This is a genomic window from Streptomyces sp. NPDC058371 (genome assembly GCF_042723265.1).
GTDB lineage: Bacteria > Actinomycetota > Actinomycetes > Streptomycetales > Streptomycetaceae > Streptomyces.
On sequence record NZ_JBHXJC010000001.1, the window covers coordinates 1,626,679 to 1,683,822 of the forward strand.

Annotated in this window: 48 protein-coding genes and 6 pseudogenes (2 of these 54 cut by a window edge); 31 read left to right on the forward strand and 23 right to left on the reverse strand. The window is 68.0% G+C overall.

From position 1 onward, the window contains the following. Window positions 1-864 carry the 3' portion of a hypothetical protein gene (locus tag ACFWM2_RS07165; RefSeq protein ID WP_383273851.1) on the forward strand. 354 nt of this gene lie to the left of the window's left edge, so only the last 864 of its 1,218 coding nucleotides appear in the window; the start codon falls outside the window, past its left edge; the stop codon is at window positions 862-864. Between the two features lie 211 nt (window positions 865-1,075). Beyond that, window positions 1,076-1,870: a hypothetical protein gene (locus ACFWM2_RS07170; protein WP_383273853.1), complete on the forward strand. Its 795-nt coding sequence runs from the start codon at window positions 1,076-1,078 to the stop codon at window positions 1,868-1,870. Window positions 1,871-2,170: 300 nt separating this feature from the next. Here the strand turns inward: ACFWM2_RS07170 and ACFWM2_RS07175 are convergent, their stop codons facing one another. Together ACFWM2_RS07175 and ACFWM2_RS07180 are read right to left on the reverse strand one after the other, a co-directional pair. Then, entirely contained in the window at window positions 2,171-4,393 is a 2,223-nt protein-coding gene (locus ACFWM2_RS07175) for an MMPL family transporter (protein ID WP_383273855.1), read from the reverse strand. Between the two features lie 304 nt (window positions 4,394-4,697). Beyond that, window positions 4,698-5,297, reverse strand: a complete 600-nt coding sequence (locus tag ACFWM2_RS07180; protein ID WP_383273857.1) for a TetR-like C-terminal domain-containing protein — start codon at window positions 5,295-5,297, stop codon at window positions 4,698-4,700. Window positions 5,298-6,059: 762 nt separating this feature from the next. On the opposite strand from ACFWM2_RS07180, the gene ACFWM2_RS07185 reads away from it, so the two are divergent. From ACFWM2_RS07185 to ACFWM2_RS07205, 5 genes and pseudogenes are all read left to right on the forward strand, one after another. After that, entirely contained in the window at window positions 6,060-7,004 is a 945-nt protein-coding gene (locus ACFWM2_RS07185; RefSeq protein WP_383273859.1) for an alpha/beta hydrolase, read from the forward strand. Between the two features lie 417 nt (window positions 7,005-7,421). Beyond that, window positions 7,422-7,616 carry a hypothetical protein gene (locus tag ACFWM2_RS07190; RefSeq protein ID WP_383273861.1) on the forward strand — a complete coding sequence of 65 codons (195 nt, stop codon included), beginning with the start codon at window positions 7,422-7,424 and terminating at the stop codon, window positions 7,614-7,616. A gap of 26 nt (window positions 7,617-7,642) precedes the next feature. Beyond that, entirely contained in the window at window positions 7,643-8,731 is a 1,089-nt protein-coding gene (locus tag ACFWM2_RS07195) for a lipocalin-like domain-containing protein (protein ID WP_383273863.1), read from the forward strand. 122 nt (window positions 8,732-8,853) lie between these two features. Beyond that, window positions 8,854-9,307: pseudogene (locus ACFWM2_RS07200) on the forward strand (hypothetical protein); the annotation flags it as partial. Window positions 9,308-9,363: 56 nt separating this feature from the next. Continuing rightward, the gene (locus ACFWM2_RS07205; protein WP_383273865.1) at window positions 9,364-9,855 is read left to right on the forward strand and encodes a hypothetical protein; all 492 of its coding nucleotides are present in this window, start codon (window positions 9,364-9,366) and stop codon (window positions 9,853-9,855) included. A 196-nt stretch (window positions 9,856-10,051) separates the two neighbouring features. On the opposite strand, the gene ACFWM2_RS07210 is transcribed toward ACFWM2_RS07205, so the two are convergent. The 14 genes and pseudogenes from ACFWM2_RS07210 to ACFWM2_RS07275 all read right to left on the reverse strand — a co-directional run bounded on the left by ACFWM2_RS07210 (window position 10,052) and on the right by ACFWM2_RS07275 (window position 22,035). Next, window positions 10,052-10,228: a hypothetical protein gene (locus ACFWM2_RS07210; protein WP_383273867.1), complete on the reverse strand. Its 177-nt coding sequence runs from the start codon at window positions 10,226-10,228 to the stop codon at window positions 10,052-10,054. Window positions 10,229-10,392: 164 nt separating this feature from the next. Beyond that, window positions 10,393-10,742, reverse strand: a pseudogene (locus tag ACFWM2_RS07215) (transposase); the annotation flags it as partial. Between the two features lie 310 nt (window positions 10,743-11,052). Beyond that, complete coding sequence (locus tag ACFWM2_RS07220; RefSeq protein ID WP_383274244.1) at window positions 11,053-12,126, reverse strand: MSMEG_0565 family glycosyltransferase; 1,074 nt, start codon at window positions 12,124-12,126, stop codon at window positions 11,053-11,055. A gap of 2 nt (window positions 12,127-12,128) precedes the next feature. Next, a complete protein-coding gene (locus tag ACFWM2_RS07225) occupies window positions 12,129-12,965 on the reverse strand; it encodes a carbon-nitrogen hydrolase family protein (protein WP_383273869.1) in 837 nt (278 codons plus the stop codon). Further along, window positions 12,962-13,810, reverse strand: a complete 849-nt coding sequence (locus tag ACFWM2_RS07230) for a carbon-nitrogen hydrolase family protein (RefSeq protein WP_383273871.1) — start codon at window positions 13,808-13,810, stop codon at window positions 12,962-12,964. The genes ACFWM2_RS07225 and ACFWM2_RS07230 overlap by 4 nt, the downstream gene beginning before the upstream one ends. After that, on the reverse strand, window positions 13,807-15,363 hold the full coding sequence (locus ACFWM2_RS07235) for an MSMEG_0567/sll0787 family protein (protein WP_383273873.1): 1,557 nt from the start codon (window positions 15,361-15,363) through the stop codon (window positions 13,807-13,809). Before ACFWM2_RS07235 ends, ACFWM2_RS07230 begins: the two co-directional genes overlap by 4 nt. Window positions 15,364-15,368: 5 nt before the next feature. Continuing rightward, window positions 15,369-16,451, reverse strand: coding sequence for an MSMEG_0568 family radical SAM protein (locus tag ACFWM2_RS07240; protein ID WP_383273875.1), 1,083 nt, complete (start codon window positions 16,449-16,451; stop codon window positions 15,369-15,371). Window positions 16,452-16,461: 10 nt separating this feature from the next. Beyond that, window positions 16,462-16,983: an MSMEG_0572/Sll0783 family nitrogen starvation response protein gene (locus tag ACFWM2_RS07245; protein WP_383273877.1), complete on the reverse strand. Its 522-nt coding sequence runs from the start codon at window positions 16,981-16,983 to the stop codon at window positions 16,462-16,464. 45 nt (window positions 16,984-17,028) lie between these two features. Beyond that, window positions 17,029-17,844 carry an amidohydrolase family protein gene (locus ACFWM2_RS07250; protein ID WP_383273879.1) on the reverse strand — a complete coding sequence of 272 codons (816 nt, stop codon included), beginning with the start codon at window positions 17,842-17,844 and terminating at the stop codon, window positions 17,029-17,031. A 12-nt stretch (window positions 17,845-17,856) separates the two neighbouring features. Then, entirely contained in the window at window positions 17,857-19,170 is a 1,314-nt protein-coding gene (locus ACFWM2_RS07255) for an MSMEG_0569 family flavin-dependent oxidoreductase (protein WP_383273881.1), read from the reverse strand. Then, the gene (locus ACFWM2_RS07260; RefSeq protein WP_383273883.1) at window positions 19,167-19,472 is read right to left on the reverse strand and encodes an MSMEG_0570 family nitrogen starvation response protein; all 306 of its coding nucleotides are present in this window, start codon (window positions 19,470-19,472) and stop codon (window positions 19,167-19,169) included. The genes ACFWM2_RS07255 and ACFWM2_RS07260 overlap by 4 nt, the downstream gene beginning before the upstream one ends. A gap of 348 nt (window positions 19,473-19,820) precedes the next feature. Continuing rightward, window positions 19,821-20,045, reverse strand: a complete 225-nt coding sequence (locus ACFWM2_RS07265) for a hypothetical protein (protein ID WP_383273885.1) — start codon at window positions 20,043-20,045, stop codon at window positions 19,821-19,823. A gap of 553 nt (window positions 20,046-20,598) precedes the next feature. Further along, window positions 20,599-21,696, reverse strand: coding sequence for a barstar family protein (locus ACFWM2_RS07270; RefSeq protein WP_383273887.1), 1,098 nt, complete (start codon window positions 21,694-21,696; stop codon window positions 20,599-20,601). Window positions 21,697-21,762: 66 nt separating this feature from the next. Then, entirely contained in the window at window positions 21,763-22,035 is a 273-nt protein-coding gene (locus tag ACFWM2_RS07275; RefSeq protein WP_383273889.1) for a YrhB domain-containing protein, read from the reverse strand. 58 nt (window positions 22,036-22,093) lie between these two features. Between ACFWM2_RS07275 and ACFWM2_RS07280 the strand changes: the two genes are divergently transcribed. Next, a complete protein-coding gene (locus tag ACFWM2_RS07280; RefSeq protein WP_383273891.1) occupies window positions 22,094-22,861 on the forward strand; it encodes a transposase in 768 nt (255 codons plus the stop codon). A gap of 610 nt (window positions 22,862-23,471) precedes the next feature. On the opposite strand, the gene ACFWM2_RS07285 is transcribed toward ACFWM2_RS07280, so the two are convergent. After that, entirely contained in the window at window positions 23,472-24,113 is a 642-nt protein-coding gene (locus ACFWM2_RS07285) for a maleylpyruvate isomerase family mycothiol-dependent enzyme (RefSeq protein ID WP_383273893.1), read from the reverse strand. A gap of 70 nt (window positions 24,114-24,183) precedes the next feature. On the opposite strand from ACFWM2_RS07285, the gene ACFWM2_RS07290 reads away from it, so the two are divergent. From ACFWM2_RS07290 to ACFWM2_RS07310, 5 genes and pseudogenes are all read left to right on the forward strand, one after another. Then, window positions 24,184-24,627 carry a MarR family winged helix-turn-helix transcriptional regulator gene (locus tag ACFWM2_RS07290; protein WP_383273895.1) on the forward strand — a complete coding sequence of 148 codons (444 nt, stop codon included), beginning with the start codon at window positions 24,184-24,186 and terminating at the stop codon, window positions 24,625-24,627. Window positions 24,628-25,186: 559 nt separating this feature from the next. After that, window positions 25,187-25,691: pseudogene (locus ACFWM2_RS07295) on the forward strand (helix-turn-helix domain-containing protein); the annotation flags it as partial. Further along, entirely contained in the window at window positions 25,688-26,485 is a 798-nt protein-coding gene (locus ACFWM2_RS07300) for a DUF6461 domain-containing protein (protein WP_383273897.1), read from the forward strand. The pseudogene ACFWM2_RS07295 and the gene ACFWM2_RS07300, both read left to right, overlap by 4 nt. 597 nt (window positions 26,486-27,082) lie before the next feature. After that, complete coding sequence (locus ACFWM2_RS07305; protein WP_383273899.1) at window positions 27,083-28,210, forward strand: hypothetical protein; 1,128 nt, start codon at window positions 27,083-27,085, stop codon at window positions 28,208-28,210. A 279-nt stretch (window positions 28,211-28,489) separates the two neighbouring features. Beyond that, the gene (locus tag ACFWM2_RS07310) at window positions 28,490-28,993 is read left to right on the forward strand and encodes a hypothetical protein (RefSeq protein ID WP_383273901.1); all 504 of its coding nucleotides are present in this window, start codon (window positions 28,490-28,492) and stop codon (window positions 28,991-28,993) included. A gap of 181 nt (window positions 28,994-29,174) precedes the next feature. On the opposite strand, the gene ACFWM2_RS07315 is transcribed toward ACFWM2_RS07310, so the two are convergent. Beyond that, window positions 29,175-29,819, reverse strand: a complete 645-nt coding sequence (locus tag ACFWM2_RS07315) for a dihydrofolate reductase family protein (protein ID WP_383273903.1) — start codon at window positions 29,817-29,819, stop codon at window positions 29,175-29,177. Window positions 29,820-30,560: 741 nt separating this feature from the next. On the opposite strand from ACFWM2_RS07315, the gene ACFWM2_RS07320 reads away from it, so the two are divergent. From ACFWM2_RS07320 to ACFWM2_RS07330, 3 genes are all read left to right on the forward strand, one after another. Continuing rightward, window positions 30,561-30,827, forward strand: coding sequence for a hypothetical protein (locus tag ACFWM2_RS07320; RefSeq protein WP_383273905.1), 267 nt, complete (start codon window positions 30,561-30,563; stop codon window positions 30,825-30,827). Between the two features lie 713 nt (window positions 30,828-31,540). Next, the gene (locus ACFWM2_RS07325; protein WP_383273907.1) at window positions 31,541-31,780 is read left to right on the forward strand and encodes a hypothetical protein; all 240 of its coding nucleotides are present in this window, start codon (window positions 31,541-31,543) and stop codon (window positions 31,778-31,780) included. Beyond that, window positions 31,780-32,157, forward strand: a complete 378-nt coding sequence (locus tag ACFWM2_RS07330) for a fic family toxin-antitoxin system, toxin component (RefSeq protein ID WP_383273909.1) — start codon at window positions 31,780-31,782, stop codon at window positions 32,155-32,157. The genes ACFWM2_RS07325 and ACFWM2_RS07330 overlap by 1 nt, the downstream gene beginning before the upstream one ends. A gap of 193 nt (window positions 32,158-32,350) precedes the next feature. Here the strand turns inward: ACFWM2_RS07330 and ACFWM2_RS07335 are convergent, their stop codons facing one another. Next, window positions 32,351-34,096, reverse strand: coding sequence for a glycoside hydrolase family 6 protein (locus ACFWM2_RS07335; RefSeq protein ID WP_383273911.1), 1,746 nt, complete (start codon window positions 34,094-34,096; stop codon window positions 32,351-32,353). A gap of 821 nt (window positions 34,097-34,917) precedes the next feature. On the opposite strand from ACFWM2_RS07335, the gene ACFWM2_RS07340 reads away from it, so the two are divergent. From ACFWM2_RS07340 to ACFWM2_RS07350, 3 genes are all read left to right on the forward strand, one after another. After that, window positions 34,918-37,836, forward strand: coding sequence for a glycoside hydrolase family 48 protein (locus ACFWM2_RS07340; protein ID WP_383273913.1), 2,919 nt, complete (start codon window positions 34,918-34,920; stop codon window positions 37,834-37,836). Window positions 37,837-38,074: 238 nt separating this feature from the next. After that, window positions 38,075-39,208: a cellulose binding domain-containing protein gene (locus ACFWM2_RS07345; protein WP_383273915.1), complete on the forward strand. Its 1,134-nt coding sequence runs from the start codon at window positions 38,075-38,077 to the stop codon at window positions 39,206-39,208. Between the two features lie 344 nt (window positions 39,209-39,552). Then, complete coding sequence (locus ACFWM2_RS07350; RefSeq protein ID WP_383273917.1) at window positions 39,553-40,575, forward strand: LacI family DNA-binding transcriptional regulator; 1,023 nt, start codon at window positions 39,553-39,555, stop codon at window positions 40,573-40,575. Window positions 40,576-40,739: 164 nt separating this feature from the next. Here the strand turns inward: ACFWM2_RS07350 and ACFWM2_RS07355 are convergent, their stop codons facing one another. Together ACFWM2_RS07355 and ACFWM2_RS07360 are read right to left on the reverse strand one after the other, a co-directional pair. Next, complete coding sequence (locus ACFWM2_RS07355; protein ID WP_383273919.1) at window positions 40,740-41,303, reverse strand: YcxB family protein; 564 nt, start codon at window positions 41,301-41,303, stop codon at window positions 40,740-40,742. A gap of 276 nt (window positions 41,304-41,579) precedes the next feature. Further along, on the reverse strand, window positions 41,580-42,053 hold the full coding sequence (locus tag ACFWM2_RS07360) for a hypothetical protein (protein ID WP_383273921.1): 474 nt from the start codon (window positions 42,051-42,053) through the stop codon (window positions 41,580-41,582). A 270-nt stretch (window positions 42,054-42,323) separates the two neighbouring features. On the opposite strand from ACFWM2_RS07360, the pseudogene ACFWM2_RS07365 reads away from it, so the two are divergent. Next, window positions 42,324-42,538, forward strand: a pseudogene (locus tag ACFWM2_RS07365) (anthrone oxygenase family protein); the annotation flags it as partial. 319 nt (window positions 42,539-42,857) lie between these two features. Then, window positions 42,858-43,283 carry a hypothetical protein gene (locus tag ACFWM2_RS07370; RefSeq protein WP_383273923.1) on the forward strand — a complete coding sequence of 142 codons (426 nt, stop codon included), beginning with the start codon at window positions 42,858-42,860 and terminating at the stop codon, window positions 43,281-43,283. 123 nt (window positions 43,284-43,406) lie between these two features. Here the strand turns inward: ACFWM2_RS07370 and ACFWM2_RS07375 are convergent, their stop codons facing one another. Then, on the reverse strand, window positions 43,407-43,592 hold the full coding sequence (locus ACFWM2_RS07375; RefSeq protein ID WP_383273925.1) for a DUF6233 domain-containing protein: 186 nt from the start codon (window positions 43,590-43,592) through the stop codon (window positions 43,407-43,409). A gap of 109 nt (window positions 43,593-43,701) precedes the next feature. On the opposite strand from ACFWM2_RS07375, the gene ACFWM2_RS07380 reads away from it, so the two are divergent. Next, a complete protein-coding gene (locus tag ACFWM2_RS07380; RefSeq protein WP_383273927.1) occupies window positions 43,702-43,842 on the forward strand; it encodes a hypothetical protein in 141 nt (46 codons plus the stop codon). A gap of 590 nt (window positions 43,843-44,432) precedes the next feature. Here the strand turns inward: ACFWM2_RS07380 and ACFWM2_RS07385 are convergent. Then, complete coding sequence (locus ACFWM2_RS07385; protein WP_383273929.1) at window positions 44,433-45,491, reverse strand: LacI family DNA-binding transcriptional regulator; 1,059 nt, start codon at window positions 45,489-45,491, stop codon at window positions 44,433-44,435. A 225-nt stretch (window positions 45,492-45,716) separates the two neighbouring features. On the opposite strand from ACFWM2_RS07385, the gene ACFWM2_RS07390 reads away from it, so the two are divergent. From ACFWM2_RS07390 to ACFWM2_RS07430, 9 genes and pseudogenes are all read left to right on the forward strand, one after another. Continuing rightward, window positions 45,717-46,649, forward strand: coding sequence for a carbohydrate ABC transporter permease (locus tag ACFWM2_RS07390; protein ID WP_383273931.1), 933 nt, complete (start codon window positions 45,717-45,719; stop codon window positions 46,647-46,649). A 4-nt stretch (window positions 46,650-46,653) separates the two neighbouring features. Next, window positions 46,654-47,610, forward strand: coding sequence for a carbohydrate ABC transporter permease (locus tag ACFWM2_RS07395; RefSeq protein WP_383273933.1), 957 nt, complete (start codon window positions 46,654-46,656; stop codon window positions 47,608-47,610). Window positions 47,611-47,689: 79 nt separating this feature from the next. Beyond that, a complete protein-coding gene (locus tag ACFWM2_RS07400) occupies window positions 47,690-49,027 on the forward strand; it encodes an ABC transporter substrate-binding protein (RefSeq protein WP_383273935.1) in 1,338 nt (445 codons plus the stop codon). Window positions 49,028-49,074: 47 nt separating this feature from the next. Further along, a complete protein-coding gene (locus tag ACFWM2_RS07405; protein WP_383273937.1) occupies window positions 49,075-51,117 on the forward strand; it encodes a beta-galactosidase in 2,043 nt (680 codons plus the stop codon). 97 nt (window positions 51,118-51,214) lie between these two features. Then, on the forward strand, window positions 51,215-53,281 hold the full coding sequence (locus tag ACFWM2_RS07410; RefSeq protein ID WP_383273939.1) for an RICIN domain-containing protein: 2,067 nt from the start codon (window positions 51,215-51,217) through the stop codon (window positions 53,279-53,281). A 312-nt stretch (window positions 53,282-53,593) separates the two neighbouring features. Then, window positions 53,594-54,844 (forward strand): annotated as a pseudogene (locus ACFWM2_RS07415) (immunoglobulin-like domain-containing protein); the annotation flags it as partial. A 358-nt stretch (window positions 54,845-55,202) separates the two neighbouring features. Beyond that, a pseudogene (locus ACFWM2_RS07420) lies at window positions 55,203-55,451 on the forward strand (cellulose 1,4-beta-cellobiosidase); the annotation flags it as partial. Window positions 55,452-55,617: 166 nt separating this feature from the next. Further along, window positions 55,618-56,625, forward strand: coding sequence for a LacI family DNA-binding transcriptional regulator (locus tag ACFWM2_RS07425; protein ID WP_383273941.1), 1,008 nt, complete (start codon window positions 55,618-55,620; stop codon window positions 56,623-56,625). A gap of 324 nt (window positions 56,626-56,949) precedes the next feature. After that, window positions 56,950-57,144, forward strand: partial view of a glycoside hydrolase family 3 C-terminal domain-containing protein gene (locus ACFWM2_RS07430; RefSeq protein WP_383273943.1) — the beginning only. Its footprint extends 2,706 nt past the window's final position; the window shows 195 of its 2,901 coding nt (coding positions 1-195); the start codon lies at window positions 56,950-56,952; its stop codon lies off the right edge, out of view.

Genomic DNA, 57,144 nt, shown 5'->3' on the forward strand with positions numbered 1-57,144 from the left:
ATCGAAGACGAACTCGACGCCGGCTTCTTGGCGGGCATCCGACGCGGCGTGGTGGCGGGCGATCAGTTCACGCAGATCGCCAACGGTCTGTTCCGCGATGCTCGGCTGTCGTTCAAGGCGAAGGGGATCTTCGGGTACGTCTCCACGCACCGCGACGGCTGGCAGGTCACTGTCGCCGAACTGGTGCGCCGCGGCCGCGAAGGCGTCGACGCCATCACCACGGGGCTCCACCAGCTGGAGCGGCACGGATTCCTCTACCGCACCCGCGAGCGGAACCCCGACGGGACGCTCCGCCAGTCGCTGTACTTCATCACCGACCTGCCTGCCCTGCAAAACCCCAGCTCACAACCAGAGTCGGGTTTTCCAGGATTGGCTGAGCCAACGTTGGCTGATCCCGGCACTAAGAACACCATCAGTAAGAAGACCAACAAGCAGAACACCAGACCCCTCCGTCCGTGCGGCGAAGGGCCGCCGGCACGTGGACGGACGGACCAGGCGCGCAAGCCGACATCCCTGCCGGCCGTGTCCGCGGCGGATCAGATGCACCCGGGGATCCAGCTGCTGCTCGAACTCGCGGCGGCTCGGCCCGAGCTGCTGCTGACCGGGCAGGCGCTGACCGATCAAGGCCGCGTCGTGACGGTGATGCTGGAGTCCGGCTGGAGCCGCGAGCAGCTGCTGCACGTCATCGCCGCCCGGCCCCCCTGCCCCACCCGGTGCGGACCACGGTCGGCGCGATCATCGCCGCCCGCCTTCGAGCCGCCCAGGCCTACCCTCCGCCCGCCATCGCGGCCGACCACCACGACGAGCCCGCGTGGGACGACCCGGGGCTGCGGCCGACCAGTTCCGCGGCCGCGCGCACGGTGAGCGAGGCCCTGACCTACCGGGCCCTCGTCGAATGCGCCGGCTGCGGCGTGCCCGGCACTGCCCCCGGCGAGGACCTCTGCCCGGCCTGCCTCGGCTGGCCGCCGGGCCGCACTTGTCCCGGCCCAACGCCCCGCCGCGCCCACCCCGCAAGCGATGGCCGCTGCACCACGTGCGCCTCCGTCTTTGCCGACCAAGTGGAAGGAAGCAGCCCGTGACAGACAACCTCCGCACCCCGCCGACCGGACCCGCGCACCACCAACGCCCCTTCAGCCGCGACCCCGGCCGGTGGGAGAAGGAACGCTCACGCGCCCTGCGCACCGGCCATATCCGCGACCACACCTGCACGGCCCGCTGCGAACTGGAGCTCGTGCATGAACACACCGCATGGGGCTGGCTCGCCTGGATCGTCCCCGGCGACGGCAGCATGCCAGAGATCCCCCAACAGATCGGGGTACTCACTCCGGCCGCGACCCGCATCCAGCGCCTGGCCGTGCGCTGGTTGACACGGCGCCCCGCCCAGCGCATCACCTCCAGATCCCCGCGGATCTCCGCCGTTGCTGTTGGCCTCATCGGCCTGGTCGCCGGACTGTTCGCCATGGCCCACCGAGTCCCCGCCGACGTCGCGCTGCCAGCGATGCTGCTTGCCCCACTGCTCGCCGAGTACCTGCCCGGTTGCCTCGACGCCCGGGCTCGCGAACACGTCCGCAGTGTTGAAGGCGACGGGGCTTGCCGCTACCTCCAGCGCCTCGCCGCTCTGCACACGTCCCTCGTCCAGGCCGCCGCCGGCAGCGACCGCCACGAACTGCGCCGCTCGGCCGAGATCGGCCAGCACCTGCTGTGGGACGCCGCCGGCCTGCTCCAGACCCAGAACACCCGCTCGGCCTCGCCCGACCTCATCGCCCGTGAACGGCTGATGCTCCAACTCGCCGACCAGGTCGCCGAGATCCTCCAGCGTTCCGCCGACGGTGACCTCACCCGCAAGCCCGGGCGGCTGCTGGGCCCGTAGCCGCCCGGCGTCCGGCCGACGACACCGCCGGCACCGCGCCCCACGCGCGGCACGCTCCCGAAGGGAACTCTCACCATGCCCCAGCCCGAACCTGACCCGGCTGTCCGCACGCCGGACGTCTACCTGCTCTTCGCACACGAGGCCTACTACCCCGGCCCCGGAACTCAGGAGATCAACAGGGGGAACCGACGGAATGCGCTGGTCAGGCTTTACTCACAGGCCTGGGGAGATCATTTCCCGTGGACATGTAGATCATTTCCCACCTACCAGGTGGAGGCGGTGGTACGCCGCCACAGGGGGTCAGGTGCTCCCGCTCGCGGCTGGACCTGTATCCGCCGTCTGCGCGACGTTGCCGGTGGCGAACTGGTGCTGGAGACGGTCGCCCTCGATGTCGAAGTCGGGGACGTACTTGCCGAACCATTGCGGGTGGTACCAGATCTTCGCGCGGGCGATTGCCATGAAGGCGGGCACCAGGGTGAGCCGGACCACGAAGGCATCCAGGACGACGCCGACAGCGAAGCTGAAGCCGATGGCCTTGATGGTCGGGTCGTCGGTGAACATGAACGCCACGAAGATGCTGCACATGATCAGCGCGGCCGCGGTCACCACGCGCGCCGCAAGACCGGTACCGCGTTCCACCGCTAGCACGGCGTCGCCGCTCTTGGTGAACTCCTCCTTGATGCGGGAGACCACGAACACCTCGTAGTCGCTGGAGAGCCCGAAGATGATGGCGAGCATGATGACGGGCAGGAAGCTGATGGTCTCGCTGGGCGGGATACCGAACAGGTCCTCACCCCATCCCCACTGGAACATCGCGACCTGCGCGCCGAACGCCGCGGCCACCGACAGCAGGAACCCGACGATCGACTTGATCGGGATCAGGATGGTGCGGAACGCCAGCGTCAGCAGGACGAAGGCCAGACCGACCACGACGATCAGGAACACCGGCAGCGCCGAGGAGAGTTTGCTCGACACGTCGATGTTGGATGCGGTATTTCCTCCGACCATGATCGTGGCGCCCGAGTCTCCCGCGATGGCTGCCCGGTTGTCCCGGATCCGGTTCACGAGGTCGGTGGTGTCCTGGTCGTTGGGGCCGGTGCTCGGAATGACCCGGATGACGGCGACATCGTTGCGTGCGGCCATCGGCGCGGCGGATACGACGCCGGCGGTCTTGCCGAGTTCGGCGGCGATGGGCGTCGCGGCGGCGGCATCGGGGACGCCGTCGGCGACCACCAGCAGGGCGCCGTTGAAGCCCGGGCCGAAGTTGTCCGTGGTCAGGTCGTACGCCTTGCGCGCGGTGTCGTGCTCGGGTTTCGACGAACCGCTGGGCAGGCCCAGTTCCATCTGCGTGGCGGGCAGGGCGCAGACCCCCAGCAAGGCGATCCCGCCGATCAGGAGCGGCACCCTGAAACGGACCACGAAACGCCCCCACGCGGCACCGAAGGTGCGCTCCGGCTCAGTGGCGGCGGTCCGGGCGACGTCCTCGGGGTGACCCGGGCGCAGCGGCGTGCTGATGAATTTCGCCACCTTGTTCCCGGCGAAGCCCAGCATGGCGGGCATCAGGGTCAGGGCGATCAGCAGCGCGATCAGGACGGCTCCCGCGGCGGCGAGGCCCATCACGGTCAGGAACGGGATGCCTACGACGGAGAGACCGCACAGCGCGATGATCACCGTCAGCCCGGCGAAGACCACCGAGCTGCCCGACGTGCCGGCGGCCAGGGCGACCGAGTCCTCGATGCTCATGCCGGTGAGCAGGTTGTTGCGATGCCTGGCCAGGATGAACAGTCCGTAGTCGATACCGCAGGACAGTCCGAGCATCGTTGCCACGGTCGTCGAGGTCGAGGCGATCGTCATGACGGACGCCAGTGCAGAGATGCTCATGATGGTGACGACGATGCCGATGATCGCGGTGAGGATCGGCAGCCCGGCGGCGACGAACGCGCCGAAGGTAATGGTCAGAATCAGGAAGGCGACGAGGATGCCGACGATCTCCGGCACCTCGGAGATCTCCATCTGCCAGCCGGGGTAGACGCTGCCGGAGTACTCGACCTGCACACCGGCGTCCTGCGCCGGGACGACGGCGGCCTCGACCGCGTCCAGGGTCGATTCCTTCACGTCGGTCGGCTGTGCGTCGTACTGCACCGACCCGAGTGCGACGTTGCCGTTCTTGGAGATGGCCTTCGACTCGAAGGGGTCGGTGACCAGGCCGACTTGCGGCATGGTCTTCAGTTTGCCGATCGCGGCCTCGATACCGGCCTTGTACGACGGGTCGGTGACCTTGGTGTTCCCACTGGTCGCGAACACGATCTGGGTCTGACCGCCGCTCAGGGCGGGCAGCTTCTCCTTGAGCAGGTTGGTGGCCCGCTGCGATTCAGTGCCGGGAACCGTGAAGGTGTCGTCGGTCTTGCCTCCGCCAACGACCGCGAGGGTGATCGCCGTAGCGGCCGCCAGGATCCACACGGCGAGCACGAGGCGGCGGCGCCGGAACGCCCAGCGGGCCAGGCGAAACAGGTAGATGGACAAGTCTTACTCCCGGACTGATCGGACAGGTCGGTCTTCGACTGTCGGAGGTGCAGAACTTGAGTTGCCCCACTACCTTTCGCGTGTCCTCGGACCGGTAGCGAGGCAAAGAGACCGGTCGGAGCGACACCACCCAGTCAGGCCAGGGGGCCGTACTCCCCGGAACACGGCCGGTTTGGGGGTACACGTGCACGGAGGGTGCGGCGTCGACGTCCTGCCGGGGAGCCGCACTGCTCGTGCAAACCGCTGATGATCAGGCCCGCGCCAAAGAGCCGGCGGCCCCAATGGGCCACTGTGGGCGGCTTGATCAGGTGTGGAGCAGTGCGGGCAGCAGCGCATGGTCGACATACCTGGTCAGGTAGTCGGTGTCGGCAGGCAGGCGCTCGAGCATCGGACGAGTGAGCATCACGCTGAGCAGGGTCTGCGGAAGGAAGTCGGTGGCAGCCGGTCGGCGGGACAGCTCGCCACGCTCAACGGCTCGGTCAACGACCCCTACAAGATCCGCGAACCAGGGCTCCACCAGCGTTTCGCGCACCGCGTCGGCGAGATTCTCGTCGGTCAGCACAGCGTGTCCGAGCGCGGCGAACAGCGGCGCGTCCTTCTCCGCATGAGGACCCAACAGCTCGGCTATCGCCAGCAGATCGCCGCGGAGCGTGCCGGTGTCGATTTCCTCCGGCCTCATCGGCCGCGTGCCGTAGAGCGCAGCAGCCACCATCTGCGGTTTCCCCGGCCACAGACGATAGAGCGTGGCCTTACTACAGCGCGCCCGGGCCGCGACCAGATCCATCGACAACTCGTCATAGCTGACCTCGCGCAACACATCGATCGTCGCGACCAGCAACTCGGCCTCCCGTTCGGGGGTCATCCGAGGGCGACGGATCGCCTCATCGCCATTGGCGCGTGACATCAGCACTCCATTTAGTACAGAACGGTTTCGTACCATCAGCGTAGGGCAGGCCCGGGAGAAACGCAACCGTACTATTTGCTGACGGTGTCGCCGGCGGTTCGACTACTGCGTGGAACTGGTCAGCAGAGCGCTCCTGCTCTCTGGCCCGCGGGAAGGTCATATCCCTGTGCGCCGCGTAACGGCCGGTCGGCGCACCTTCCGCGGCGGCCCGGGCCACGAGGTCCTGGCCGGGGTGACTACGGCTCCCCGCTCCCGCACTCCTCGTGCCCGGTATCGCCGTGATCGCCCACGACGACGCCCGCCAGGCGAACGCGGCCGTCGCGATGCTGCTGAGCGTCGGCGTACGACTGCGGCGGCAATGCGAACGGATCCGACAAGTAACACCGAACTTCACCCAAGCCGCTCAGCCCCGGTCGGCGCGCTGTTGGAGCGCGCGTAGGGCTAAGTAGGTGCGGCGAAGTCGGCTGCTGATCCTTTGACGGGCCTGACCGCTGACCAGATGGGCGGTTCGCACAACCTGCTGACTTGCACTGATGGGGAGATGAAGGAAGCGTCGGCACAGGATGGCGGGTGCGTCCGCACCGTCATCCGTCCAGTTCGGCGACTGAGCTGAGCAATCGTGTCGGCACGCTCGATGTCCGCGCCGGCGGCGCGGACCGGTCCGCCGGTCCGGACGTGGTGTGGTCTGCGGTGGCGGCATGGGTGCCTGTGGTTCAGGATGCGAGACGGGGTCCGATCGTCATGCGGAAAGGTTGTTCTCCCATGCCTGTGGCTCCCGTCATCGCGGCCATCCTCGAACAGGTCAACGCCCAGCCCGCCCCGGATGTGCTCGGCACCGACCCCGAGGTGCTGCGCGCGGGACAGAAGGAAATGGGCAAGTCGGTCGTCCCGGCCGAGCCGATCGTCGTCGGTTCGGTGAAGGACGCGACCGTCCCTGGTCCCGCCGGGCCCGTCCCCGTGCGCGTCTACCGCCCGGACACCGACGGTCCGGTCCCTACCGTGGTGTTCTTCCACGGTGGCGGTTGGCTAACCGGTGATCTGGACACCCACGATGACCCCTGTCGGCGGATGTGCCGCGATGTCGGGGTCGTTGTCGTGGCGGTCGACTACCGGCTGGCTCCCGAGCACCCTTTCCCGGCTGCCTATGACGACTGCCTGGCCGCCGCCGCCTGGGTCGCCGACCACATCGACGACTACGGCGGCCGACGCGACCGGCTGGCCGTGGCGGGCGACAGCGCGGGCGGCAACCTGGCCGCCGCCGTCGCCCTGACCTTCCGCGACGAACACCGCCCGCTCGCCGCCCAGCTCCTGGCCTACCCGGCCATGGACTTCCTCGCCACCGACGCCGAGTACCCCTCCCGCGTCGAGAACGCCACCGGCTACATGCTCAGCACCCAAAACGTCCTCGACTTCGAACACCTCTACGCCGGCGACGACCCGGCAGTCCGCGGCACCTCCCGGGTCTCCCCGCTGCGCGCCACCAGCCTCACCGGCGTAGCCCCCGCGGTCATCGGCACCGCCCAGTACGACCCGCTGCGCGACGAATGCATGGCCTACGCGAACGCCCTCAAAGCCGCCGGGGTGGACGTCTTCGCCCGCACCTACGACGGCCTCATCCACACCTTCCTCAACTTCTTCCCCGTCTGCCCGACTTCCGACGCCGCCGTCACCGAGCTCTACGCCCAGCTGGGCAAACGACTCGCCTGATCAACACCAGGGCCTGCCCCAGAACACGCCAGAACCCCCGGTCCGGAATTCTCCGGACCGGGGTGACGTCACCGAGGCAGTTCAGCGAACAACCCGGGGAACGACGATGGCGGACCAGTACCGGACTTCGCCGGGCCCGCTCAGAAGGTACGGCCTGATGCGAGGGCATGAGGCAGTGGTGCCGTGGTGCGGGCCTGCGCTAATTAGAGGCGATCATCTGGCGCGCGTACGTCACGAACAGCGCCGAGGATGACGACTTGTTGGCCATCATCAGCGAGCGATGGGCAAGGATCGAACGGCCCGCTCGTGCCGACATGATTCCCTATTTGCGATGGATGCACAGATCGCACATAGTGGACACATTGGGAGTTTCCGCTCGGAAAGTTTGACACACCACACAGGAATTCGTGACTCCCCGTGGCCCACACCAGCGCCGCCCCCACCCGCCTCGGCAGCACGCCGGAGGACTACGTACGGTTCGGCATCGAGCCCCGCCATCTGCGCTTCGCCGGCGAGATCCGCGTCGAGCGCTACCAAGGCGGGGCCCTGGTGGAGAGCCATCTCGTCGACGCCCTGTGGGAGTTCATGTACTTCGGCAAAACCCGCGCCTGAACCCCCCCCGGCCGTAAGGAGTCAAGATGACCCCCCATATCCACACCAACGTGCCCGCGATCGGCGACAAGGTCACCGTCGACGGGAAGACCTTCACGTTCGCCGAGATGCGCTCGGTCGTCGACATCGATCGCGATCTGCCCGAGCACGACGGCCGGTGGCCCAACGAATCCTGGTTCGTCGTCGCCAACTTGGACTCCGGCGGGCAGCGCATGGGTCTCCAAGTCCACTTTCTCGTCCAGCGCCTGCCCGGCGGCGCCACCGACATCGTGCAGCTCAACGTGGTCGTCGTCAACGAGTCGACCGGCGTCGCACGTGCCGCGGAATACATCCACCCGCTCGACCAGGTCGAGATCGGCACGGACCGGCTCAACCTCGTCACCCCCGAGCTGACCTGGACCGGCGACCGCAACGGCTACACCATGAGCGTCAAGGCCGACGTCGCACAGATCGACATCACCGCGACCTCCTCCGGCCCGCCGCTGCTGATGAACGGCCAGGGACAGGTGCGCTTCCTCGGGCTCGACGAGCAGTACGATTTCGCTTTCCCCGCCATGAACACGAGCGGCACCGTCGTGCTCGACTCGCAGCCGTACGACGTCACCGGCATCTCATGGCTGGACCGCCAGTGGGGCGGCCTGCCCGACTTCTTCGCCGAGTCCCTCGGCAAGAGCCCCGAGGCCGCCGCTGCCGGGGCCGGTGCCGAGCCGCCGGCCAGCCCGATGAACTGGATGTGGATCTGCCCCCAGCTCGACAACGGCGTCAACATCAGCCTCGCCCAACTGCGCGACATGGTCAACCAGGAGATCTTCCTCACGCTCACCGCCGTCCACCCCGACGGCACCCACGTTGTCGCGCCCACGATGCTGCCGGTCGAAGCCACCAACCACTGGACCAGCCCTGTCACCGGCCGCAGCTATCCCACCCGGTGCGTCGTACGCGCTCCGCAGATCGGCACCGAGCTGATCATCGAAGTCCCGTGCAAGGAGCAGGAGATCGTCTCCAAGGAGCCCTCCCTGACCAAGTACGAAGGCGCCGCCACCGTCACCGGCACCTACCAGGGCGAGCCGGTCACCGGCCACGCCTACCTCGAACTCGTCGGCGACTGGTCCTAGCCTCGGGCTTTCATGAGGCGGGCTGTCCGCCAGCTGATCATGCAAGCAGAAAGTGCCTCTGACCAGCGAGAATAAGGATTCTTGAGGCCCTTGTTCCCGCGCTCGTCGGAGGCACTTCCCAGGTGAGGCAGCGTATCGGTTCCTATCCGTGTGTCCGTATCGAGGGCGGCGGCCGGGCGGTGGTTTCGCAGGCGGGATCCGTGCTGCTGGTCGAAACGGGCCGCAAGTCCGGTCTGGATACGGCGATATCGGTGGCGCTGGCGCCGTGGCGCAAGCCGCGTGCGGTGCACGATCCAGGCAAGGTCTTTCTGGATGTGGCGCTTGCCTGGCTCGCCCAGCGCGGCCGGTGGCTGTCCTACTCGGTCGGAATGGCCAGCACTGATGCCATCCACCAGACCGTCCTCAAGGTCCCGGCCTCCGCTTGGACACCGGCCGTCGAGCCCGGCGGTGAGATCCGCGACGGCGCCAGGGTCGCCGAACTCGACGCCGATAGCGACTGCCTGGGCGGCTGGCCGAAGGGGACGCGGCTGATCGTCCGCAAGGATTGACCGCACCGGCGCCCAGTTGCGCCTCACACGAAAAAGCAGGCCCCCGGCAGTGAGATACCTCACCGCTGGAGCTCTGCTGCGTCCGTGCACGACCACTCGGATCTCCGAGCCGACACACAACGAGAAACGGGCCCCACCAGGACTTTCGTCTCTGGTGAAGACCCGTTCCGGCGTCAGCCCGACGGCGTCCGGATCCACGACCTCCTTACCCGAGGACGGCAGCCGGGCGAGATCATTCCCCTGGCCACCCTCACCGACGAACTGGGCGGCGCCGCCGACTGGCCGGCCGTCGGCGACTGGGAGTGCGTCACCACCGACCTGGTGCAGCTCGTCCACTCTGGGGACTGCGATGCCCTCAGTCTCGGCTTGCCAGAGATCGCGCGCGCCCTCGTCTGCACCGGCCCCCACAGCCACGTGCGCGCCTTCGATGCCGCAGCCGACGAGTTCATCGACTACGGCCCCGAAGAACGGGCCGCCGCGCTGGCCGAAGTCGGCGCGTTCCTCGCCGGCCTCGTTGCCGAACAGGACCTGTGGCCCGGAGACGGCCTGCTCGCCCCGCTCGCCCGACGTCCGTGAGCCGGCAACGGACCCAGTCAGATACGGACACCCCTTCCACTGTCCAAGAGGTGCAGGGGAGTTCTGACTCACCGGTGCGCTTTCGAGGTCCTCCAGCTGCTCGTGCAGGTCGATGACGGCTGCGCCCTCGGGCGTTGCGGGTCGGGGGTGATCACGGGTATCTCCTTCGGTGATGTCGGCGCCTGGGAGCGGGAGGTCATGAGCTCCCATCCAGGACGGTGCGCAACAGGTTCAGCAGGTCTTCCTGCTCGGGTGGGAGCGTCGCGTTGCGCAGGAGCCGCTTGCGCTGGACGGGAACGTCGGTGCTGATCCCGTCAATGACGCCTGGCTGGTCAGTTGGGCCGGTCAGGCGGTAGTCGCGGGTGCGGATCATCCAGGCCTCGTACCGGTCGGCCCAGGCGCCGCTGCGGGCGGTGTGGCCCTGGTCGGGCGAGAGGGAAGGGCACGGGCAGGACAGGTCGGTGCAGGGGCGTCCGGCGGGATGGCCGGCCAGGACCGCCCGGCTGCGGTAGTGCGTGACGGTGCCGTTTACACGTTCAGGTCGCGGCGGACGCGGGTCTGGTCGGCGGTGACAGTGGCGTCTTTGGCATCGGTTTTCCCCCTGCCCCGTTAGCCGGCCCAGGCACGGTTGACGGCCATGCCGGGATATAGACGAGCTGCTGGCCGTGGTTGACCAGCAGATTGATCCACCGGGCTGCCATACCGTCGGCGACATCGACGGCCCAGACCGCATCCTCGTCCAACGCGAGCGCGTCGGCCAGCAGGCCAGCAGTTTCCGGCTCGTCGTTCGCGACGCGGCGCGAGAGCAGACGGTTGCCCTCCACGTCCAGGACCACGCAATGGTGGTGCGTCTTACCGATGTCCGTACCCGCCCAGATCTGAGCCACAGGCTCCTCAGGTCGTTCGTAGCGCGATGCGGTTCCGGACGACCTTGCCGGCCTGGTCCTTCTCAGCAATGTACGACGCGGTACTCGCGGCTCCTGATCAGCGCTTAGGCCGTCGTGATCCACCGGGCGGCCAGGTTGGGGGAGCCATCGAGGGCGACCCTACGAAAGCCATGCCCGGTGTCTCTGGGCCGCCAGACCCTACAAGTGGCCTTGATCAACTCGAATAACAAGGTTAGGACCCTACGAATGGCTCGCTCATCCCGATCAACAAGGTAGGGAGGACTGACGGCGGCCTGCCGGTACGGAACGTTCAGCTCAGGGAACGGTAGAAGTCCAGGTGCCGCCGCGCGGCCTGGGACCAGGTGTGGCGGGCGGCCAGTTCCCGGCCGGCCATCCGCAGGGCCGGGTCGTGGTGTGTGAGGGCCTGGCCGAGCTGGTCGGCCAGATCCTCCTGGGTGGCGGCGAAGCGGGCGGCGTGACCGAAGACCTCGCGCAGGACGGGGAGATCGCGGACGACCAGCGGGACGCCAGCGGCCAACGCCTCCATCGCAGCCAAACCGAAGCCCTCCTTGAGGGAGGGGAAGGCGAAGGCGTCGGCAGCCGCGACGAGCGCTGGGAGGTCGTCATCGGGGACCGGTCCGAGGACGACCGGTTCGATGCCGAGTTCGGCGGCCCGGGTCTCCCAGCGGGCACGGTAGTCGCGGTAGTCGAAGAGGGTCTCCCCGCCCGCGATCACCAGCCGCACGTCGGGGTGCTCGGCGCGCAGGAGGGCGTATGCCTCCAGCAGGTCCAGTGATCCCTTGCGGGGCTCGATGCCGCCGACGGTCAGGACGTACCGGCCGAGGCGGGCGCGCCAGGCCTCGCGGACCGCCGGTTCGGTCCGAGCGAAGCGCTCGTACGCCACACCGTTGGGGATCGTCTCGGCCTTGATGCCCCAGCCGTCGGCGAGCTCAACCGCGACCGACCGCGAGACGCACAGGTGCGCGTACGGCTCGACGATGGCCCGTTCGTGGCAGGCGGCCAGTTCCGGGGTGGTGAAGTGGTCGATGTGGTGGACCGTGCGGACGCAGCGGCCGTGCACCGCGTTGGCGCTGATGCAGTCCTGGGCGTGGACGATGCCGTACGGAGACGGATCGAAGGCGTCCCGGAGGGTGGCGATGGAGCGCAGGATGCGCTCGCCAACACTTTCGCCCTCCGGGCCGTCGGGGAACGGCACGATCCGCACCCGTACGGCCGGGTGCACTGGCCGGAAGAAGCCGTCGTCGCCGCCCCGCCCCAGCGACCACACCGTGACGTCCTCGCCCAGCGCCGCGAGGGCCTCGGCGAGTGCGAGGGTGTGGACGACCCCGCCGCGCGGTTTGGTGGAGTAGCTGAGCAGGGCCATCTTCACGAGGGCGTCTCCCGGTAGGCGTCGGGGCGGCGTTCGTCGAGGTGGCGCAGGACGCGCCGGGCGCGGTCGATCTCGACGGCCACGTCGACCTCTGCGATCGCGAGGCCGGCCTTGGCCCAGGTGCGGGCGAGGATGTCACCGCCGGGGCCGACGACCTTGGACTGGCCGAGGAAGCGCATGCCGCCCATGGCGCCGGTCTGGTTGGAGGAGGCGAGGACGACCTGGTTCTCGGCGGCGCGTGCCTGGTCGTACAGGTCGAAGAGCTTGGCCTGGCGGTCCTGGGCCATGCGCGGGGCGCGATTGGTGATGCTAGTGGGCCAGGCGGACAGACAGGCGAGGATCTCGGCGCCGTCCAGGGCCAGGGAGCGGGCGGACTCCGGGAAGGTCTTGTCGTAGTCGATGAGCATGCCGATCCGGCCGACGGGGGTGTCGAAGGCGTCGAAGCGATCGCCCGGCGCGTAGGCGGCGACCTCGCCGGCCGGCAGGTGGACCTTGCGGTGGCGGCCGAGAACCCCGTCGCCGCTGACGCAGACGGCGGCGTTGTAGCGCTCGGTGCCGCCGTCCTCGCAGTAACCAACGCACACGACCATCTCGGCGGCGAGGCGGGCGACTTGGAGGATCAGTGGGTCGTCCGGCTTGAGAGCCGGGGGCAGCGCCTCGGGGTCCGGGTGGCGCAGGTCGGCGAGGTAGCCCCCGAGCGCGGCGTCTGGCAGGACCAGCAGCCCGGCGCCGGACCCCCGCGCGTGGTCGATGAGTTTCGCGATGCGGGCGAGGTCGAATTCCAGGTCGCGGCCGAAGTGGGCGGCGGCGGCCGCGATCCGGACAGTGCTCATGCGCTGACTGCTCCTGCGTACGTGTAGGTTTCGGGGCGCCGGTCGCGCAGGTGCCCCATCGAGCGGCGGGCGGTCTCCAGGGCCTGGGCGACGTCGAGTTCGGCGATCGCCAGGCCGACCTCGACACCGGTGTCGGCGAGGATCTCGCCGCCGGGGTCGACGACCTTGGCGCTGCCGACGAAGCGTAGCGACCCGAAGGTACCCGCCTGGTTGGCGGAGATCCACACGATCTGGTTCTCCAGGGCGCGGGCCCGGTCGAAGAGGTCGAAGCGGCGCTTCCAGCGGTCGTTGACCAGGTCGGTCGCGGCGTTCGTCCGTGCGCCCGGCCAGGCCGAGACGACCACGCCGATCTCGGCGCCGTCGAGCGCCAGCGCGCGGGCGGACTCCGGGAACGCCTTGTCGTAGCAGATCATCATGCCGATCCGGCCGACCGGGGTGTCGAAGGCGTGGAAACGGTTCCCGGAGGCGTAGCTGGCGTCCTCGCTGAGCGGCTGGTGGACCTTGCGGTGGTTGCCGAGCACACCGTCACCGTTGACGCAGACGACGCTGTTGTAGCGGGCATCGCCGTCGGCCTCGCAGTAGCCCGCGACCACGGTCATCTCACCGGCCAGGGAGGCCAGTCGGCGAATCTCGGGGCCGTCGAGGGCGAGCGCGGGCGGGCCCTCGTCCAGTTCGCTGTCGTCGTCGAGGCTGAGCAAGTAGCCGCCCAGGCAGGCCTCCGGCAGGGCGAGGAGGCGTACCTCCTGCTCGCGGGACTCCTTGATCAACCGCTCGGCGATCGCGAAGTCCTCTTCGAGGTCGCGGCCGAACTCGGCCGCGACGGCGGCCATACGCAGGGTGCTCATGCGGTCCCCATCCCGGTCACGGTGGACGTGACCGCTTCTGTGATCTCTCCGTCGGGCCAGCGCAGCTCGACGCCTTGTCCATCTGTCAGCTCCCCGCACACGGCGCCCGTCGCGGGCCCCGCCGGGAGCGGTGGGGCGCCGGGCTCGTCGGTGGTGAGCATCGCGAAGCCGGGGAAACACGTGAACCAGTCGCCCGTCGTCGCGGTCCTGGGCCGGGGCACGGCGGCGACGTCGAGGACGGCTCCGCACCCGCTTGCCTCGGCGAGCATGCCGAGGGTGCCGGCGATCCCCGCCATCGACACGTCCTTGGCGGCGGCGGGCCGGGCAACGCCCACCGCCCGGGTCATAGTGCACAGTTCGTCCGTACGACGGTGACTGGACGAGTCCCACTGGCGGCCCCGGTATCCCCGGCGCCAGCCGCCGCCGAGGTCAGCGGTCAGGCGCACCGCGTGTCCGGGCCGCCCACCGCCGCCCGGGACGGGGTGCCCGGTGCGGCCGAGCGCCGTCACCGACAGCGCTGCCGGCACGCCGAGTTGGGTGTGCCCGCCGAGCACCGGCACGCCGTACGCCTCCGCGGCCCGGGCGAGCCCGGCGAGGATCCGTCGGGCGTGCGCCGCGTCCCGGGCGCCCACCGCGTCGAGCAACCCGACCGGCGAAGCGCCCATCGCCGCAAGGTCGTTGACGTTCACGAGGACCGAGCACCAGCCCGCCCATTCCGGGTCCCGCTCGACCATCGACGGCACGATCGCGTCACAGGCGGCGATCACATCGGTACCGGGAACCGGTGCCCCGTCGTCTCCGACGAATCCGGCGCCACCGAGGGCGTCCAGGATGCCCGCAGTGCCCGGGGTGTCGACGCCGTCGGGTGCGTCGGCGACGGCCCGCGCCCCCGCTCCCAGGGGCCCACCGACCGGGTCCTGGGCGAGGGCGCGGGCCGCCGCTGTGGGGAGGACAGCGAGGAGCGGCCCGAGGGGCGACTTGGTTGCCGCCACGAGGTCCGCGATCCGCCCGATCGGCCACCGCATCAGTACGTGCGGTGCGTCCGCGACCGTCGTCTCCCGCACCGGGCGCCAGCCGAGCCGCTTGAAGAGGACCGTGTTGCGGGCCTGGACGGTCGCGTCGAAGCGCAGCACGCCTTCGGCCTCCGCCCGGGCGCAGGCGGCCCGGACGAGCGCGGCGCCGATGCCGTGCGGGCCGCGGGCGCCGGGTGCGACGACGAGCCGGCCGCCGGCCCACCAGCCGATGTCGGGGCCGTCGGCCACCGGACCGAGCCGTACGCCACCGACGACAGCACCCGCGTGGTCCTTGGCGACCAGCACGAGGGTGCGGCAGTCGGCGTCCCGGTCGTCGAGGTCGTGGCCCGTGAACAGGCCCTGCTCGTAGACGAAGGCCTCCCGGCGCAGCCGCCGGTAGGCGGCCACCTCCGCTTTGCCGACGGCCTGTTCGATACGGAAAGCAGGCCGGCGGGCGAGAGTGCTGCGGTCGCCGAGCAGGGCCAGGATGTCGACCGGCCCGTCCACCACAAGCGGTGCCGCGGATCCGTCGAGGTACATGGCCCTCACCCGCCTGCCGTCTTGAGCACGCTGCACGCCCCGCAGGCCGCGCAGCCCGCCTTCTGGTCGGCGCCGCTCATCCCGGCCGCGCGCAGCTTGGCCGCGATGCCCTCGGTGACGTACCGCAGCAGCTCCGCGTCGGGCGCACGGACCCCGTCGCGGGCGGCGAGCGTTCCGCCCATCGGGCGGAAGGGAACGACGAAGGGGTACACGCCCCGGTCGATCAACCTGCCCGCCCCCGCGATGAGCTCGTCGGGATCCTCGCCAAGACCGACGAGGAGGTAGGTGGAGACCTGGTTGGGCCCGAAGACCCGTACCGCCTCGTCCCACGCGGCCTCGTACTCGGCCATCGACACCGTCGACTTGCCGGGCATCCAGCACCGGCGCACCTCGTCGTCAAGGGACTCGACGTGGATGCCGATCGCGGTGGCCCCGGCATCGTGGAGCCCGCGGATCCACGCGAGGTCGCCGGGCGGCTCGCACTGCACCTGGATGGGCAGCTCGGGCACCGCCTTCAGGACGGCGCGCACGGACCGTACGAGATTCTTCGCGCCCCGGTCCGGTCCGGTCGTCGTGCCGGTGGTCATCACCATCTGCTTGACACCGTCCAGCCGCACGGCCGCCTCGGCGACCTCGGCGAGTTGGGCAGGCGTTTTCGCGGCCACCGTCGCACCCGAGCGCAGAGACTCCTCAATGGTGCAGAAGCGGCAGCGGTCGGACTCGGCGTAGCGGATGCAGGTCTGCACGACGGTGGTGGCGAGGACGTCGGCGCCGTGCAGGCGGGCGATCTCCTCGTAGCGGATGCCGTCGGCGGTGGTCAGGTCGTAGAACTTGGGACGGCGTACGGCGGTCAGGGTGAGGCCGGTGTCCTCCTCGCCGAGCCAGACCTTGCCGTCGCGTACGGAGTAGGGGCTGTCGGGGTTGGTGGGCAGCGCGGCGTTGGCACCGTCGACGAGGACGTGTCCGTCGTCGCTGGGCCCCGCGCCGTCGGGCCTGCGCACGGGCGCTTCCAACGCGACGCCGTGCAGGGCGAGTTCGGCGCGGGTCATGATCCGCACGTCCACCGTTGTGTTGGTGCCAACGCTCACGGCCTGCCCCTTACAGCTGGTAGGTCGAGTTGATGATGGCGCCCTTGCGCGCGTAGTGGATCAGCGCGTCCTGGACATCGAGGGGGTGGGTGGGGATGACGCCCTCGATGAGGTCCTCCTCGCGGGCGCCGTGCAGGGACAGTCCGAAGCGGCAGCAGAAGACCTTGCCGCCCTCGGCGATGAACGTCTTGAGCTGGTTGTTGATGTTGTGCTCGCCGGGGAAGGCGGAGTTGCCGACGGTCGGGAAGCCGCGGGTGGCAAGGCAGTTGAGGGAGCCGGGGCCGTAGAAGTAGATGGCGGTCTCGAAACCCTTGCGCAGGGCACGGGTGGCCTGGAGTACGGCGACGAAGGAGACCGAGGACTCATGGGCGATGCCGTGGACGAGGGTGAAGTAGGTCTCGCCGTCCTCGGCCTTGTAGTCGGGGAAGACCTTGGTGTCGCCGTAGATGCTGGTGCCCTCAGGGAGGGAGGGGTGGGGGATCTCGTTGAGGGACTTCTGCTCGATCTCGGAGAGTTCGACGGTTTCGGACATGACTGTCTCCTTGTACGGGGCGGTGGTGGAGGTGATGGGAGGTGGTCAGTCGTAGAGCGTGGCGAAGGTGTCCTTGAAGACGAGTTCGCCGAGTTCGCCGCCGCCGGTCGCTTCGGCGAGCCGGGCGTACTCGCCGGTGAAGTCGCCCCACGGCTGGTCGCTGGCGAAGAGCACCCGGTCATGGCCGATCCCGCGGTGCTCGATCTCCTGGGCCAGCCAGCGGGGAGTGAAGCCGATGGCCCAGGAGAGGTCGGTGTAGACGCGCTTGCCGGCGGTGATCCAGTCGAAGAACCGGGAGCCGACGAGCTTGATGTGGCCGCTCATCCCGCCGCCGAAGTGCACAAGATGGACGGGGACTTGATCGGCGTACCAGTCGACGAGGTGACCGACCTCGTCGATGTCGGAGGCGGCGCCGGGGGAAGTGTGGACGTGGACCACCAGACCGTGCCTGGCTGCCGTAGCGAAGATGCCGTCCAGTTGGGGGCGGCAGGCGGAGTCGGTGGGGCGCCCGCCCAGCAGGAAGCTGAGCTTCAGGGCCCGCACCCCCCGCTCACCGGCGAGCTTCAGTGCCTGCTCGGTGCGCTCGGCGTCCTCGGGTCGCGGGGAGACCCACAGCCCGGCCCGGATCCGGTCGTCGGATTGGGCGGCCTCGATCGCCAACTCGTTGAAGGAGAAGGCGATGGCGGGGTCGGGCACTCCGTAGTTCGGGATGACCAGGGCGCGTTCGGTGCCCTCCGTGTTCAGGTCGGCGACGAGTTGCTTGACCGTGGCGCGGGCGGTGGTGTCGGGGTTGACGGGCGGTCCGCCGTAGAAAGGGTACGCGGGCAGGACGCCGATGTGGCGGTGTGCGTCGTAGACCATGTCTTTGGTTCCTCAGCCGATCGGGAGGGCGGAGGCGAGTTCCGTGGGCGCGCCGGTGAGAGCACCGCAGACGTCCGCCATGCGGCGCGAGGCGTCGATGTGGTTCGCCAGGAACTCGGCGTCCCGGCCAACCGCCTCGAAGCGGCCCGAACCCCACGAGTACTGCCAGGGCAGGCCCAGGAAGTACAGGCCTGGCGTGCTGGTGGCGCCCCGCCAGTGCATCGGGTAACCGCGGCCGTCGAAGGCCGGTATCTCGACCCAGCGGTGGTCGCGGGCGAAGCCGGTCGACCAGACCACGGAGGTGATGCCGGATGCCTCCAGGTCCAGTGAGGACAGCTGCTCGGAGGGCTCCCAGACTGGTACGTACCGTGGCTCGTCCAGGGCGTCGATCCCCTGCGCGGCGATGTACGCGTCGATGCTGTCCTTGATGCCCTCGGCCACCGCGTCCGCGCGGTCGAGGTTGACCTTGAGGTCGTCGGCGAAGTCCAGCTGCGTGCTGTCGATGCCGGTCAGCCGCCCGTACAGGCGCATCCCGTCGCGGGCGAAGGCCCGCAGGTCGATGTCACGACCCCCGTCCCGGCCGGTAACGTAGTGGTTGACCCGCATCCGGACGGCGCCCGCGTCGTCGAACTCGCCGATGTCCTTTGCGTAGTAGCCCAGGTCGTCCAGCCAGGCCACACAGTCCCGGCCGCGGTAGAAGCGGGCCACGCGGGGCGCGCTGCCGACGGCCAGGTGGACCTGGCGTCCGGCCAGGTGCAGATCCTCGGCGATCTGACACCCGGACTGGCCGGTGCCGACCACCAGGACGGCGCCCTCGGGCAGCTGGTCCGCGTTGCGGTAGCGGGAGGAGTGGATCTGCTCGACGCCGGCGGGCAGCCGCTCGGCCATCCGCGGGACCGAGGGGGTGTGGTACGGGCCGGTGGCCACCACCACCTGGTCGGCGGTGAAGTCGCCTTCCGATGTGCTCAGTTCGAAGACACCGCTCGGGGATCGCCGCAGCCCGTTGACGGACACTCCCTCCACCAGCGGTGGCCGGAAGAAGGCAACGTAGTCCTCCAGGTACCGGATGATCTCGTCACGGACCATGAACCCGTCGGGGTCCTCCCCCTGGTAGGGGTAACCGGGCAGTTTGCACTGCCAGTTGGGGGTCACCAGGCAAAACGAGTCCCAGCGGCGCTCGCGCCACTCGTGGCCGACCCGGTTCCGCTCGACGACGACATGCTCAATGCCGCGCTCGCGCAGGCAGTAGCTGACCGACAGCCCGGCCTGACCGCCACCGACCACTGCGACCGGGTAGTGGGCCCCGGCCAGCCGCCGCGCGTTCACCGCGCGCTTCCGTCGGCGTTGCTCAGGGCCTCCACGGCGACCTTGGCCCCGTCGAGGGAGGCGTACGTGGCCGCGGTCTCCTCGATCTGCGCCAGCTGGTCGGACGACCCGGTGCTCGCGAACCCGTACTTCTCGCGCACCCGGTCGCTCGCGATACCGAGCGCTGTCCGGCTCCGCTCCAGGAAGTCACCCAGCTCGTACACGCCGCCGATGGTGAGGTAATCCTCGACTACCGTGGAAGGTGAGTAACAGCGCTGGGTCTCTCCGTCGGGCCAGCGCACATGGAAATACAGCTCCGGCATGAAAATCCTCCATGCGAGGCGCCGAGGCTTTGCCACCTCGCCGCTGGTTGTGACGACCATTTCAGCCAGCAGGAATTACAGAACGAGGTCATCCGGAACAAAGCGGAGTTACCAAGTCCTCACGGCGGGTGCGTATTCGCGTTCGCGCACGCAGAATTGCCTCTGAGGCAAATTCGAGCGTTCATTTAAGGCATCCACGGCCCAGGCAGCGGGGAACCCGCCTTTCAGTCGACCTGTCGGGCTAGATCATGCAGGTGAACCGCGAGATGAAGTCTCAGGGTGTGGTCGGGCAGCTGCAAGTCGTGTCCGAGCTAGCTGGCGAAATCCAAAGGCGCTGCGGATAGAGGCTCATGCACCAGGCCCCGCGATGCCGTCCGGTCGGTCGACCTGGGTGAGGTCGCAGAGCGGACCACTCTGCGTACGCCCCTCGGCGGCCAGTTCCTCGACACGCGCGCGCAGTTGGCGTCCGAGCGGTGCGGTTGCGGCGAAGACGGTGGTGGGCTGCGCGACGCCGATCATCGTGGCCAGCACGGACCAGTTCACAGTCGTGGTGGCGTTCTTGTTCCGCGGCATGTCGTTCGCCAGCCACACCGGAATGCGGTGGGAGGGGTTGGCCTCTCGGCGAACCTGCCCGGTAGGCAGCCGGCAGCAGCCGGATCCACTCCGTGACCGCATGGTGCAGATCGGGTTCGACCGCCGCCAACGAGGCCCCTGCGGCTCTCGGCTCCGCCGAGTCCAGGTACGTGCAGAAGTCGCTGATGGCCTTGCGGAACCCGCGGCATGCTCCCGTCGACAGCACGGCAGCCGCCATCAACTCCACCCACTTATCCGCGAGTTCAGCGGCCAGTTGCAAGCACGCATATCCGCTCGGGTCGAAAGTCACGGTGACCGGGCGCCGCCCTGTGTCCAGCGACACTGCCTGGCGCACGCCGATCCGCGGCGCCGTGTTCGACGATGCTGCCGTAGCTGGAGGAAGGCATGGCCCTTTCTGGTCGTCATGAGGTGATCCTGGTCGACAACCGACCTTGGAACAAGCCATTTCAGGTGTAGCTGAGCGCTCTAGTTGGCACGGTTCGCCAACTGGAGCGCTTGCGCAGAAAGAGCGTCAGAGGGATCGGACAGCGGATCATGCCAAGGTGACGTCCATGCCGCCCTCGGCCAGGGTTTCAAGGACTGTGGTGAACAAGTTGTAGGTCTGGCCGTCCGGCGTCAGGGCGTGGGACAGGTGCTCGCGCGCGGTCGCGGCGTCTCGCCAGAGCAAGGTGGCGGGGGCGGTGTAGCCGAAGGTGCCACGCAGGCAGTCGTCGAGGGCGGTGAGGCAGCCGCCGAAGTAGCCGCCGGGGCCGTTGACCGCCTCGCCGAGCGCCAGGTAGAGGGCTGGTTCGTCGGTGACGTACCGGCCGTCGAGTTCGTAGGCGTGACCGGCCGGCCGGTCACGGTGGGATCGTCGGCAGCCCCGCTCGCGTACAAGGTCACGCCAGGCCCCGCGGCGGCGGGTGTCGAGGCCGGCCCAAGTGTTCACGGCGGCCGGTGGTCCGGCGAGCCATCGCTCCCAGATCGACCGGGCGTATTCGGGGACCGGTGTGAAGCGGCCTCCGTCGAGCTCAAGGTCGATCAGGTCCGCCCCGCAAGAGGATGGGCGCCAGGCGCTGATCGTGGTCCACAGCAGCCGATCGGTGAGCATCTCTCCTTGGCCGTCCCGTATCTCCAGCGCGGCCTCCTCCAGGTCCAAGGCCCGCCGGGTGCCCTTCGCCAGTGCCGCCCTGAGCCGATCACTCGGCGCGAGCCCTCGCAGGACAATTGGTGCGGGTACCTGCTCGGGCGACATGATGCGGGTGAACTCCCGGCAGGAGCCCAGCCAGCGATGCCCGTCGTGCACGCGAACGCGCCCCCTGTACCCCTCGGGCGGGCCTTCGTAGTCGTCCAGGCCGGTGAGCACCCGACTGTCCGTCCCGACGGGCTGCCCCGAACTCTCCGCGTCCTCCAGTAGCCAGGCATCGCATGCCTCATCCTCCGGCACCAGCCACACTCTGCTGCCGACCCAGCCGGACACGCCGGATCCCTCCGGAACCCAGCCGAACAACTCGTACGTCCCGCGTCGGCATTCTCCGAACAGCCCCTCCACCTCGGCACAGACGCCCCAGACATGGCCGTGCTCCCTCTCGGTCAGCGCGTACGATGCGCTCCCGCGCGCCTTCTCGTCCTCATGCACAACGGAGATCATGCCCCGCCCACGTTCGGACGACTAAGGGCTGTCCCGCAAATGCGGTGGCGAACAGCCGCAGCCTCGTCAGATGCTCGGACTCCTCCGCAGATGTCGCTCGTCCAGGGTCCCGAATCGCACGTCTCCACGTGCAAGGTCGACGAGGATGGGCCAGCAGTCCAACAGCTGCTCCCTCGCATCGCGCGAGGCGAGGTACTGCACAGAGTTGTAGGGCACGATCAGCAGCCCGTTGCTCTCACGGACCCGCTCTGCGTCGATGGCGAGAGGTGGTTCGTCATATCGCTGACTGTGCGCGAGGAACCCCGCTGCGAGTTGTAGGGCCTCGTCCTGCTCCATCATCCGCCTCCAGTCCGTCAGCTAAATGAAGGCACCCTAACCGGCCTGGGATGATCTTGATGTGGCTGGTGTGATAACGGCGTCGGAGCCGTCCTGGATAGCCCCGTTCACCGGGCTGAGCCCTCGCCTGTTCGGGAAGCTGGTGACAGTTCTGCGGCGCGAGGGTGTGGACGTGGCCCGCAGGGGCCGGCCGTGGAGTCTTCCGCTGGAGGACAGGGCCCTGCTGGTCGCGGCGTACTGGCGCACGAACCTGACCATGCGTCAGCTGGCACCGTTGTTCGGCATTTCCAAGTCGGCGGCGGATCGGATCATCGATCACATCGGGCCGATGCTCGCCCTCCAACCCCGCAAGCGGTTCGCAAAGGACACCGTGCTGATCGTGGACGGCACCCTGGTGCCCACCCGCGACCACACCACCGCCGAGCAGTCGAAGAACTACTGGTACTCCACCAACCACCAGGTCGTCATCGACGCCGACACCGGCGTCGTCGTGGCGGTCGGCCGGCCCCTGCCCGGCAACCGCAACGACTGCAAGGCCTGGGAGGAGTCAGGCGCGAAGGCCGCCGTCGGCACGACCATGACCATCGCCGACGGCGGCTATCCGCGCACCGGACTCGTGATGCCCCACCGCCGCCGCAAAGGCGAAGAACTGCCCGACTGGAAACAGGCCCACAACAAGTCCCACAAACAGGTCCGCGCCCGCGTCGAGCACGCCTTCGCCCGCATGAAGACCTGGAAGATCCTCCGCGACTGCCGCCTCAAAAAGAACGGAGCCCACCACGCCATGCTCGGCATCGCACAGATGCACAACCTTGCCCTCGTCGGATAGACCGCCAAGCCATACAGCGGCCCACCCGGCCCGAGACCACTCAGAGATCATTTACGGGACAGCCCTTAGTAGGACTCCGTTAGGTCTGTCTGGGCCTTGGAGTTGTGCTGGGCAGGGGGTTCACGGACGGAGGGAGGTCCAACGTCGGGATGTGAAGACCGAGTGGCGCCGCACACCCAGACACCGACCAGCGCGCCCGGACGGCCTACGACCCGACCTGGCCGCTGGCAGGAGCCACCGCCTGGCCGCTGATCAGCAGGCGGGTGGAGCGTGGCCGTTCGGGTAGCGCTCCACCCCGGCGCCGTACGCCGCGGTGGCCCCCACGCGGGCGTCCACGTGGTGTCGGCTGCTCCCAAGACCTGGTGATCACTGCGTCCAAGCCGTCGCCAACCCAACGAGCCAAGGGCACGTCCAACTCCGTCACTGCGTCGCTGATTTCCTGTACGCAGCGTCACGCCTGCGCCATCCTCCGGACACGGGGCGTTTTCCGGGCCAGGATCTCCTCCGCATCGAGCGCCGGGTCCGGCATCGCCGCCTCCGTCTGTGGTGCGCGATGGGCTGGTTGTCCAAGGTGTGGGGCAGCAGGACTGGAACTTGGCACGCCCGCGCTTCAGTGGTTTGCGTGCGATGACTTGAGCTGGTCGGCGCCGTCGCCGTGCAGGGTGTCCAGACAGGCGGTGCGTCCGGTGGAGAGCAGCAGGAGGGCCAGGGCGGGCCCGGCGATCTCCGGTCCGTCACCCACCGTCCAGTCGGTGTCGGTGGCCCGGAGGGTGAAGCCGGCCAGGCGACGCTCGGCGTGGAACGGCCAGCCCATCGTCCAGACCCGTCGCAGTCCTTCGTGGCTGTGTTCGGCTGGGATGGGAAGCTGTAGAGCGAGCGGGAGGGCGATGTCCTGGCTGTGGACGATTGCGTCGAACAGTGCGTTGCGAGTGTCCAGCATCTTCGCCGTTCGCCGGGTGTCGGCGTGGCTGCGGATCGCAGCGATCAGGTCTGCGGGATCGCGGGAGCCGTGCCGACGGGCCAGCACCGTATTGATCCGGTCGGGGCTGAACCGTGCGCGGGGTGCGACCGCGATCATGTCCCAGGTGGTGATGGTAGGGACCAGGGCGAGGTGTCCCGCGACGTCCCGCACACGCCAGCCCCGGCACAGTGACTCCTGCTCCCATTCGGCCGGGGTGAGTTCTTCCAGCAGGTCAGCGATCCGCAGACGGGTGGAACGGACAGCGGACCAGTAAGAATCCGAGTCGCTCATGACAGCCTCCGAAGGTCCGAATCTCGGACCATAGTAGTACGAGTTTCGGACCTTCTGCAATGATGGGGGCATGTCTGACGATGATGCTGACGAGCTCAACCTGGGACTCCTGATGTTCATCCCGTACCGCTTCATGGAGTCGGCCGTGATGGCCGCCCTGAAGTCCGCCGGGCACGACATCTCGCTCACCCAGGCACGGGTCTTCCAGCGGATCGGCCCGGAGGGCTCGCGGCTGGCCGAGCTGGCTGAGGCGTCACAGGTCAGCAAGCAGACCATCGGGTCGATCGTCGACCAGCTCGAACGTGCCGGCTACGTCCGACGCGCGCCCGACCCGCGCGACGCACGAGCCCGAGTGGTCACAATCACCGCCCGGGGCCACGAACTCATCGAACTGAGCCTGCCCATCGTCCGCGACATCCAGGGGCAATGGACGGCCCATCTGGGCCCCGGGCGCACCCGGCAGCTGAGACAGGCCCTGGAAGCGCTGCGGGAAATCACCGATCCACACCGCTGACCCCCCCTGTAAACCCCCAGTGCATACCTGCTCGCCGAGGGCGAGATGGTCCGTCGGCGCGGGTATGCCCGGAAGCCTCGGGAACTCCCTCTATCTGCCCGCTGACGATGTCGCGGCCGCCCTCCCCGGACAATGGCATACCGTCGAAGCCGCCGCCGGCTGGGGAGGCTGAGCTGTCCTGCGACGCAACTGACCTTTCCACGTGACACCCATGAGCCAGTACTGGCGTGAACCCGCGGACGGTTGGTTTCTGCGTATACGAGCTGCCGGAGCACGGGCACGAGCGGTGTCCGGCGCAGTGCCGGCATCATCCGGTTCCCTACCGGCTCACGCCGCGCGACCTCCAGCAGGTCAAGCCACTGCTGCCGCTTGGTATCCAGGCCAGCTTGGGGAACCGCGGCACTAGCCCTCGCTTATGTCCGCTCGCGCGTCGACCAGGTGTGTGCCGTCCGCGGCCCACGGGATTCGACTCGGGCAGTCCTTCCTCGCCGAGGAAGTCTTAGAACAGGCGCACTGGCACCAGGCGTTGCGGCGCCGGCACCCCGCCCGTGATTCCCGAAAAGATGCCTGGGGCCGCGATGCCGAGCGAGTTGAGGACCGGCTGCGCGTGGCGGTGTCATGGGACGAGCGCTTCGCGATCGCGGTGGAAACTCATGGCCGACGGCTGGCGGATCACCCACCGGTCGACGCGGAGGACGACTACACGTGGCGGCGGATGCTCGCCCCCTACGGGCAGATGCGAGTCGACGGCTTGGCGGAGGAGGCCGGGTGGAGCCGAAAGCGCCTGTCGGCCCGCTTCCGCTCCCAGCTCGGCATCACGCCCAAGAGCGCCGCCCGGCTGGTGCGGTTCGACCACGCCGCCCACCTCCTCGCGGCGGGTCTGGCCCCCGCCAGTGTTGCCGCGGAAAACGACTATGTCGACCAGGCCCATCTACACCGCGAGGTCAAGGCGTTCACCGGGCCCGCACAGCCGTGGCCGCCGCGCCGTGGCTTGCGCTCGACGTTGCTTGGCCGCTTCATCGCCGACACGGGCTGTGACGCCTCACTGCTGTTGTGGTTCTTGACGTTCCTGGTCACCTTCTTCGCCGACGAGTGCAACGAGGAGCTGGCGGCGCTCGGCCACCGCGCCTACTCATGCCGCAGGCCCCGAGTCGGCAACACCGATGTCCAACGCACGCGTTGCTTGCCTAGCGATCTGAATCAGGTTCTCGATGAGGCAGACGCGTGCAAGGTTGGTATCGATGGACAAGGAGGCGTGGTCGTGGCGGAGTTGATCGATCTGACAGACGTACTGGGTGAGGGCGGATGCGCGACTCTGGCCCGGCGGGGACTCGTCGAGGTGATGTCCGCAATGGGCGTGGAAGGGGTGCGGGAGGTGCGGTGGGTTGAGGTCGCGGACCGCTTGGGAGGGTTGCCACGAGCGGAGTTGAGAGATCTACCCGTCCTGATGCTGGCCAGGTCGCTGCCCACCGGCTGGACGTTGGTGGTGGAGGTGGACGGCTGGTCGGGGTGGGTGGGAGCCCAGCGGGACGTACTGGAGAAGCTGTCCGAGGGCGGGGCGGCAGCTTCGCTGTGGCGGAGTCCCAACAACGAAGAGGTGATTTACGCCGAGGACGGGGAAGTCCTGGGCGGCTTCGACCCGACGACAGGACACCGTTGGGGGGCACATCAGGACAAGTTCGGCCCTGTTGCCCGAGCCTTGGGATTCTCCCTGCCGGGTCTCGAGGATCAGGGCGAGGACCTGCTGCCTTTGAGCGTGGGACAGCGCTGTGCGTGCGCCTTGGAGGCCCTGACAGGCGTGCGGTTGACGCGGGCGATGTTCGATGACCCCTGGCAGGGCGGCTTGCGGCGGGTGTGAGGGAGTGGGCTGAAGGACCGCCTTGACGCCTCCGTCGCCTTCCGGCGCCTGGCTAGTCTGCCGGAGCTGATGTTTATTGACGTGCACCTGGCGGTGCACAGACGGGGAGGCAGAAGCGTGAAACCACTTCGCAGACGATTAGGCCGCACGGCGACAGCGTTGGCCACAGGCACACTGTTCGCCTTCCTGCCGCTCGCGGGCCCGACCGCCGCCGCAGACGGCCCGTCAAGTCCCGCAGCTCCGACCGCCACCGCTGACTTCGGCAAGGAACGTGGCATCAAGGTCTATCTGAACGGCGAGAAGCTCGACGCCCTACGCGCTGAAGGTCGCAAACAGGAGGCCGCAGCACGCGCCGCCGGCCGCACCGAACCGCAATCTGCACGCGATGTCACCGCCGGGCAGGCTCCTCGCCGGCCTTCGGCTGCGAATGCCGAACCCCCGTCCTCCCGGGCAGAGTCGGCGGAGGATTATTTCGGCTCTGCCGACTCGAGGGCCCGCCAAGTGACCGCGGCTCACGGCGCCGAAAACAAGGGCGCTCAGTCTGTGCTCGCTCTCGAACCGCCTCCGGCTATCGGGGAAACGCCCAACCAGGCGACGGTGGACAAGTGCTTCGCTGACGGCGCGGCCGACAACGAGTTCGGACACGTCTACAACCGCTTCACCTACTGCAAGCGGTTCCCCACAAAAGCGGACTACTACGAAATCCGTCCGAACCGCCCGCCGAAGAAGGTGGGAACGACCTCCTTCACCTACGAGATGTTCGCTCTCGGCGACTCCCAGGACCGTAGGATCAGGCTCTTCTCCCGGGTCCAGGAAGACTCTGTCGACTACGACTGGGGCTGGTGGGACAACATCTGGCTGGCTCCCAACATCCGACTGGGTCTGATCGGCCAGTGCGGCGAAGCGTTCGAGATCTGCAGTGGCACCCGTGGAGCGGTAACCATGCCCTACGCGGTCTGGGACAACAGCACCAACTGGTTCTACTGGGACGTCTACAACCGCGAGGCTCCCGGAGTCGGCCGCGACAAGATCTCCTTCAACCAGTTCTTCCTCGAGTGGAACAGTCCCGACCCGCCGTACACCACCATCCAGACCGGTCGCAGCGCAGGACGGCTGATGCGGTGCGACTCAGGCGACTACTTCACCAAATTCCCGAACACGACCTATCCCAAGGCGTGCGTCTTCGCCGAGGTGACCCCCCGCCTGACCTACGACTCCGCCAATGCGGACGTGGACGAGGTCGCCAACCACATACGGATCGCCCAGGACACGCCCAATGCGACCTGGCCCAAACTCGTCCCTGAAGGCCAACCGCAGCCCAGGAACAAGAAGATCCCGGGCAAGTACCTTCCGAGCGACCCCAACGCGGCCGGGTTGCACCGGATCACCGAGAAGCACGAACCCGGTTGGTACAAGTGGAACCGGGACCACGTGCGGGGCGCCTGCTACAAGGAAGGCCCCGAGAAGGACCTGTACCTGGACACCGGGCTTCCCAACCCGCCCATCTCCGGCCTCGAGCAGTGCGACGAATACCCCTTCGCCTCGACGCTGGAAGGCGCCGCCCACCCCGACTGGGACTTCTCGGTCAAGGCCGTCACCATCGACGACAACCGGATCGCGGGCAGTGAGCTGCAGGACTACTACGTCTACGACCGTGTCCTGTCCTGGGACCCGACACTGCCCGAGCAGATCAAGAACGACCGCTTCTTCGTAGAAATCAAATAGCCGTCCAGCGCCGGATGGCGCACAGGACAAACACGCAGCAGAGGGACCCGCGACAGCTGGACGGTCGTGGGTCCCTCAGGGCGTAGGGCGGTCCGCATGGCAGACCATGTGACGGGCGAGCGGCGATTGTCGCAGAAGGGGAACAGCGGCCGGCGGGAGCACAACTCCCGCCGACGTCGCTGGTCTTCTCCTGCAACCGGCCCAGTGAGCCCAGCTCGCGGGCCAGGACGGCACGTACCGTCCGCCTCATCACTACTGATCGAATACGGGGAATCCCACATGTTGCACACCAGCACGCGCCCGACCACGCGCATCGCCCTCTCGGCTGCCGGCTGCGCGGCCGTCCTCGGCTTGTCGCTCGCCGCCACTGCGCCGGCCTCGGCGGCCCCTGCCGCGCACAGGGCCGCCGCCTCCGTTCCCGCCGCCACGCTCGCCGACCCGAACGGCCGCTACACCGCCCAGGAGATCCACACCTTCCTGGTGACCTTCTACGGCGAGCACGGCCCCGGCGACTTCGCCCGCGCCTACGGCATCTCCGAGCACCTGAAGGAGAAGGTTGCCGTGAGCGAGGGCTTCGACGTGCTGCTGTGCGCGCAGAACAATCCGCAGTCGATCGACATCGGCCCGGTCAGCACGGCCCAGTCCGCCCGCGTCGGCTACGCCACCGTCACCACGCACTGGGGTGAGAACGGTGAGGACACCGCCACCTTCGAGGCGTACGTCGACCTGGATGCCACCCGGCCGATCCAGCTGCTCGACACCGACTGCGAGGCGGCCGGCTGACCCGGGGCCCCGTTCGGATCACGCCGGGCTCGAGGGGCTGATCCGAACGAAGGACCCTGGCTGATGCACGAAGCTGCCGGCCCAATGGAGCAACGCACGTACTTTGCCGTAGGTCCGGGCGGGTCCATGGCCGGCTGCTCAGCCCATCGGCTGTGCTGACCTCCCCGAGCGAGCCCTCATGTCACTTGCGCCAGAACAGGTGGTGCGTCACGCCGCTCGGGCTGGGTACGACCTCAAGGTGGAACCGGTCGAGCAGCTCATCGGGTGTCTCCCAGAGTCGCACCCCGGACCCGAGCTTCACCGGCGAGACCGCCACATGCATGGCGTCGACGAGGTCGGCGTCGACGAATTGCCGGATGGTGGTGACCCCGCCGCCGAGTCGGACGTCCTTGCCCTGAGCCGCTTCCCGCGCCTGCGCGAGGACCGTGGCAGGGTCGCCGTCGACGAAGTGGAACGTGGTGTCGGAGAGCGAGAACGAAGGCCGCTTGTGGTGGGTCATGACGAACACGGGAGTGTGGAACGGGGGCTCGTCGCCCCACCAGCCGAGCCAGTCATGGTCCTGCCAGGGCCCGCGTTGGGGTCCGAACTTGTTGCGGCCCATGATCTCGGCGCCGATGTTGTGGGTGAAGTCCCGCGTGAAGTAGTCGTCGAGACCGCGGCTCCCGCCGGGCTCGGTGCGGTTGGGCCAGCTCGCCGTGGCGCCGGCCCACGAGAACAGCCCCTGGGGATCGACATGACCGAATGGCCTCTCGAGGGTCTGGTCCTCACCGGCACCGATCCCGTCACTCGAGACGGTGATGTTCTGGACTCTCAATAGCTGAGCCACGTGTTTCCTCCTGTGTTGTCGACAACTGGTGAGACTCTCCGGGGTGCGAAAACTCATCGCTGCGTCCGCACAACAACGATCCCAACGCTTCTTCGTCTCGAAAACGGACCGGTGACCGATGTCGGACGCTCCACACCTCACAGTCTGCGGGAGTGCGGCGGACGTTCTCACGGTCCCTCGACGCCTCCGACCGCAGGCAGGGCCAATCGCCCCATTCACAGCAGGCCCTGAAGGTCGCTGATTGGGGCCAAAGGACTCGTTCCTCCGGGGGCCGGATTGCCGCCGCGTGACAGCAGTTTGGCGGCGACCAGTAGATCCGGCAGTACCTGGCGGCCGGGCGGTTCGGAACCGTTGAATCCAGTCGACTCAACCGACGCAGACTCCGTCAACCGTCAACCCACACAGCGGGCAATCCTCGGCAGGTCCGAGGGGCTCGCACTGTATCGAGGCCGCTGATGCTCCGCATGCACGTGGCCTGGTCGTCGACTGCCAGCCGCGACGGCCACCGTGTAGGCGGTTGCCCACTGAACGGCCCGGCCTGCGTCGCTGGATAGGGCCGGGGCGTGGACCGCAGCAGCAGAGAGCCGGACGACGTGTTCGCCGGGGAAGCCCAGGGGGAGCTGTCGCCCCGTGCGGCCCGGGGTCTGAGGTGGGGGTCGGCCGGCCTGGTGCTCGCGGTCCTGGCACCTCGGTCCTCGTCGCCGGCGCGGAGCCTACAACAGCGGCCACTACGCGGGCACCATGACGTGGAACGCCGTCCCCGGGTGTTGTGGCATCCCCGGCGACGCGTTCCAGGTGGTGGACGTGTATGCCGACGGGTGGGGCATGGAGGCCTCCATGATCTCTCCGGTGACGGGGCGCGTTGCCACCACACGCGGACACTCGGCCACCTATTACAGCGATTGGAACAGCGGCAATCTGGCAGAGGGCACGCCTGTCTACATTCAGCTCTGCGCGGTCAAGGGCTCAACCGAAGATTGCAGTGCCGCGTACAGCGGCCACGCGTAACCACACTCCGACCGCTTACCGGCTGTTCTCTATCCGTCCGAGTGCTCGACCTGCTTCGAACGGGGCCTCGGATCGGCTGAGTTGATCGGTGCGGAGGAGGCCTGGAGGACCTTGCTGCTCGCTCTCAGAGAGATCAAGGGGTCACGTCAAGACCTTCAGGGCGTTGTCACTGGCGGGTGAGATGATCGCTGTCGTCGGCGAGAGCGCGCTGACTTCACAACTCAAGGGGTCCGAATGGGCACGTGGTAAAGCCTGTCGGGCGGGTCCGGGCCCAGGACCGCGACGGGGGATGATCCGCTCATGCACATACGGCGAGAGGTTCGGTGGGTCTTGTGGGGGCTGTGGCTTGCATGTCTCGGTTTCTCCATCTGGTTCTTCGCGGTGGTGATCACGCTCTTCCTGGAGGCGGAGGCCTGGTGACGCAGAGGCGAGCTCAGGCCTGGGACCAGCTGCACTCCTGGCTGACCCACCGAGCGGCTCGGGCTGATCACAAAGGCCCCTTGTTGAACATCGAGGACAGTCTCTTGTGCCCATTGATCATTTTCGTGGGCTCGAAGTCGAGCGTTGCGCCGCTCACCGCGGTGGCGCCCTTGACCGACTGTGAGCCACGCACACACCGCAGGTGAACGCGCGGCGACAGGCAAGAGTCGGGCTGCTCCCTGCGCATCGGGCAGGCAGCTACCCGGCCTGGTAACAGCTGTTACCATCATGGTATGGCGAAGACACAACTGGGCGCGCGCGTCGACAACGAGATCGCGGAACTGGCCAAGACCCGGGCCAAGGACCGGGGGCTGCCCCTCGGCGACTACATCGCTGCTCTCGTACTGGACGACGCAGGCGGACTCCGCGAGAAGGGCCTGGACGCGGCACGTCGCTTCCTCGACGAACACCAGACCCTCTTCGACGAAGCCGAAGAGGCCGACCGCCGTACGCCGGGAGCGCACGCCGCGTAATGGACCTGACCATCGACGTCCCCTGGATTCTGCAAGTCGCCGAGATCGCTGGAGCGGGGGACCCTGCTCCCGATGACTACGGGGTGCCGGTAGCCGCTGTCGCCTGCCACCGCGCCGAACTGCTCGGGCACCCCGTGTACGACGGCCCCTACGCCCGCGCCGCTTCCCTCGTGCACATCCTCGGCCGCTGTCGCTGGCTGGAGCGCTCCAACATGGCCGTGGCCGCCGCGACCGGCGTGATGTACCTGGAAGCCTCTGGTATCCAGGTCAAGCCCACTCGTGAAGACGCGCTCGCCCTGCGCGACCTGCTGCGCGATTCCGCCTGCACCACTGCCCGCATTGCCGACCTGCTGCGTGCCTGGCCCCAGTCGACCTGAATCGAGTGCGCCCGGCTTCCCGGGCCTCACATGCCCGGAGGCCAGGCCCGAGCGACCTCGACGGCCACCGACGGGGACCGATCACCTTGGTACGCAGTCAAGCGTGGAAGTGGAACTCCTCCGAAGACGCGATTCCGCCGGAGCCTGACTCTCAGAGAGGGCCGACCCCGGCGGATGTTCACCGCGTCAGGGGCTACGGCAGCGGCGGGTAGGCGTTCCGCATCAGCTGCTGGAACTGCGCGGAGAACCAGTGCCCGGCGAGCGGCGAGTTCGGCAGGGCTCCCGTGGGGTTGTTGCCATTGCGCGCGTTACCGCCGTAGGTGGGGTCGCACATGCGGTCGAACCCCTTGCCCTCGTCGTTGGGAACGGCCGCGCTGTTGCCGTCAGACTCACCCGGCGGCTTCACCCACACGTAAGCGTCGACGCCGACCGCGGGGGCGGCGGTGGGTCGCTGACCGAGTCCGGCGCCGCTCTGGTTGCACCAGTTGCCGGCGTGGATGCGCCGGTCGACGCGGCTGCCGTTCACGTAGTCGTCGACGGAGGTCGTCGGGCCGGGGCCGGTGGGCCTCGCGGAGCCGCCCCAGCCGTTGCGGGAGGTGTCGATCAGCATGCCGAGACCGGGGTCGAACCCGGCGGCGACCAGCTTGTCCCGCAGCCCGAGCGCGAACGACTGCTCGTCCACGTACTGGTTCCAGTCGACCCACTTCGACTGGCGCACGGTCTGACCGTTCACTGTGTCGGTGACTTTGAAGTTGGGCTCCTTGACGGGGCTGTAGTTGGCGGTGTTGACGATGAACCCGGCCACGTCGTGCACGCTCGCGCCGTTGGTCGTGGCGACCTTGGCGAACTCCTGTGCTGCCGGAGCGAGATTGCTGTCCCAGCCGAGCCAGCCGTGGTGGCCGGCGTCGATGTAGTTGTAGACGCTCGCGATGGCGCCGAGCTTGTCGAGGGCGTAGGAGACGCCCTTCTCGTAGTTGCCGTTGTTCTTCATCGTCACGCAGGCGTCGGTGGTGGTGTTGGTGCCGCCGGCGTTGGTGACCAGGTTGGGCAGCGAGTCGGGCTCGATGACGGTGGCGACGCGCAGGCCCGCATACTTGGCGTCGGACAGGATCGACGCGATGGGGTCGATGTACTGGGACTTGTACTTGTCGAGGTCGCCCGGCCCCAGCTCGCCGTTGGAGGCGAGGGCGGCGCAGTCGCGGCCGGGCAGGTCGTAGATGACGAGCTGGACGACGAGATCGCCGGAGCCCTTCTGCTTCAGGGCCTCGTCGAGGTGGGCGCGCAGGCCCATGCCGCCGCCCACACCGTTGATGGCGGCGATGCGGTCCAGCCAGACGGCGGTGGGCTGGTCGGCGACGCGGCTGCCGCCCGGTTCCGCGGCGGCCTTGGCGGACCACTCGGGGTTCACGTACACCTTGGCGCCCGTGTAGGGGTTGTCGGCACGGCTGCCGGTGTCGCCACCGCCACCGCCACCGCCACCGCCCGTACCGCCACCGGTGCCGCCGCCAGTACCACCGCCGTTGTCGATGTTGCAGGTGGCGCCGTCGAGCGTGAACGTGGCGGGCACGTTGTTGGTGCCGCTGTAGGAGCCGTTGAAGCCGAAGCTGACCGAACCGCCACTCGCGAGGGTGCCGTTGTAGCCCTCATTGGCGGCGGTGACGTCGGCACCGTTCTGGCTGAGCTTCGTGTTCCAGGCGTTGGTGACCTTCTGGTTGCCGGCGTACGCCCACTTCACGGACCAACTCGACTTGGCGGCCGCGTTGTTGGTGATGGTCACAGCGGCGGTGAAGCCGGTGTCCCACTGGCTCTGCACCTTGTAGTCGACGGTGCAGGGGATGGACGAGGTGGCAGCGCCGGCCTGGCCGACGACGAGCGCGGTCCCGCTCGTCCCGGCGACGAGCGTCAGGGCGGCGAGAAGCGATGTTCTGGTGTGACTCATGACTGCGGGTTTCCTTCTCTGGATGGGGAGTTAAGGACGGAGGCCGGGCAGACGGTCACGCGAGCCGACGGCTGGGCCCACACCTGCGGCAGGCGTGGCGTTCCAGCGGTCGGTGTGTCGGTGTGTCGGTGCGTCGGTGCGTCCGGCATCGACTCGAAGGCGCGGCCGTCATGCCGGCGCTTCGAGGCCTCGGTCATGCCGGGGGTCGCCCGGTCAGGTGCGGAGCCGCCCGATGGCCTTCGTAGGCACCGACCGCCGGCGCCGAACCCCTGCGGTGCGAGCGCGGACTTCATGCCGTGGGTCTCTGCGTGGGCGACCGGGAGCTCGGCGATGTCGCCGCGGTTCGGGCTGCCGTTCCAGGGCTTTCGGACCGTCGTGACGCGGGAGATGCGCAGAGCGGTCGCCATCCGGCTCGGCGATCGCGCACCGGTCGACGGCGCTGCTGCGGAATTCATGTCCACGGCGCGAGCGGCCATGGCTCCCCGGGCCAATGGCACCGGGCAGAACAGTGCTCGAGATTGCGTCGCTGACTAAAAGAACTGAACGCGGGGGGTGTCGCATGAGCGAGTCCTTACAGCTTCGCGCGCCGCTACGGACGCGTCGTCTGATGGAACCGCTCCCACTGGTGGGGAGGAAGTTAGCGTCAACTGGCGGGGTTTCATAGGGTCCTTGCGAAACTTTTCGCTCGATTGGCTCAGTTCGAACTTTGAACGCCCAGCATCTTGACCGCGCCCGCCTTCGTCCCCACGATGGGAGCGCTCCCACTGGATTCAGTCCCTGGCACCTCTCCGTGAGTCGCGTGACGCAAGGAGGAACAGCACATGGATCCCGGACGCAAACGCAGAGCCGTACGGCGGGTGTGGACCGCCGTCGCCGCCGCGTTCGCCCTGCCCCTGTCCATGCTCGCCACCGGCACGACCACCGCGAACGCGGCGACCGTGCAGTGCAGCGTCGACTACAAGACCAACGACTGGGGTTCCGGCTTCACCGCCGACCTCACCCTCACCAACCGCGGCACCGCCGCGATCGACGGCTGGACCCTGACCTACGGCTACACGGGGAACCAGAAGCTCTCGAACGGGTGGAACGGAACCTGGTCGCAGGCCGGTCAGACCATCACCGTCAAGAACGCCGCGTACAACGGCACCGTCGTCCCCGGCGGCGCCGTCTCCGCGGGAGCGCAGTTCAGCTACAGCGGCACCAACGCAGCGCCGACCAACTTCGCGGTCAACGGGACCAGTTGCGTCGGTGCCCACCAGCCGCCGATCACCGTGCTGACCAGCCCGGCCGCCGGCGCGGTCTACTCGCGCGGCGACGCCGTGCCGCTCGCGGCCACAGCGGCGGCCGCGGATGGCGCGACGATCGGCAAGGTGGAGTTCTACGACGACACCACGCTCCTCGGTACCGACACGAGCGCGCCCTACACGCACTCCGCCTCTGGTTTGACCGTGGGCAGTCATTCCTTGGTGGCGAAGGCGTACGACAGCCTGGGCGCTTCCGCGGAGTCCACCCCGGTCGGCATCACCGTCGCCGCGGGTCCCGCCGTGGTCGCCTCGACCACCCAACTCGCCGTCGAGCAGGGCAAGACGGGCACCTACGAGGTGAAGCTCTCGACCCAGCCCTCGGCCGACGTGACCGTGACGACCGCCCGGACCGGCGGCAACTCGGGCCTGTCGGTCACCGGCGGGGCCTCGCTCACCTTCACCCCGTCGAACTGGAACACCGCGCAGAAGGTGACCGTCACGGCGGACTCCACCGGGACGGGGGCGGCGACCTTCGAGTCGACGGCCGCAGGGCACGGTAAGGCGATGGTGACGGTCACCCAGATCGCGGCGACGGGCACGTACAACGCCCGCTTCCTGGATCTGTACGGCAAGATCACCAACCCGGCCAACGGCTACTTCTCGCCCGAGGGCATCCCCTACCACTCGGTCGAGACGCTGATCGTCGAGGCCCCGGACCAGGGCCACGAGACCACCTCGGAGGCGTACAGCTACCTCCTGTGGCTGCAGGCCATGTACGGGAAGATCACCGGCGACTGGACCAAGTTCAACGGCGCCTGGGACATCATGGAGAAGTACATGATCCCCACCCACGCCGACCAGCCGACCAACTCCTTCTACAGCGCGTCCAAACCGGCCACCTACGCGCCCGAGGAAGACACTCCGAACCAGTACCCGACCGCCCTCGACCCGTCCGTGGCCGCCGGCTCCGACCCGCTGGCCGGTGAACTGAAGTCGGCCTACAACACCGACGACGTCTACGGCATGCACTGGATCCAGGACGTCGACAACACCTACGGGTTCGGCAACACCCCCGGCGGAAAGTGCGAGGCCGGCCCGGCGGAGACCGAACCGTCGTACCTCAACACCTTCCAGCGCGGCCCGCAGGAATCGGTGTGGGAGACAGTGCCCCAGCCGACCTGCGACGCCTTCAAGTTCGGCGGGAAGAACGGCTACCTGGACCTGTTCACCGGGGACAAGTCGTACGCCAAGCAGTGGAAGTACACCACCGCCCCGGACGCCGACGCGCGCGCGGTGCAGGCCGCCTACTGGGCCGACACGTGGGCGAAACAGCAGGGCAAGGGCAGCGCTGTCTCCGCGACCGTGGGCAAGGCCGCGAAAATGGGCGACTACCTGCGCTACGCCATGTACGACAAGTACTTCAAGAAAATCGGCAACTGCGTCGGGCCGTCGACCTGCCCGGCCGGCACCGGCAAGGACGCCTCGCACTACCTGCTCTCCTGGTACTACGCCTGGGGCGGCTCCACCGACACCAGTGGAGGCTGGGCCTGGCGCATCGGCTCCAGCTACGCCCACAGCGGCTACCAGAATCCGCTCGCAGCGTACGCGCTCAGCGCCGACACCGACCTGAAGCCCAAGTCCCCTTCAGGCGCGGCCGACTGGAACAAGTCGCTCCAGCGCCAACTGGAGTTCTACCGCTGGCTGCAGTCGGACGAGGGCGCCATCGCCGGCGGATCGACCAACAGCTGGGCAGGCCGCTACGCGACCCCGCCGGCCGGGACGTCGACCTTCTACGGCATGTACTACGACCAGCAGCCCGTGTACCATGACCCGCCGTCCAACCAGTGGTTCGGCTTCCAGGCGTGGTCCATGGAGCGGGTCGCCGAGTACTACCAGCAGTCCGGGGACTCGCAGGCCAAGACGGTCCTCGACAAATGGGTCAAGTGGGCTCTGTCGAAGACGACCATCAACCCGGACGGCACCTACCAGATTCCCTCCACCCTCCAGTGGTCGGGCCAGCCCGACACCTGGAATGCCTCAAGTCCCGGCGCCAACAGCGGACTTCACGTCACCGTCGCCGACTACACCAACGACGTCGGCGTGGCGGCCGCTTACGCCAAGACCCTGACGTACTACGGCGCCAAGTCCGGGGACGCGAAGGCGAAGTCGACGGCGAAGGCGCTGCTGGACGGGATGTGGAGCAACTACCAGGACAGTCTCGGTATCGCTGTTCCGGAGAGCCGCACCGACTACAGCCGGTTCGACGACCCGGTCTACGTGCCGAGCGGATGGACCGGCACGATGCCGAACGGCGAAGCGATCAACTCGTCCTCGACGTTCGCCTCGATCCGGTCCTTCTACAAGAACGACCCGGCCTGGTCGAAGGTCGAGGCCTATCTCAAGGGCGGCGCCGCGCCCGTCTTCACCTACCACCGGTTCTGGGCCCAGGCGGACATCGCCCTGGCCATGGGCTCGTACGCGGAGCTCCTCGAGTAGCCCCCCGCTGAGGCTCCGTGTGCGCGACCCCGTCGCAGGGAGATGGGGTCATTCCACCGGGCGGCTCCTGACGGAGCCGCCCGGTGAACACCCCCTATCCCGTCGTCTCGAAAAACTGACGTCTCATCTCGTCAGGGGCACGCGCAACTCCTTCAGTCCCGGCCAATACCGAATGGGAGCGCTCCCGGAGGTAAGTGGTGCGCCCCCTGCCCCCCCACACCCATCGCGGAGGACCCGCATGCAACCGTCACATCACCAAGTCCGCAGAGTGCGTGCCCTGGCCGGTGCGCTGCTCACCTCACTCGTCGCGCTGGCCGCGCTGCTCACCGGTGCTTCGGCGTCCCACGCCGATACGACGATCTGCGAGGCGTTCGGCTCCACCACGATCAAGGGCCGTTACGTCGTGCAGAACAACCGCTGGGGCACGAGCGCACCCCAGTGCATCGCCGTCACGGACTCGGGCTTCAGGATCGCCCAGGCCGACGGCTCAGTCCCCACGAACGGCGCCCCGAAGTCCTACCCGTCCGTGTACAACGGCTGCCACTACACCAACTGCTCGCCCGGCACGAGCCTCCCGGCCCGGCTCAACACCATCTCCGACGCCCCCACAAGCGTCTCCTACAGCTACGTGAGCGGTGCGGCCTATGACGCCGCCTACGACATCTGGCTGGACCCGACGCCCCGCACCGACGGCGTGAACCGCACCGAGATCATGATCTGGTTCAACCGCGTGGGGGCGGTACAGCCGGTGGGCTCGCCGGTAGGTTCCGCCACCGTCGCCGGACGCCAGTGGCAGGTGTGGTCGGGCAACAACGGCACCAACGACGTCCTGTCCTTCGTGGCGCCGTCGGCGATCGACAGCTGGAGCTTCGACGTGATGGACTTCGCCCGGAACGCCGTCTCCCGCGGACTCGCCCAGAACGACTGGTACCTGACGAGCATTCAGGCCGGCTTCGAGCCCTGGCAGAACGGCGCGGGACTGGCGGTGACCTCGTTCTCCTCCACTGTGAGCCTCGGCGGCAATACCCCCGGCCCAGGCGGCCCCAGCGGTCCCTCGGCGTGCAAGGTGACCTACGGTACAAGTGTGTGGCAGGGGGGCTTCACCGCCGACGTCACCGTGTCCAATACGGGTTCCTCCCCGGTCAACGGCTGGAATCTCACTTTCGCGTTGCCCGCCGGACAACGGATCACCAACGCGTGGAACGCCGGCATCTCGCCGTCGTCGGGCGCGGTGACGGCCGCCAACGCGGCGCACAACTCGTACCTCGCGCCGGGCGGCCAGGCCTCCTTCGGATTCCAGGCCTCCTACGACGGCAGTTTCGTCAAGCCGACCGCATTCAGCCTGAACGGCACTCCCTGCACCACTGCCTGACGGCTTGGGACGGATCACCCGAGCCCGAAGCCGGCCGGTCAACCGTTGAGCACTCACCGGACTCGAGTCGTGACATGTCCGTCCACCCGGGACCCGCCCCATCGGCCTCCGCGCCGACAGGGCGGGTCCCGCTCCCTTTCCCCCTACGGACACCGGACGTTGGACCGTGACGGTGGACGTTGGATGGCTGCAAGGCCCGCACCAGGCGATGGGCGTGCAGCACAATCACTCATGAACCACGCGAACCAGACGCCCTCTTGACCGACGATGCGCGGGCCACATGCGGAAGCCGTGTGCCTGGTTCCGTCGGTCCGTAAGATCGGTGATCTCTTGGGGAGGTGGTCATGGGCAGGCGACGCCCCGGCACACCGACGCTGGAAGAGGTTGCCGCTCACGCCGGGGTGGGGCGGGGCACGGTTTCCCGCGTCATCAACAACGCGGCCGGCGTGAAGGACTCGACGCGCCGGTCTGTGCAGCGAGCCATCGAGGAACTGGGGTACGTTCCCAATCTCGCTGCCCGTTCCCTGGCCGGGCGGCGAACCGATGCCGTCGCCCTCGTGCTGACGGAGCCCGACTGGAGATTGTTCGCGGAGCCGTTCTTCTCCGAGATCGTCGGCTCGCTCGGTGACGTGCTGGCGGATACCGGAATGCAGCTGATGCTCACCCTGGTCCGCTCGGACGCCGAGCGCCGGCGCTTCCTGGAGTACGCACGCGGCGGCCGGGTCGACGGGGTCCTGCTGATGTCCGTGCACGCGGCGGACCCGCTCCCGGACATGCTCGCCGAGGCGCGCGTACCGACCGTGATGCTGGGGCGCCGCTCGGGCGACGAGCGCGTCAGCTACGTGGACGCAGACAACGTCGGCGGCGCACGCAGCGCCGTCTCCTACATGCTGTCCCAGGGCCGCACCGTGATCGCCACCATCACCGGCCCGTTGGACATGTACGTCGCGCAGTGCCGGCTGCGCGGCTACCAGGACGCTCTGACGCTGGCCGGCCTAGAGCACGCGCAGTCCCTGGTCGCCGAAAGCGACTTCACGCAGGACAGCGGCCGCCGCGCCATGACGGAACTGCTGGAGCGGCACCCGGGGATCGACGGCGTCCTCGCCGCCTCGGACACCACGGCGGCGGGGGCCATGGAAGCGCTGCGTGCCGCGGGACGGCGTTTACCCAAGGATGTCTCCGTGATCGGCTTTGACGACTTCCCGCTGGCTCAGTGCACCGAGCCACGCCTGACCACAGTGCGTCAGCCCCTGGAGGAGATGGGCCGGGCCATGATCCGACTCCTCCTGGAGGACATGGAGGAGCCGTCCGTGGCCTACCGCCACGTCATCCTCCGGACGGAGCTGACGGTCCGAGACTCAGCGTGACGAGACCCCAAGCGCCCGGCCGCTGACGCCGTACGGCCTGAGGGCCTGCGCGCCTGAGAGAAGGCTGCCGTGCGGGCCGCACCGACGCGAGACGGCGATTCGGGAGCGCTCCCAAAAGCAGTCCACCTCCGCCGTGTCCGGGCCCTGGGGCGTCGTCAGAGTTGTCACACGCGAGGGGTGTACTGGTCCAGGATCGCCCGCAGCCGCTCGAGTCCCCCGGCCTCATGCAGGCCGCGCTTGGGCAGGACATCGACGCACATGATGTTGGGATCCCGGCTGAGCAGGACAAAGTGATTTGCCGTTTCGCGGTAACCCTGGAAAACGGACCACTTCTGGATCAGTGTGCTGTGGTCGGTACGGCATGTGATCCCGGCCGGAGACACGGTGGCGCGGTAGTCGCCCTGCCATCCGACGAGCCGCTGCACCTGGGCGGCTTGCAGCCGCGGGTACCCCCACACCAGTAGGACGACCAGCAAGAACAGTACCGTCGGGACCACGTCGACACTCCCGCGGCCGACGATGGAGACGAGCCACTGCCCTACCCACAGGACGAGGAACACGACCCGCAGCAGCAGCCCGGCCCGCTTGATTCGCTCGCGGACCCGCAGGCCGACCAGGGCGTCGGCAGACTGGGGCCGGTACGTCAGTTCAACTGCGGTCCGCTCGTCCACGACATTGTCAGAGGCTTCCGCATGGTTGGTGCGTTGGTTGCTGTGGCCTTCGGCCATGGTCCCTCCCGGTAAAAGACATGTGGATCATTACGAATTGAAGTTCGCCCGGCCCGGGTCGAAGACCTTCGCTCATCGACAAGGACTGCACGCGCCGGAGCCGGTGACCACCACCGTGCTTCGTGCAGTTCTGGTGACAGACAGCCCCGAGTCGGTCTCCAGCATCGCCGGCGCCGTCTGGAACGCATCGAACGGCGGGTGGATGCGGCCGCCGTCGCCAAAAAAGAAGACCGGTGGGCCAGAGGGGGCGACCCACCGGAGTCCTGGCCGCGCCGATCAGCCGGCGTACACCCGGCCCTCCTTCACCAAGTAGTTCACCGGGTCCGAGCAGCCGATGGACGGCGTGACCAGCAGGCTCACCGTGAGCGGCGCGGGCTCCGTGCTCGCGGTCGAGAACTCGCAGACGGCGCCCCTGCCCGTGAGCGGGTACCAGAACCAGCCGTCCACATCGCCTACGGTGACCAGGTCGGTCTTCTTCCAGGCGCCGCCGCTCTGCTTGTAGACCTGGAGTTCCACGGTGGCGGCGTACTGGTCCTCCGGTGACTGCAGGGCGGTCAGGGTGATCTTGTAATCGCTCCCGAGGACGGACGAGGCGATCTGCTTCTTCTGCTGCGCCGCTGCCGACGTGTCGGCACTGGACGCCCCGGCGCCGGCGGTTCCCAGGACCCCCGCCATCAGGAGAGTGAGGGCCGCGGTGGAAGCGCGACGGGTGCGGACGCGGTTACGGATGCCCTTGCGGACAGAGCTCATACGTTTCCCCCGTTGGGTGCAGTGTGCGCTCGATGGTCATCGTGCTCCGTACGGAAGTTTTGACGACTCACCAGGCCCAAGGGTTGTACGGCTGTACGGTCTCGCGCTCGGCTTCATCTGGCGGTGTGTGACCTGTGCCTTCCCCGCTGTCTCAAGCTGCTTCATCGGTTGGGCCGTCTCAACTCCACTGGGGGGTACGTTCGTCGTCAAGACGGAGATCAGTTGGTGTGGCGGAACGCCCAGTGCCTCCTGCGCGATGGCGGGCAACCCGGCACCGGCCTCGTTGCCCCAGCCGCCGCGCTGCTGCTCCTCAGCGTGATCATGTCGGTATTGCTGTTCGTCCCGATCAACAACCAAGACGTCGACACCTGACAACCGGCCCGCAGACCAGAAGCAGCAGACGAGCCGCTGGAACCGCTTCCACTGCGCCCCGCGTCGCCGTCCTCATCGCCGCTTTCGCCTGCCTGGCGGCCGCCGTCATTTGAGTTCCCGGGCCGACACGCGCTGGTGGCGCGCGATCCCCGCTCCCGGGGAGGCAGCGGACGACCAACCTCCCGACGTCCGGGAATGCGACTGCCGCTCAGAGCCGCCTTGGGCGGATTGTTGGCTGGCATGGACACTCCGCACACCGGCTCGGTGACCGCAGGGCAGCCCCCGATCGCCGACCCGGACCCTGAGCAGCCGGGTACATAGGCGGCGACCGCGACCCCTACCGCTGCCACGAACGTGCCTGGGAGACTGGCAAATAGAGGTTTTTCTACCCTTGGGGGATCAATGATCAGATTCGGTACGAGAGCGCGGGTCATGTCCGCGATCGCGATTGTCGTGGCGGCGGCCAGCACCGTGACGGGCGGGGCGGGTGTGGCGTCGGCGACAGACCCCAACGACGCGCCGCCCGGCTACGCGGGTCCGTTCTCGTACTGCCAGGGCAGTCGATACGACGCCATCCAGCTGGGGGACGGTCATGCCTACGTCGACGTCTGGAGGATCTCCGGAGGCAGCGGCCAACTCTGTGCGATGACCTACGACGTGGCAGATGGAGAGCACGGCATGGGGGTCACCATCCGGCGCACAGACTGGAAGACCACCTGGTGGGATGTTGGGATCTACGACAGGTACGCCGGGGCGATCTACGTCGGCGGTATGGAGGGACGCTGCGCCGAAATCAGCGGGTTCGTACAACACGACGACGGTCGTGTGTACTCCAACAGTGAGGTCATCTGCCACTGACCCACATGTTCGTCGCGTTCGCCCCCGGGCTGGCCGGACGCCCGTGCCGACCAGCCTCACATGCGGCGGTGCGCCAGGAGACTGCTCCAGGATGCCGAGGTGTCGGGCGGGGGGCCAGTGGCTTCAGGCGCGCAGTCCGGAGGTGAGGCGGCGGGCTTCGTTGCGGCTGATGGTGCGGCGTCGTTTGCCGGCGGCGTAGCAGTCGCCGCGGTGGATTTCGACGGGCGGTCGCCCGTCACCGATGAGTTCGCCGATCCAGTCCGGGGCGGCGGACGCCTCTGCCGCCCCTGTTCCTGCTCGACATCCCACGGCCGCGCCGCTGGGCGGGCCCGCGGCCGGTGGCCCCGCTCTCCCCGTTTCGGTGACGGTGCGTCACGCCTTTGACCAGCATGCCCTGGATGGCGCTGCTCTGCAGCCCATGCGCGACGACCAGGTCCAGCAGCGCCGCCCGGGGCAGCGCCTGCCCACCGACGAGATCCGGCTCCTGGAACAGACCGACGCTGACGACCTCTCGTCGCGGGCCGCCCCCATGTCTGAGGACCCGCGCCAGAGCCCGTGATCGTTTGCCCGCCGTCATACCGCGCATCCGATCAGAGTCCACAACCCGGCACGCCAAGACCAGGACAGTACCGTCGGGTTCGAATCGATGGCCGACGGCATCATGGCCGAGCTCGTCGAGTCTGACGAACGTGGTGAGGCCGGACTTCCTGACCTGCGCTTCTGCGTGTGCGCATTATGTGCGGTAGGCGTTACGGCGATACCTAGCGCCCCGAAGACCCGACCTCTGTCGCCTTCACCTGGGCTATGACGGCGATCTCGGTGACTTCCCGGTCCGCATCTCGGGCGTGGCGACGCTGACATTGACGGTCACTGTGGGGGCCGTCAGGAGAGCTGTGGTGGTGACGATCGCCGTGCGCCTGCGGACTATGTGGCTCTGGCCGCACATCTCAACTCCAGTGTGCGTGAGGTGGGTTGCTCCCTCTGCGGAGGTCGCGACTCCAGACTCTCTCTGCGCTGGGTAGGGCCCGTGCAGCAGACGTACAGGGGGCGCCCAAGACGCGTCCAGAACGCGGCGATCCCCGGGCCGCTCCGCAGGCCCGTCCGCCGGCGGGCTGGTCTTGGGGCGTGCCGGCCGAGGGCGGCTCACGACTATGCCGGCCGGTGCGACGGCGGCGGCGCAGTGCTGTCGCGTACGACGAGTTGCGTGGGCACGAGGGTGAGACCGTGTTCTGTCGTGTCGCGCCGCATCTGCCGTAGGACGCCCTCGACACAGCGGCGTCCCACTTCGGCGAAGTCTTGGTGAACGGTGGTCAGGGGAGGCAGGAAAGAGCCGGCTTCGGGGATGTCGTCGAAACCGATCACGCTGACGTCGTCCGGTACTTTCCGGCCCCGCTCGTGCAGGGCCCGCAGGAGGCCCAGTGCCATCTGGTCATTGGCGGCGAACACCGCGGTGCACTCCTCCTGAGATGCGAGTTCCAGGCCGGCTCGGTAGCCGGACTCCGCCGACCAGTCCCCCCGTACCAGGGGCGGCGGGGTGTGGCCCGCCTCGGTGAGTTCGGCGCGCCAGGCGTCGGTGCGGCGCTGTGCCGCGTAGGACTCCTCGGGACCCGCGAGGTGCCAGACCGTGCGGTGACCGAGGTCGAGCAGATGGCGCACCGCGGTGCGCGTTCCGCCCGCCTGGTCGGTGTCGACCACGGTGTACCGGTCGCCGGCGTCCGAGTCGGCCACGACGACCTGGACGTTCGGTGGCAGGGAGAGGGTCACCGCATCGAGCAGGTGCACTTCCTGGATGATGATGATCGCGTCCACGGCCAGTTCCCCCAGACGGGAGAAAGCACCGCGCACCTCGTCCTGCGTGGGGACGGCGATGGGCAGGAGCGTGACAGCGTAGCCCTCGTGCGCCGCGGAGTTGGCGATCGCCTCCAAGGTGCGTACGTTTCCTGTGGTGGAGAGCCCGAAGGTGATGACGCCGATAGTGCGGAACTCGCCGCGCCTGAGCGCCCGGGCGGCGCTGTTGGGCCGGTAGCCCAGCTGCTTCATGGCTGCAAGGACCTGCTGCCGGGTCTCTTCGTTCACGCCCGCATAGCCGTTGGAGACACGGGACACGGTCTGCGAGGAGACACCTGCCATCCGGGCGACATCCGCCATGGACGCGCCCTGCGTGCCACGGGCGGCCCGTTTCCTGGTACGCACCACTGCCTGCTGCATGCTCGCCGAGGGCCTGTCCACTGTGTCCACCCGTATCCGCTCGCTGCCTGAGCCGCGGTTTCCCAGCCGACCCTTGACCATCGTCTTCGGGGCAGTGTAGAACAGGCCGCCATCAGATGTTTACGTAAACATTCTAACTCGTGGTTGCCTGTTGAGGCGAGATGTTTACGTAAACATCCTCGGCGGTGCCCGCGCCGGTTCCGAGATGGACGAGCGAGGAACGATATGACGACGCTACAACCGCCGGTGGTCGCGAGACGACGGCCGGCCCCGGTCCCGTCTCCGACGAGACGGAGTCGCCGCGCCTGGACGGGGTGGGGGTTCATCGGCCCCTTCGTGATGGTGTTCGCCCTCGTCTTCCTGGCGCCGATCGTGTACTCGATCTACCTCAGTCTGTTCCGGGACCAACTGATCGGCGGCACCACCTTCGTCGGCCTGGACAACTACACACAGGCGCTCAAGGACGACCAGTTCTGGGCCTCGCTCGGCCGGGTCTCGCTGTTCTTGGCCGTCCAGGTACCGATCATGCTCGGCATTGCCCTGCTGGTCGCCCTTGCCCTGGACAGCGGTCGCCTCTATGGCAAGGACTTCTTCCGCATCGCGATCTTCCTGCCGTACGCCGTGCCCGCCGTGGTCGCCACATTGATGTGGGGCTTCATGTATGGCACCCGCTTCGGCCTGGTGGGTGACATCAACGAAACCTTTGGTGTCACCCTGCCCGACCCGCTCTCGACGGACCTGGTCCTGGCGTCGATCGGCAACATCGTCACCTGGGAGTTCGTCGGCTACAACATGCTGATCTTCTACTCCGCGCTGCGGGTCATCCCGAACTCGCTCTACGAGGCCGCGGAGATCGACGGCGCCGGGCAAGTCCGTGTCATCACCGCCATCAAACTCCCCGCCATCCGCGGGGCGCTTGTCATCGCGACGATCTTTTCGATCATCGGCAGTTTCCAGCTCTTCAACGAGCCGAACATCCTGCGGCAGCTGGCGCGCAATGCCATCACGACGGACTACACCCCGAACTTCTACACGTACTCGCTGTCCTTCAACGGCCAGCAGCACAACTACTCCGCTGCGGTCGCCATCATCGTGGGGCTGATCACCATGGTCATCGCCTATGTCGTGCAGCTCCGCGGCATGCGCAAGGAGGTGTGACCCGATGAGTAGCACGAGCACCCCCGTCCCCACCCCCTCCCAGCCCGCATCCATCCAGGCCGCCGGCGCGACCAAGGGTGCTCCCCGTCTGCGCACCCGCCGCCGGAACGTTCCGGGGCGCCCCAAGCGCAGCGTGCTGCTGACCGTGCTCACCGGCCTGCTGCTGCTGTACACAGTGGTGCCCTTGGTGTGGCTGGTCATCAGCGCCACCAAGACCCAGGAAGGGCTGGCCGACTCGTCCGGGCTGTGGTTCGCCGACGACTTCGCCCTGTGGGACAACATCAGCCAGACGTTCACGTACAACGACGGCATCTTCTCCCGCTGGCTTCTGAACACTCTGCTGTACGTCGTGCTCGGTGCCGGCGGTGCGACCTTCCTGGCGATCCTGGGTGGCTACGCGCTGGCGAAGTTCAACTTCCCCGGGAAGCGCGCCGTCTTCGCCGTGGTAATCGGTGCTGTGGCCGTCCCGGGAACCGCCCTTGCGGTGCCCACCTTCCTGATGTTCAGCAAGATCGGGTTGACCGATACCCCGTGGGCGGTGATCATCCCCTCGCTCGTCTCTCCCTTCGGCCTGTATCTGATGTGGGTCTTCGCGACCGAGGCCATCCCCGTCGAACTGCTGGAGGCCGCCCGCATCGACGGAGCCGGCGAGGCGCGCACGTTCTTCCAGGTTTCTCTGCCGCTGCTCGCCCCTGGCATCGTGACCGTTCTGCTGTTCGCCACGGTCGCGACGTGGAACAACTACTTCCTGCCGCTGATCATGCTCAAGGATCCGGACTGGTACCCCCTCACCCTGGGGCTTAGTGCCTGGAACTCCCAGGCCGAGACGATCGGTGGCGACGTGATCTTCAACCTGGTGATCACCGGTTCGCTGCTCACCATCGTGCCGCTGATCGTCGCGTTCCTGCTGTTGCAGAGGTACTGGCAGTCCGGTCTCGCCGCCGGAAGCGTCAAGGAATGACCCGCCCTCAGGCCCCCACCTCAGCCTCATCTCTTTCACCCTCGCTCTGACCCGCCCACGAAGAAGTGGAAGCCCCTCCATGCTCAGAACCGCCGGCCGCCTGCTGCGCGGCATTGCTCTCCTCTCCGTCCTCGCTCTGGGGGCGACCGCCTGCGGCGGCCCCGGCGAAGACAGCTCCGTCCAGGAGCCGGTCTCCGCCGAGGACATCCAGGCTGCCCTGAAGAAGGGCGGCACGGTCACGGTCTGGGCCTGGGAGCCCACGCTCAAGACGGTCGCAGCCGACTTCGAGAGGAAGTACCCGAAGGTCAAGATCAACCTCGTCGGCGAGCGGTCCGGCGACAAGCACTACACCGCCCTGTCGAATGCCATCTCGGCCGAGAAGGGCGTCCCCGATGTCGCGCAGGTCGAGTACTTCGCGCTGGGGCAGTACGCCCTCACCAAGGGGCTCACCGAGCTGGCCGCCTTCGGCGCCGACAAGCTCGCCGGCAAGTACACCCCGGGTCCGTGGAACGCCGTGAGCGAGGGTGAAAAAGTCTACGGCTTGCCGATGGACTCCGGGCCCATGGCGCTGTTCTACAACAAGAGGATTTTCGACAAGTACAAGGTCGCAGTGCCGACCACTTGGGACGAGTACGTCGAGGCGGCCCGCAAGCTGCACTCGGCCGACCCCAAGGTCTACATCGCCAACGACGCCGGCGACGCTGGCTTCACCACCAGCATGCTGTGGCAGGCCGGTTCGCGTCCCTACAAGGTCGACGGCACCAAGGTGAAGATCGACTTCGCAGACGCGGGCGCCAGGAAGTACACCAAAACCTGGCAGCCGCTCCTTGACGAGAAGCTGCTCGCGCCCATCGCCGGCTGGACCGACGACTGGTACAAGGGGCTGGGCGACGGCACCATCGCCACCCTGGCCACCGGCGCCTGGATGCCTGCCAACTTCGTCACCGGAGTGCCGAACGCCTCCGGTGACTGGCGAGCGGCACCGATGCCGGCCTGGACCAAGGGCGACAAGGCGAGCGCGGAGAATGGCGGCAGCTCCCTGGCTCTGCCCGCACTGGGCAAGAACAAGGAACTCGCCTACGCCTTCGTCGAGTACGCGAACGCCGGCGACGGCGTGCAGACCCGCGTCACGCAGGGTGCCTTCCCGGCGACCACCGCGGAGCTTCAGTCCGAGGAGTTCCGAAACACCGAGTTCAAGTACTTCGGCGGGCAGAAGGCCAACGAGATCTTCGCCGACTCCGCCGCCAACGTCGCCGACGACTGGTCGTACCTGCCCTTCCAGCAGTACACCAACTCGATCTTCAACGACACCGTCGGCAAGGCGTACGTCTCCGACACCAAGCTCTCCGAGGGCCTGAAGTCCTGGCAGGACTCCTCCGTCAAGTACGGCAAGGAGCAGGGCTTCACCGTCGAGTAGTCGAGGTAAGCCGTTACGCCGCCCCCTGTGACACCGGAAGGACCACCATGATCTCCACCCTCCTGTCCCAGCTGCACGGGCCGGACGGTGATCGCACCCCACGCCTCGCGTACGGCGCCGACTACAACCCCGAGCAGTGGCCTCGCGAGGTGTGGGAGGAGGATGTCCGGCTGATGCGTGAGGCCGGCGTCAACGTGGTCTCCGTGGGGATCTTCTCCTGGGCCCGCATCCAGCCGGCGCACGACGACTGGGACTTCACCTGGCTCGACGAGGTGATGGACCTGCTGCACTTGGGCGGCATCGGGGTCGATCTGGCCACTGCCACCGCGTCCCCGCCGCCCTGGCTCACCACGGCTTACCCGGAGATCCTCCCGGTGACCGTCTCCGGCGAGACCGTGTGGCCAGGGGCGAGGCAGCACTGGCGCCCCACCTCGCCCGTCTTCCGTACCCATGCACTTCGCCTGGTGCGGAAGATGGCCGTGCGGTACGCGGACCATCCCGCGCTGGTGGCTTGGCATGTTTCCAACGAGCTGGGCTGCCACAACATTTACGACTACTCGGACGACGCCGCCCGTGCCTTCCGTGACTGGCTGCGCGCCCGCTACACCACCCTCGACGGCCTCAATCACGCCTGGGGTACAGCGTTCTGGTCCCAGCGCTACAGCGACTGGGGCCAGATCCTGCCGCCCCGGCTGGCGGCCTCCCATCCGAATCCCACGCAGCAGCTGGACTTCAAGCGTTTCTCGTCCGACGCACTGAAGGACTGGCTGTGCGCGGAACGGGACGTCCTGCGGGAGATCACGCCCGGTGTACCGGTCACCACGAACTTCATGGTGATGGGCGGGACCAAGGGCATGAACTACCCGGACTGGGCAGGTGAGATCGACTTCGTCTCCAACGACCACTACGTCCGTCCGGGTCTTCAGGACAGGGACGAGCTGTCCTTCTCCGCCAACCTCACCAGCGGTATTTCCGGCGGCCGCCCGTGGTTCCTCATGGAGCACTCCACCAGTGCAGTCAACTGGCAGCCCGTCAACGTGCCCAAGCAGCCAGGTGAGCTGGCCCGTGATTCGCTGCTGCACGTCGCGCACGGCGCCGACGCCGTCTGCTTCTTCCAGTGGCGCCAGTCGGCGGCCGGGGCCGAGAAATACCACTCCGCGATGGTGCCGCACGCCGGGCCGGACAGCGAGGTCTTCCGTGCGGTCACCGACCTCGGGCAGACATTGCGGGCACTGGCGCCGGTCGCGGGCACCGAACGAGAACCAGCCCGGGTCGGCATCGTCTTCGACTGGGACTCGTGGTGGGCCAGCGAGCAGGACTCCCACCCCACATCCCTGCTCGACTACCACCAGGAAGCTGTGGACTGGTACGCCGCTCTCCTCACCCTTGGCATCCGGGCCGATGTCGTCACCACCAAAGCCGACCTCGGCCGGTACGACCTTGTGATCGCGCCAGTGCTGCATGTGATTCCCGCGCCGCTGGCCAAGGAGCTCACGCGGTACGTCGACAACGGAGGGCACCTGGTCACCACGTACTTCTCCGGTGTGGTCGACGAGAACGACCACATCTGGCTCGGTGGCCACCCGGGAGCGCTGCGCGACCTCCTTGGCATCCGCATCGAGGAGTTCGGTCCGCTGCTCGAGGGTGACACCGTCGAACTGGACGGCGCCGGAACGGGCGCCCTGTGGACCGACCGGATCACCGTCACCGACCCCGCGGTGGAGGTGCTGGCCCGCTACAGCACCGGGGCGTACGCCGGTCGACCAGCCGTCACCCGCCGTGCGGTGGGCCGGGGCACGGCCTCGTACATCTCCACCCGGCTGGGAACGATCGGTCTCGCCGGTCTGCTGACGGAGCTTCTCGCCACCGCCGGTGTGGAGAGCGAACTGCCCGCATCCGCGCGGGGACGCGTCGAGCAGGTCGTGCGCCGTGACGCCGACAGCCGCTACATGTTCCTGATCAACCGGACCGACGAGCCGGTACCGCTGACCGGACTCACCGGGAATTTCCTGGTCGGTCCGGCAGACACCGCGGGCCCGCTCGTTCTGGCGCCCAGGGAGGTCGCCGTCCTGCGACAACCCACCGCCTGACTCCCTCGAACGGCACCGCACCCGTTCGCGTTCGAGGGGCGACCCCGTCCTGCCCGCCGGGGCACCGAAGCGAGCACACATGAGTGGGGAGTACACGATGGCACGCCGTACCCGTACGCGACGCCTCCTAGGGGCAGTCGGCATCACCGCCCTGGCCACTGGAGCCGCCCTGGTTACCGCCCCGGCCGAAGCCGGACCCGCGGCCGAAGCGGCTTCCGTGACCGTCCAGCCCGACCCCTCGTACAAGCACGAGAAATTCGAGGGATGGGGCACCAGCCTGGTCTGGTTCGCCAACGCAACCGGCGACTACCCCAAGGAGATCCGCGAGAAGCTCGCCGACCTCCTCTTCGACGACGACGGCCTCGCCCTGAATATCGCCCGCTACAACATCGGCGGTGGCAACGCCCCGGACGTCAAGGACTACCTCCGGGCCGGGGGAGCGGTCGAGGGCTGGTGGAAGGCGCCGGCCGGCACCACCCGTGAGGACACCGGCTGGTGGAGCGCCGACGACCGGGGCGACTGGAACCCGGACGCCGACGCCACCCAGCGCTGGTGGGTGGACCGCATCAAGAAAGACATCGACCACTGGGAGACGTTCAGCAACTCACCGCCCTGGTTCATGACGACCAGCGGCTATGTATCCGGCGGCTTCGACGCGACCACCGACCAGCTCAAGACCGACTCCGTTGACGACTTCGCAGCCTATATGGCGGGCGCGACGAAGCGGCTGGAGAAGGCGCACCGCATCAAGGTCGACACCATCGATCCGTTCAACGAACCCAACACCGACTACTGGAGCACCCGTCTGGGGGCCGACGGTGAACCCGTCGGCGGGCGACAGGAAGGGGCACATACGAGCCCCGAACTCCAGCAGAAGGTGATCCGCGCGCTCGCCCAGGCGCTCAAGAAGTCCAGGACCGGCGCGGAGATCTCCGCGATGGACGAGACCAACCCCAACATCTATGCGCAGAACTGGAACTCCTACCCGCAGGAGGTGCGGGACCTCGTCGAGCAGATGAATGTCCACACCTATGGCACCGACGGCCGCACCAGCGTCCGCGACCTCGCCAAGGCGGATGACAAGCGGCTGTGGATGAGCGAGGTCGGAGGCGACTGGGGCGACGGGCAGGAGCAGGACTTCGAGGACATGTCGCCCGGCCTCGGACTGGCCCAGCAGATGGTCGACGACCTGCGTGAACTCGAGCCGAAGGCCTGGGCGTTCTGGCAGCCGGTCGAGGACTACGACAACATGAAGCCGGGCGGGGAGTTCCCCAAGGGCGGCAACTGGGGGAGCATCCAGCTCCCGTTCAGCTGCACTTCCAGGGACACGCTCGCCACCTGCCCGATCTACACCAACACCAAGTTCGACACGGCTCGCAACTTCACCCACTACATCAAGCCCGGTGACCGGCTGATCAAGGTCAACGACACCTCGAGCGCCGCTGCCGTCTCCAAGCGGGGAGACCGGGCGACGGTCGTCCACGTCAACAGCACCACCAGCGCCCGTAGGGTCACGATCGACCTGTCCAAGTTCGGTCACGTCAGCAGCAAGGCTACCGCGACCCCGGTCGTGACCAGCGTTGACGGCAAGCTCGAACGGCAGAAGCCCGTCCGGTTCTCCGACCGCGAGGTCACGTTCACCGTGCCGGCCGAGTCGGTGACGTCCTTCATCGTCAAGGGTGTCTCCGGTGTCGCCAAGGACGCCGCACTGCTGCAGAAGGGCCACACCTACGACTTGACCGGCGTCGAGAGTGGCAAGGCACTCACCGTCGCGGACAACGGCACCGGCCTCGTCATCAGGACCGTGGACGCGGCCGACGCCGGCCAGCAGTGGCAGCTGCGGCAGATCCGCGGTGACACCGGCAACCGGAAACGGTACGTGTTCACCAACCCGGCAGAAGGAAAACGCCTGACCGTCCGCGACGGCGTCCCGGTGCTGGAGGCCGACACCGGCCCATGTTCCAACGCCACCCAGTGGATCATGTCGACGACCGGCGACGGCACCTGGACCCTCGTCAACGCCGCCACCGGAAGGCTGCTCGAGGTCGGCGGCCGGGCCACGCACGACGGAGCCGCCGTCACGCTGTGGACGCCGAACTCCGGCTCCAACCAGCGCTGGAAGGTGTCCGACGTGTCGGCCCACACCGGGTCCCGGCCTAAGTAGCCGCTCAACACGCACCTGCAGCTGGACATGGCCGCCACCTTTCCGGCCGCCGCCCTCGGCGGTGAGCATGTCGAAGGAGTCGCTGCGTTGTGGCACTGACAACACTGCGGGCACCGCGGCGACGGCCGGCGCGGTGCCCGCGGCCAGGCAGCCGCTCCAAGAGGAACAGCACTACCCATCAGAACAACTCGCCCCGGGAGTACGTTGATGCGCCCCGACGCCCCACGAAGAAGCCTCACCCTCCTGCTCCTTCTCCTTCTCGGTCTACTTGTTGTGCCCGGCTGGTCCGCGCACGGCGAGCCGGCCGGTGATGACGACGCGTCCGCCGTCACGCTGGCCGCCCGTGCGCTCACCGTGCACGACCTCGACGACGTGCGCGGGAATCTCACCCTGCCCACGACCGGCTCCCGCTCGACCGCTGTGAGCTGGCGGTCCGCCAGGCCCTCGGTGATCGGCGTCACAGGGATCGTGCACCGTCCCAAGCACGGCAGGGGCGCGGAGAGGGTGCGGCTCGCCGCGACCGTCACCCGCGGCGACGCCCGGGCCACCCGCGCCTTCACCGCCACCGTGGCCGAGCTGCCGCGAAAGCAGAAATACACCGGCTATGCCTTCAGCTACTTCACGGGTGAGGGCACCGTGGACGGCGAACAGGTCCGCATGGCGCTCAGTCGCGGAAACGATCCGCTGAAATGGCGGGAGCTGAACGGCGGCAAGCCGGTGCTCTCCTCCACGCTCGGCGACAAGGGCCTGCGTGACCCGTTCATCGTCCGCTCCCCCGAGGGCGACAAGTTCTACCAGATCGCCACCGACCTGCGGATGTACGGGAACGGCAACTGGGACCAGGTGCAGCGCACCGGCAGCAAGTCGATCATGGTCTGGGAATCCACCGACTTGGTGAACTGGACCGATCAGCGCCTGGTGAAGATCGCACCGGACACAGCGGGCAACACCTGGGCTCCTGAGGCGTACTACGACGACAAGCTCGGCTCGTACGTCGTCTTCTGGGCCTCCAAGATCTACGCCGAGGATGACCCGCAGCACACCGGCAACACGTACAACAAGATGCTGTACGCGACCACCCGGGATTTCCGGACGTTCAGCGAGCCCAAGGTGTGGAACGACCCCGGCTACTCGGTGATCGATTCCACGGTGATCCGCGACAACGGGACCTACTACCGCTTCACCAAGGACGAGCGGAGCAACACCCCCACCACCCCTTGCTCGAAGTTCATCACCGAGGAGAAGTCGCAGGACCTGCGCTCCGTCTCCTACGACTTCATCGCCGACTGCATCGGCAAGGGTGCGACCGACAGCGGTGAAGGGCCAACGGTCTTCAGGTCGAACTCCGAGGAGAAGTGGTACCTGTTCATCGACGAGTTCGGCGGCCGCGGTTACATCCCCTTCGAGACCACCGATCTCGACTCGGGGAAGTGGACGACATCCGAGAACTTCGAGCTCCCGGCAAGCCCCCGGCACGGCACCGTACTGCCGGTGACCAGGGCGGAGTACGACCGGCTGAGGTGCGCGTACGTTCCAGAGGTCTCGGCCCCGGAGTCGATCACAGCGCGTCACTGAGGAACGTCAGCGGCCTGAACAGGCAACAGCGGCCCCTGTCCACCGTCCTGGTCGCCACCACTGAGGCGAACCCCCTGACGCTCCAAATTCAGGTCAACACGCTGAACTTGGCGGAGAATCCTGAGGGTGAGGGTGAGGGTGAGGAGCGCCGGGAGAAGTCGCGCTCTGGCCGGGCGGGGCAGGGGTAAGTGCAAGGGGCTGTTCCTTCCGGGAGCGGAGGGTGGTCGCGCGGGACGAGCCGGGCAGGCCTCCGGGAGGGAGACCTGCCCCGCCGGTACGCGGCGCGGCCGGGGCTACTCGAGGAGCTCCGCGTACGAGCCCATGGCCAGTGCGATGTCGGCCTGGGCCCAGAACCGCGCCCGCCGCGGGCATCGACGCCTAAGTGTGGCTGGAGCCACCTGGTGAGTCCGACGGATCCAGAAAGGAGATCCCGAACGACGAGGGCACTGGCTTCGACCGCATGTGCGACCCCACGTATGTGGGAAATCCGCGGAACAACAACATGTCCGGGGCGCTGCCGGACGCACCGCTGTGCGGGCACTGGTTCTCCGCCCCCTTCCAGGAACTCATGAAGAACGCACACCCGGCGCGGTAGTCCCTAAGCTGGGGCCAAGTTCCGATGTCCAGAGGTGAGTCGAAGCGCTTCGACTCACCTCTGGACATCCCCTGGACGCAGAACTAGGGTTGAAGGCCTTAGCTGCACCGTTACGTCAGAGCAGCGACTGTCGAAGCGATTCGCAGCCGAGTCCGGGAGAGCGGAAATGGTCACCCTTGCCGAGGTCGCCAAGCATGCCGGAGTCTCGGCCAGCACGGTTAGTTATGTCATCAGCGGCAAGCGGTCCATTTCGCTGGGCACCCGCGACCGGGTCCAGCGCAGCATCCAGGAGCTCGGCTACCACCCGAACGCGGGGGCGCGAGCCTTGGCCAGCAGCAAGTCCAACATCATCGCGCTGATGATGCCGCTGCGTACCGATATGTACGTCCCAGTGATGATGGAGATCGCGATCGCCATCACCACCGCGGCGCGGACCTACGGCTATGACGTGCTGCTCCTGACCGGCGAGGAGGGTTCCGCGGCCGTGCACCGGGTCACCGGGAGTGGCCTCGCGGACGCCATGATCCTTATGGATGTCGAGCTCGAGGACGAGCGCCTCCCGCTGCTGCGCGAGAGCGACAAGGCCGTCGTGCTGATCGGCCTGCCCGCCGACACCATTGGTCTGACCTGTGTGGACCTCGACTTTGCGGCGACAGGCGCGCTGTGCGCCGAGCACCTGGCCGAGCTCGGCCACCGCGACATCGCGGTGATCGGCGAGGCGCCTGCCGTCTATGAACGCCACACCGGATTCGCCGAGCGCACCCTGGACGGGCTGCGTGCAAAGAGCCGTGAGCTGGGACTGAGAATGTTGCACCGGCCCAGCGAGGGCGGGTATGCCGCGATGGCGGACACCCTCGCCCGGGTCTTCGACGAGCGGCCCGGCACCTCGGGGTTCATCGTCCAGAACGAGTCGGCCGTCGAGCCGTTGCTCGGCCTGTTGCGCCAGCAGGGCCGGGCGGTCCCGGAGGACGTCTCCGTGGTCGCGATCTGCCCCGACCAGGTGGCGCTGCAGGCCTCCGTGCGCCTCACCTCCGTCTCCATCCCCGCGCAGGAGATGGGTCGGCAGGCCGTGGAGCGGATCATCGCCAAGCTGGCCGGCGAGGGCGTGGACGGCGTCGACCTGATCGCACCGGAACTGACCGTGCGAGCCAGCTCGGGGCAGAACCCCCTCTGACCCGCACGGCGGCTATCACGTCAACCCTTGGCTCGCTGGGACACGGGGCCGAGACCGCTGGCTGGCTCTCTCTGCAGCAGGTGAGGTGACGTACCTGCAATATATCGAAGCGCTTCGACATTCGGTCAGCCCAGATGGATGCCAGGTCTCGGCGATAAGGCTCGTTCTCAATTCTTCGCATCAATCGAAGAGTTACCAGCACCTTCGGAGGGCGCGCTGCCAGGCGATCCGGAGGGCTTCCCCTTGACAGGGTAAGTCTGCATCCCACAGCATCGAAGCGCTTCGATTCGCACGTTGTCCCCGCAACGCCGGAGGGATCCGCCCGTGACCGAAAAACCACCACCCTTCCGCGACCCCGGGCTGTCCTTCGACAAGCGCATCGACGATCTCCTTGGCCGGCTGACGCTCGACGAACGGATCGCGTGCCTGCACCAGTTCACCCCCGCCGTGGACCGCCTCGGCATCGCCGCCTTCCGCACCGGCCAGGAGGCCCTGCACGGCGTCGCCTGGATGGGCCCC

Excerpts from the sequence above, each read along its gene's own strand:
- ACFWM2_RS07180 (WP_383273857.1), bottom strand. The coding sequence starts at position 5,297 with ATGTCACGCGCCAATGGCGATGAGGCGATCCGTCGCCCTCGGATGACC.
- ACFWM2_RS07185 (WP_383273859.1), top strand. The coding sequence starts at position 6,060 with ATGCCTGTGGCTCCCGTCATCGCGGCCATCCTCGAACAGGTCAACGCC.
- ACFWM2_RS07195 (WP_383273863.1), top strand. The coding sequence starts at position 7,643 with ATGACCCCCCATATCCACACCAACGTGCCCGCGATCGGCGACAAGGTC.
- ACFWM2_RS07210 (WP_383273867.1), bottom strand. The coding sequence starts at position 10,228 with ATGATCCGCACCCGCGACTACCGCCTGACCGGCCCAACTGACCAGCCA.
- ACFWM2_RS07220 (WP_383274244.1), bottom strand. The coding sequence starts at position 12,126 with ATGGCCCTGCTCAGCTACTCCACCAAACCGCGCGGCGGGGTCGTCCAC.
- ACFWM2_RS07225 (WP_383273869.1), bottom strand. The coding sequence starts at position 12,965 with ATGAGCACTGTCCGGATCGCGGCCGCCGCCGCCCACTTCGGCCGCGAC.
- ACFWM2_RS07230 (WP_383273871.1), bottom strand. The coding sequence starts at position 13,810 with ATGAGCACCCTGCGTATGGCCGCCGTCGCGGCCGAGTTCGGCCGCGAC.
- ACFWM2_RS07235 (WP_383273873.1), bottom strand. The coding sequence starts at position 15,363 with ATGTACCTCGACGGATCCGCGGCACCGCTTGTGGTGGACGGGCCGGTC.
- ACFWM2_RS07245 (WP_383273877.1), bottom strand. The coding sequence starts at position 16,983 with ATGTCCGAAACCGTCGAACTCTCCGAGATCGAGCAGAAGTCCCTCAAC.
- ACFWM2_RS07250 (WP_383273879.1), bottom strand. The coding sequence starts at position 17,844 with ATGGTCTACGACGCACACCGCCACATCGGCGTCCTGCCCGCGTACCCT.
- ACFWM2_RS07260 (WP_383273883.1), bottom strand. The coding sequence starts at position 19,472 with ATGCCGGAGCTGTATTTCCATGTGCGCTGGCCCGACGGAGAGACCCAG.
- ACFWM2_RS07265 (WP_383273885.1), bottom strand. The coding sequence starts at position 20,045 with ATGCCGCGGAACAAGAACGCCACCACGACTGTGAACTGGTCCGTGCTG.
- ACFWM2_RS07270 (WP_383273887.1), bottom strand. The coding sequence starts at position 21,696 with ATGATCTCCGTTGTGCATGAGGACGAGAAGGCGCGCGGGAGCGCATCG.
- ACFWM2_RS07275 (WP_383273889.1), bottom strand. The coding sequence starts at position 22,035 with ATGATGGAGCAGGACGAGGCCCTACAACTCGCAGCGGGGTTCCTCGCG.
- ACFWM2_RS07285 (WP_383273893.1), bottom strand. The coding sequence starts at position 24,113 with ATGAGCGACTCGGATTCTTACTGGTCCGCTGTCCGTTCCACCCGTCTG.
- ACFWM2_RS07290 (WP_383273895.1), top strand. The coding sequence starts at position 24,184 with ATGTCTGACGATGATGCTGACGAGCTCAACCTGGGACTCCTGATGTTC.
- ACFWM2_RS07310 (WP_383273901.1), top strand. The coding sequence starts at position 28,490 with ATGTTGCACACCAGCACGCGCCCGACCACGCGCATCGCCCTCTCGGCT.
- ACFWM2_RS07320 (WP_383273905.1), top strand. The coding sequence starts at position 30,561 with ATGACGTGGAACGCCGTCCCCGGGTGTTGTGGCATCCCCGGCGACGCG.
- ACFWM2_RS07325 (WP_383273907.1), top strand. The coding sequence starts at position 31,541 with ATGGCGAAGACACAACTGGGCGCGCGCGTCGACAACGAGATCGCGGAA.
- ACFWM2_RS07330 (WP_383273909.1), top strand. The coding sequence starts at position 31,780 with ATGGACCTGACCATCGACGTCCCCTGGATTCTGCAAGTCGCCGAGATC.
- ACFWM2_RS07335 (WP_383273911.1), bottom strand. The coding sequence starts at position 34,096 with ATGAGTCACACCAGAACATCGCTTCTCGCCGCCCTGACGCTCGTCGCC.
- ACFWM2_RS07340 (WP_383273913.1), top strand. The coding sequence starts at position 34,918 with ATGGATCCCGGACGCAAACGCAGAGCCGTACGGCGGGTGTGGACCGCC.
- ACFWM2_RS07345 (WP_383273915.1), top strand. The coding sequence starts at position 38,075 with ATGCAACCGTCACATCACCAAGTCCGCAGAGTGCGTGCCCTGGCCGGT.
- ACFWM2_RS07350 (WP_383273917.1), top strand. The coding sequence starts at position 39,553 with ATGGGCAGGCGACGCCCCGGCACACCGACGCTGGAAGAGGTTGCCGCT.
- ACFWM2_RS07355 (WP_383273919.1), bottom strand. The coding sequence starts at position 41,303 with ATGGCCGAAGGCCACAGCAACCAACGCACCAACCATGCGGAAGCCTCT.
- ACFWM2_RS07360 (WP_383273921.1), bottom strand. The coding sequence starts at position 42,053 with ATGAGCTCTGTCCGCAAGGGCATCCGTAACCGCGTCCGCACCCGTCGC.
- ACFWM2_RS07370 (WP_383273923.1), top strand. The coding sequence starts at position 42,858 with ATGTCCGCGATCGCGATTGTCGTGGCGGCGGCCAGCACCGTGACGGGC.
- ACFWM2_RS07380 (WP_383273927.1), top strand. The coding sequence starts at position 43,702 with ATGCGCGACGACCAGGTCCAGCAGCGCCGCCCGGGGCAGCGCCTGCCC.
- ACFWM2_RS07385 (WP_383273929.1), bottom strand. The coding sequence starts at position 45,491 with ATGCAGCAGGCAGTGGTGCGTACCAGGAAACGGGCCGCCCGTGGCACG.
- ACFWM2_RS07390 (WP_383273931.1), top strand. The coding sequence starts at position 45,717 with ATGACGACGCTACAACCGCCGGTGGTCGCGAGACGACGGCCGGCCCCG.
- ACFWM2_RS07395 (WP_383273933.1), top strand. The coding sequence starts at position 46,654 with ATGAGTAGCACGAGCACCCCCGTCCCCACCCCCTCCCAGCCCGCATCC.
- ACFWM2_RS07400 (WP_383273935.1), top strand. The coding sequence starts at position 47,690 with ATGCTCAGAACCGCCGGCCGCCTGCTGCGCGGCATTGCTCTCCTCTCC.
- ACFWM2_RS07405 (WP_383273937.1), top strand. The coding sequence starts at position 49,075 with ATGATCTCCACCCTCCTGTCCCAGCTGCACGGGCCGGACGGTGATCGC.
- ACFWM2_RS07410 (WP_383273939.1), top strand. The coding sequence starts at position 51,215 with ATGGCACGCCGTACCCGTACGCGACGCCTCCTAGGGGCAGTCGGCATC.
- ACFWM2_RS07425 (WP_383273941.1), top strand. The coding sequence starts at position 55,618 with ATGGTCACCCTTGCCGAGGTCGCCAAGCATGCCGGAGTCTCGGCCAGC.